Here is a 55,982-nt window from a genome sequence, read left to right as displayed (position 1 = left end):
TCGCGCCCGCGTAATAGCCGGCGCGAAAGCGCTCGCTGGGCGACGCCCTTCCAGTCGATCATTTGGAACTCCAAGTCAAAGCTGCATGTTATTGGTCGCGAGGCCAGCATCTTCCCTGTATGCTTGCCTTAGCCGCCCCGCTGGCCTCATCCCCCCAAGGTCAGCGGGTCGTTGCTCAAGCTGATCTATGTGTGCTAGCCAGCCCGTCCGGCAGCTGGGATTGGTCGGCTGTTGTGGCGCTCCGTTGCTCACCTCGGGGGAGTTTGATGCAACGTAGCGTCTGCGGCCGAATTACATCGAGCTAGGAAGTGGCGGCTGCCGGCTGACCGTTCCCCGCCGCGATGATCTTCGCGCCGGCCGCGGTGCCCTTCTCGACTGCTTCTTCCTGGCGGTGCCGCTCGCGCATAGCGGCGATCGTCTCGATGTGGTCGGCCACCTTATCGGGCGCAGCTTTCAACAGCATCAGCAGGGCGTCGATGCACATCGTGGCATTGTTGGCCCGGTGGCGCATGATCCCGATCTCTGCATCGTGGCTAGCGCGCATGGTTGCGATCTCGGCCTTGAGGTCGGCGATCTCCTTCGGCATCTCGGCCATGTCACCGCGACGTTCGTCGTCGATCGTTTTCTCGCGCTCGTTGGCGAGCTTTCTCATGACCGGGATGAGCTTCAGCATGCCGAGGATCAGCGACGGGGTTCCGATTGCTCCGAAGAACCAGATGCCGATGCTGGTCCACGTCCAGCCTTCGGCATGGGTGGCGATCGGCTTTCCTGCGGTAAGCGCCGCGCTGACAGCTTGGACCGTGTCGGCGTTTACCGACCCATCGCCTTATAGCCGCGGATCACTATCACGGCGCCGCCAATGGTCAGCATCGACCAGACGTAGGCGGCTTCGCGGCCGATCTTCTCGGCATGATTGATGAGATCGCGGTGCGCGCCGAACGCCCAGCGTACGATCGTAAAGCTGTAGTGGCTGGAAATCAGCAGCAGCGCGAGCACCTTCAGCGGGTCGCTATACTGGGTGCGGCGGCCGGTGATCACGCGCCAGAGAGAGGGAAAGGTCCAGACGGCGAAGCCGATGCAGACAGCGTCGCTCAGCATCGAGAGCGCGTCGAGCAGGTTCATGAGCGTCTCCAGCCGGCTAAAGGCGCGGCGAGCGAGGTCGAAAAAGGGGTGCCGGCACCCGTTCGCTGGCAATAATGAGCGGGGTGGAGCGCGCTGGTGGCGCCAATCTCGGCGCGCTCCATTCCGTTTGTCCGTAAGCTTTGGCTAACCAGTTCGGGCTGGAACGGGAGTCGACCAGTCCCCCCAAGACGGTCAAGCCAGGTGGAGCGCGTCGCCGTTCATGCGTTGTCGCGGCGCGCTCCATTTCGTCAGGCGGTCATGCCGAGGCTAAGGGCGATGTCGCGCAGGATCGGCAGCACGATCTGAGCCTTGATCGCTTGGCCGGCATCGTTCGGGTGATTGCCGTCGCCCTGATACTGAACCTGCAATCGCTGCGTGTTCGCGCCATCACCCAGCGCATCAAAGGCTTTGAAGAAGCGATATCCACTCACGGGCACGATGTTATTGCGCAGATTAGCCAGCGCGACATCCGACGACGCGTCCGGCGATGCCCACGGCGTGCCGCAGTCGATGATCGGGATGCAACCCTTGCTGACGGCATAGGCGCATATGTCGAGGCAGCGAGCGAACTCTGCCGTAAGGTCGGCGGCCGCGGTGTTCGAGTTGTCGTTCTGCGAATAGGCCGGGATGATGACCGCCACGTTAGGGCCGGCGAAGAAGTCGATCATCTTTTTCGCGACGACCTGGATCGTCGAGGTGATGGCGCCGGCGTTACCGCAGTTCGCAACGCCGGTCTTGAAAGCATACGGGTTCAGCCGCTGGGCATTGCGCGCCATGCTGTCGAAGCCGGTGTTCGTGGTGTAGCCGCGGTTCTTGCTGTCACCAGTCTCGACGATCGTGAGAGTCTGCGCGGTCGTGCGGGTCTGGAGTAGGATGCACTGGTTCTGGGTGACAGGCGTGTTCGCCGTGCTGCCGTTGGCATAGCCAGTGGGCGCCGAGGCTCCCGAGCCCCACCATGTGCGATATTCACGCCCTCCGGAGATGCTCAGCCATCCACCGGCTCCAGCATAGCCGGTCGTCCAAGAGCCAGTCGTTGTCGTAAACGGCAGAAGCCCAGAAGAACGCGAGCGCACGACGGCCACGGGCCGCGTCCCGCCATCGCTGCGTGCGATCGACCGCAAGGCAACCCAATCGCTGAACAGCCAGGTTGGGATGCGGTTTGCCGAGACCTGCCCCGTTGCGGCAGCCTGTGCCGCTGGCAGCGTAAACGGCGCCCCGGCCGACGCGGAGACCACTCCGACGGTGAGGGGAACCATCAACGCGGGGATCGGCTGGGCGGCCAGAATGGTCGATGCGACGCCGATATCCCAGCTTTCGATCGTGGCCGCGGTAGTGGCGTCGGGGTTGAAGTAAGCAACCCGCGCCATGTTGAACGGACTTTCCACCTCGAGCGCGTTGAGCAGGGCGTTGCCTGCTGCGGGAGAGATCTTGGCGTTGATATCGTCCCAAGCGCCGGCGGCTTTGTAAGCCTCGTCGAAAAACGGCGGGGGCACTATCAAAGGCGATTGGCCATAGGAATACCGCCGAGCGGCGTGGCTCGTGGAGCGCATCGTTTATCTTTTCGGAAGAAGAAGTGCCGGCGCGCCGGCGGGTGGATCAATATGCGATGATGGTGCCGGCCGGCGCGCCCCCGGTGGCGTCGTCGGGCGGCGACAGCTCCTTGATGACCTGCGGCAGCTGGGTGGTGATCGCGTAGCTCAGGTTGGCGATCAGGCCGGCGGCGATCGCCTTCGGCTGCGAGATGTAGCTGGCGGGCAGGTCCAGATCCGCCACGGCAGCGGCAAGCGCCAACTGATACGTCGTCGCAGCCTCGAGGATGGCGCGTGCGGCCACGAGCTCGGCCGCTACGACTTCGGCAAGCGTGCTGTTCTAGTCGACCATGATGATGCTCCTCAGGATGGATAGCCGGTGGTGATGTCGATCGCGGCCCCTGCTCGTTTAGCATCGCCAGAAAAGTCAGGTGAGAAATCTAGGGTCGGAGACCGAGGCGCATTTGGCGACGGGAAAGGTCGGCGGAGACGTCTCTGGGCCTGCAGCCTCAAAACGCACTCGTGCAAAGCCCCGGAAATGCGGGGAGAATTTGCGGCCGACGTGACAGACGGGGAAATCGTGACAACTGGCAGACTGGGTGGTGGCGTTGGCAGTCCCAAGCGAACCGGTCTGCCCTGCTAGGCCCGCAATGCGGCTCGAATTTCCCTGCAGATTCGTCAATCTGGAGGGAAAATTGCGCGTTTTGAGCTGCATTTTGCGGCTAAGGCAGCGCTTAATCTAACCACAGCAATGGGTTAGGCCGAATGACGGCCGCATTGTGGCATTGGATTAAATGCCAGACCGAGCCATAATTGATTAGCCGTACCATTTCTGATTCTAGATCCGGCTAGCGGTGTCGACGCCCCCGCCCTCCCCCTTGAAGTTCGCCCGGACGTTGAAAGAGCGCTTGGTGAACCATCCGCAGATTGAGATGAAGGCGGTCGCGACCCTGCGCCCCTATGCGGGCAATGCCCGCACCCATTCCAAAAAGCAGGTCAAGCAGATCGCCGCCAGCATCCGGCGCTTCGGCTTTACCAACCCCATCCTGCTCGCGGGAGACGGCACGATCGTTGCCGGCCACGGTCGTGTCATGGCGGCAAGGAGCTGGGCCTGACCGAGGTACCGACGCTCTCGCTCGGCCACCTGTCGCCCGACGAGGTGAAGGCCTATGTGTTGGCCGATAATAAGCTGGCGTTCAATGCGGATGGGATCGCGAGATCCTGGCCACCGAGCTACAGGATCTGATCGACCTGGGCTTCGATGTCGAGCTGACCGGCTTCTCTTTGGCCCAGATCGACTTCGCTCTCGACGAGGCCGCAGACGCTGATCCGGCAACCACGACCGGTCCTGAAGATCAAACACCCGAACCGCCGCTTCGTGCCACGTCGCGGCATGGCGATGTCTGGTTGCTCGGCCGTCATGTGCTCGTCTGTGGTGATTCCCGTGAAGCGTCGCACTTTGATCTGCTGCTGGGCAACGAACGCGTCGACCTCGTCTTCACCGACCCGCCTTACAATGTGAAGATTGCCGGGAACGTCAGCGGGCTCGGCAAGGTCAACATCGCGAGTTCGCGATGGCCGCTGGCAAGATGAACCAGAGCGAGTTCACGTCTTTCCTGAAGGCGACGCTTGGCGAAGGCGCGCGGCGTTGCCGCGATGGTACGATCGCGTTCGTCTGCATGGACTGGCGACATATGAGCGAGTTGATGGAAGCAGGATCAGCCGTCTTCGACGAACTGAAGACTCTATGCGTCTGGAACAAGACCAACGCCGGCATGGGTTCGTTCTATCGCTCGAAGCATGAGCTCGTGTTTGTCTACAAGGTGGGCACCGATCCCAACGTCAACAGCTTCGGGCTCGGCGACGGGACGGTACCGCACCAACGTCTGGGATTATGCTGGCGCGAACGCGATCGGCGGCAGTCGCGACGCTGAACTGGAGATGCATCCCACGGTGAAGCCGGTTGCTCTGGTGGCCGACGCCATCCGCGACTGGTCGCGCCGCGGGGATATCGTGCTGGACATGTTCGGCGGGTCGGGCAGCACACTCATCGCCGCGGAACAATGCGGCCGATCGGCGCGACTGATAGAGTACGACCCCATCTACTGCGACACAATCATCACACGTTATCAGCAATACACCGGCAGGATAGTCAAAAGTAAACTAGATAATAGTAGCTTTGAAGACGCGACTGCGCAAAGAGCAGAGGACACATTGTCTACCGAACGTGCTCCCGATGAGCAGCAAACTTCCTGAACCTGCTGCGGCAGGATATGGCAAACCGCCTGCCGAACACCAGTTTCCGAACAATTCGCACCGCCAACGAGGCCGCAAGCGCGGCAGCAAGAATAAGCCCAAAACGCCACTGGGCTTGACCGACAACGAACGGGTGGCCCTCGAAGAGGCCGAGAGGTTGATGACGACCAAGTCCGGCGAAGTTATGGAAACAAGCCGAGCGGTGTCGCGCTCGCAGATCAAGACGGCGGTGTTGGGGGGTACGAACGCCCAGAAGGCATATCTGACGCGTCTCGACACAATCCAGCAGAAAAAGCGGGCGGCCGAAGAGGCCAATTTGCTCGCCTGGGAGGAATATGTTCAGGCTACCGAGCACCGGCTGGATATGGCAACGCCGGAAGAACGGCAGTATTTGGACGAACGCCTGCTTCCACACCCAGCCGACATCGAAGTCGATTTTTAGAAACGGCAGGTCCGATTCTTCGGGCCAGCCACCACGCTCGAACAGCGCCAGTGGCGCAAAGACCTGCAGGATATGGAAGCGATCAAGGCGAAAATCATGCGTTTGCGCGGCGAGATCGAGCGCGATCACGACGACGTGCCGCGGCAAATGGCCTATATGCTGCTGTTCGATGGCTATCTTCGCGCATGGGAAGGCCTGCCTGAACGCCACCGTCCCGAGCGGCCACCCATTTGGGAGGCGGGATCGTCGATCAAATTTGGTTCGAATATCCGGCGGCATGGCCGCGGCGGCGGAAGCGACGGCTTGTCAAAAACGCTCACCTGCTGGAGGGCGATCAGACGCCCAAGGAATAAGGTCACGCGTAGCGCGATCTGCCTCAGTTGCGGTTGAGCCCCAACTCGCGCGATTGCAGCTTGCGCTTCCACAGCGCTTCGCTGGCAAGAATGTCGTCGACGGTTGCGGTCGACCCGGCCACCTCCAGCACCGATACGATGAAATCGGACGGAGGGCGGTCGCGCAGCGCGACGTTGCCGCCATGGCCGTTAGCACGATATTCCGCCCAGCGCGCCCAAAAGCCGCCTGGCGAGGTCGCTGAGCCGACATAGAGGCTGCCGTCGCGGGGGCAGGTGAGCAGATAGATGCCCCGCGCCCGATCGAGCGGCCCGATTTAGCCCGATGGCGCGTCGGCCAGCGACGATAGCGGCACTGCCAGCGCCATCAAGCCGGGGAACGGCCGGTCGGGCGCATCGAGATGTAGCTCGGTGATCGGCTTGTTCTGCGCATCGGCCCGCTGGGCCCAGGCCCGCTTGCCGGATGCGCCCCCGCCCCACTCGACATATACTTTACCGGCATAGAGGATCAGGTGATCGCTTCGCTGTGTCAGATAGCGATCGTAGGTGCCGGCATCATGCTGGACGGCTGAAATCGGCGCGGTAAACCCCTCTAGGATCGGCATTGGCGATCCGGCTTCGTACAGGCCGACGAACAGCGTCCGGCCGTCCCAAGTGCCGATGAAGCTGGCCCAGCAAGGCCGGGCGAAGCTGGCGCGCTGTGCGACCGCCTGCAGCGCCTGATAAGCTTCGAACGTCGCGCGATCGGCCCGCCAGATATCCAGCAGCGATCGTCCAGCGACGGCCGGCTGATGGCGCAGCAGGCGGACCGCTGCGGGATCGATACCGGCCTCTTCGAGCAGCATGTTGAACTGGAATGGCATCTGCACCTCTATCGACTATCAGAGACACTGACGCTCCGGCGGATCATGAAGTCAACTCGAATGTCTCTGATCGTCTGTAGATCGATCGGCGACAGGCGCGTCTCTAGCCGGTCGTGGATATCCGGGACCGCCTTGCGAACAACCTGCGGCGGCTTCGCGCGGAAAAGGGCTGGAGCCAGGAAGCGTTCGCGCACGAGGCCGGCATCCATCGCACCTATGTCAGCGACATTGAGCGCTGCGCGCGGAACCCAACGATCACGGTCGTCGAGAAGCTCGCCAAGCCGTTTGGCGTCACTGCAGGCACGCTGTTGGATTAAAGGGACAAAGCTGGGTCATCGTCTAAATAAGGTAGACCGATCACCGCGGCTATTATTCTAACAATCTATTCGAAGCGCCAATGTAAAAGAACCGCCAATTTGTGACTTCCGCCCTGAGGGCTTTGCGCCTCCGTCGGACTATTCGGGCTAGGCACTGTCCCTGGCCGCACTCGCCGGATGTGATGTAATCAGAGCGCACCGACGATCCTCGGCCGGGCACCGGCCAGCAACGGTCACTATAGGAATTTTTTGGGGCGGCTTAATCGTCGGTCGTTGGCGGTAACACCTTTACGGATGGGGGCGAGCGCAGCGGCCGGTGCTGTCATCACGTCGGCCATGGCGGCCAAATTCTGCTGGGCGAGGCGCGCCCAATCCTGGGGCCAAAGCAAGCCACCGCTCGCGATGCGGCCGAGCGCACGGGCATTGGCGGCCGACGCGCGGCGAACCTTAGTACTCGTCGCGGCCAGCGACCGACCCGACGCGCCGAAGGCCTCGACTTTTTCGGTGACCATGCGGCTTAATTCGACATGATCGGTGGCGAACGGATTTTGAAGCGCCGCACCGATTGTCGGCAGCCGGGCCGCGATGACCCGCTGGCTTGCAAACGAACTCTCAACAAGATCGCTGCCGAACTTGGCAGCCTGAAGCGGCCAAGTCCACAAGGTCAACATGTCATCCATGATGTTAGCCATCTCAAGTCTTCCCGCTGCTTCAGATAAACAACGCACCGCATGCCGATTTGACGCGCGCAACCCGCAGATGCTGACGAGGTGTTCTGCCTCTGTCACCTGATCGGAACGAACGCGGCATCGTTAATTTTGGTGAAAATCGATCCGGAATGGCAACCCCATTCCGTCGATTAGCCGCTAGGTCTTCTCGCCACTGGCGGCCTCGAACAATCGGAGCCCTTCAAACCGCGCGAAAGCTTGATCGACGCCGGGGCCGAGGATACGCTCGCTAGCATCAAGAGCACGCCGATCCAAGGCATTCAGCATGATGACAAGGGCAGCACCATCACGCCGGACATGACGTCGTCGGACGTTGAGCCAGGCGCCTTGACGGGTTGCTGCTGCCCGGCGGGGTCGGCAATCCCGACAAATTCCGGATGGCACCGCCGGCACTCGAACGAGACCTTCCGCGCCTTGTCCGTGGTGTCGCGGACCGAGGCGATTCGTATCGCCCACCCGTTTCAACGCCTCCGCCTGATCGCAGCTAGCGGCTTGCCCGTCTCGAAAAGGGGAGGATGATGGTCGGCCGTCATCGTCGCGATGCTGACCGCAGTCACCTCGCTAGCAGTCGTTTTCGTCGGCGGTGAGCGGCTTCCGGCCGGCAGCGCGGTCGCGGCCGCGTCGTGGTGGCGTGATGTGGTGGCATTCTCGGTGTCGGCTTCGTTCTCGGAAAGATCTTTGCCTGGCCCAAGCTCAGCGCGGGCCTGTCCATGGCGTCGATCGTCACGGCGGAATTGATCCTGCCGCGGAGTTTACGATAATCGTTGCTGAAACCCTATTTGAGCGCGTCGGCAACCGCTTCGGAGAGGCCCGGGCATTGGCGAGCCGGATCAAGAGGCTGGTGCCAGTGGAGTCCGACACGCCGATCACACCGAGATCAGCGAAGGTGATCCGTTGACTGTCGACGTCGTTGACGAGACGCCCGTTTAGCCAAATCGTCCCGTGTGAAGGCGCTTGGCCCGGGCGCGCAGCGGTAAAGGTGACGCCGACCGGGATCTTGCTGCCTTCGGTGCCGTAGATCGCAATCTTGCCGAAGGCGGCGATCACCGGGCCGATCCCCGGCACGATGAAAGGGCGTTGGGCGCACTTGGTGACGACGGGCTCGAGCTCGCTGTATTCGGCAACTAGGGGGATCGCGAACTGGCGGTCATTCAGGGCGATCTTGTCGCTGAACATATCCTGCTGGATCCGCAAGCGCAGCGGATTTCGGGAGTCATCGATTTTGGCGACGTAGCTCTCGGAGATTCGGCACAGGAATTTCTTGGCCTGTGGGCCTGCGGCGAAGCCGCAGCGTCCCGCGTGGTTGAACTCTATCGTTCAAAAACGGTCGACGCGGGCCAGCTGGAGCGTTCGCGCAATCACTTCATCCGCTACCGGCTGGATCAGCTTTTCGAGAACCTTAGCGAGGACGGCAGCGTTGAGCCGGTTCGCGAAGCGGAGGAGGTCGCTCTACTGCGGGCCGATGCAATAAGCAAAGGATATCACCGATGTCACTGATAGATATGATCGAGCAGGGCGCTGGTAGCGGCGCGCTTCAGCAGATTGGTGCGAGGGTTGGCCTCTCGCCGGACGAGATGCAAAGCGTGATCGGCAGCCTGGCCCCTATGCTGGGTCCCAAGCTTGCCCAACATGCGGCATCTGGTGGCCTCGATAATGCTTCGGCCGACGACGCGCCTGTACCCGGCAGCGACGAGGCGGAAGACCATGGCAAATCGATTCTTGGTGAGATCCTTGAATCGAAAGACGCCAGTCGCTCGGCCGCGGCTGCAGCCAGCGCGAACATCGGCATCAGCGTGGACAAGATCAAGGCGGTGCTGCCGCAGCTCGCCTCGATCGCTGCTGCGGCGCTGGTCGCGCGCAAGGTCAGTTCGGGCGGTGGTTTCGGGGGCCTGGGCGGCTTGCTTGGCGGTCTCGGCAAGGCCTGATTTCAATCTCAGTAAGGGAGTTAAGCATGAGCATTTTCGGCACCATCATGAACAAGATATTCCACCATGGTCAGGCCCTGGCCGCGCCTGCGCCGGCGGCTCCCGCTGCGCAAGCCGCTCCCGCTCAGGCAGTGCCGGCGCCCGTGGCGCCGTTGGCGCCGGCGCAGCCGGTCGATGTAGAGGCGGTGCTGACCGAACTCGCCGCGGCGAAAGGCCGGCCAAGCAATTGGCGGATGTCGATCGTGGATCTTTTGACGCTGCTCGACATGGATTCGAGCCTGTCGGCACGCAAGGAGCTTGCCAACGAGCTTAATCTCCACGTCGGCGCCGACGGCAGCGCTGAGGAGAATATCGCGCTTCACAAGGCCGTGATGCAGAAGCTTGAGGAAAATGGCGGCAAAGTGCCAGCCGATCTGAAGGGTTGATCCAATGCCCGCTCGATTGTCGACCACCCCTTCGCGCGGGCATAACGCTCCGAGCCCCTGGGCGATGTCGCTCAGCGAATGGAAGGCCGTCGTCCTTCGGGCTTGGAACGAGGGCGGTGGGGATAATATCGGGCTGATCGCAGCCGGGGTCGCTTTCTACGGGTTCCTGGCGCTCGTGCCTCTGCTTGGCGCGATCGTACTGAGCTACGGATTGCTCGCGGATTCCCAGACAGTGGTCGACAATATGAAGGGGCTGACCTCGGTCATGCCGACCGACGCCGCCAAGCTCGTCGGCGAGCAGCTGATGAATGTCGTCAAGACGTCGGGCAGCAAGAAGGGTTTTGGAGTTCTGCTCGCCTTGGCGATCGCTTTATTCGGCGCGCGCAACGGCGCCGGATCGGTGATCACCGCCCTCAACATAGCCTATGAAGAAAAAGAGAAACGCGGGTTCCTGGCGCTCAACGCGCTCGCACTGGCGATCACGGCGGCGGCGGTAGCGGTAGCGATCATCGCACTCATCGCGATCGCAGCACTCGGGCATCTGGAAAATCTAATCCCTGGCGCACCTGGCGTTGTGCTCGTTCTGGGCAAACTTCTATCGTACCTGCTCTTGGGCTGCGGCGGCGCTGCCGCGGCTGCCACGCTGTATCGATACGGCCCTTCACGCGCGAAGGCGCGCTGGGCGTGGATCACGCCGGGCTCGCTCCTTGCGGCTCTTTGCTGGCTGCTGCTAACGCTGGGGTTCGGCATCTACGTGGCGAAGTTCGGCAATTACAACGCCACCTACGGCTCGCTCGGCGCCGTGGTCGTCATGCTCACCTGGATATATCTTTCGAGCTACGTCTTGCTTTTTGGAGCCGAGCTCAATGCCGAGCTTGAGCACCAGACCACTGCCGATACCACCGAAGGCGCGGTGAAGCCTGCCGGCGAGCGCGGCGCCTGGGTTGCGGATCATGTAGCAGCTGACCCGGCGGTGGCAAACACGGCGGACGTCACGCGGCCCGCGCCGCCGGTAAAGCAGGAAGAACCCTCACAGGCTGAACCATCGATCACAGCGGCATTCATCGCGTCTCGCACCAGCGTTCGCGTGGCGCGACTAATAGGCTTGAAGAAGGTCGGAATGATGTCCTCGGTCATGACGGCGGTCGGCCTCTCGCTCATTCGCAAGCCGGGGAAGGCCGGCGCTGGTGCGGCACTTGTTGTTACCGCCGTCGTCTCTGCGTGGCTTACGCGCGAGCGAGATCTCCCGAAATCATGATCCATCGTCAGGCAGCTGGGACACGCTTCCAGAGGTGCTTGATAGCGATAGCGATTGGGCTGGGTTATTGGCGGGGCTATCGCTTGCCCCGGCGGTCGTGCCGTGCTGCTTTTCAATCGGGGCGAGACGCAAACCACGATCACTGCGCATTGGGACACGCTATGTGTTCAGTCCGGGATCTGGTGGATCAGATTGACGATGAACCGTTCTGGCTCAAACGTCCAGATCTTGGCGATGTATTCGTAGGGCGTGAGGCCGTTGAGTGTCTTGAGGCGGCGGGCGAAATTATAGGCTGCCACGAAGTCGGCGAGGTGTGTGACCGCGACTTGCTAGTGCGATCGATGCCGACGAAGGTACAGTTTGCCTTCGGCAGTTTGCACCTCGGTAATATCGATGTGGAAGAAGTCGATCGGGTAGCGTTTGAAGCGCTGAGCTTGGGCTTGCCGCCTTCGACATCGGGCAAGCGGGATATGCCGTGCCGCTGGAGACATCGGTACAGCGCTGACCTGGTAAGGTGAGGGATAGTCGGCTGCAGGGAATAGAGGCAATCGTCCAGCGGCAAGGGTGTGCCGCCGGAACGTGACAACCATCGCCTCTCGACTTGGGACAGGGCTTGGAATGAGGGGCATTCAGCCCGATCTTCCGATCATCGACCGTTCCCCGCTCGCGCCACTTCGCGACTCTTTTGGGGTTAATCTGAAGTTCCCGGCTTAGCTTCGCAAGGGAAGCTTGCGATCGCTGTATCGGTGGTCGGGCGGCGTGCGCGGTCATAGCGCTCCCGCGACAAACCCGTCCCATACGGCTTCCTTCCATTCCAACGACAGGATCGCATCATCAAACCGTGGGATCAAACACCTAGACTTGCGGCCGTCGCTTCATATAGGTTCGCCACCTGTAATCGGTTAAAGAGCTTGACCAGCGCTCGATCAGCTATAGCGCCGACGTGGCGCCACACGGCTTTGTAATTGTTCTTTTGAGCCGATCATCCGTCCGCGATTGCAGCCGCTGGCGATCCACCCCGCTCCGGCTAAACACGCCCATCCGCGATGGCTGCGCCTACGCATAGTCGGCCTTTCGTTCGGCGTTGGTCGTCCCTTTGTCGATCCAGACTCGCATAATCGATGGACCCCTCAGAAGGGGCAGCGCAGAGCAAAGGGGAACGATCCGGCAGTAGTCGCGCGGCGCGGCGCCACCGCGGATCGTTTCCGGGGTGGCGCACACCGTCACGGCATCACGGTCGTGGTCGGATATTTGATCCCGAGCTGGTCGAGATAGGTCGGGTACTTCATCGGATCGTAATAGAATTTCTCCATCTGCGGACGATATTCGCGCATCGCCTTCTCGTTCAGCCAGATCGCCGGCTTCTCCAGGATCGGGGCGTAGGTGTCGGTCTTCAACTGAACGTCGGTGTAATAGGCCTTGGCATCTGCCAAGAGCTTTGGCGTCGTCATCATGTCCAGCACCGTCATCGCCACCGCCTTGGCGCCGACCACCGCCCCCTTGTGCGCGATCGGCGTCGCCATCGCCATCGCCGAGGTGACGTGATGGCCGATCATGTTGGGGATGTTCGACGGGAAGCGGATGGTGATCGTCGGCACCGCCCACATGATGTCGCCAATATCGTCCGATCCGCCACCGATCGAGCGCTCGCGATTTTCGGGCGTGGAGAGCGGCGTCACCTTGTCCTTGAGCGGCTCGACCTTGCGATGGTTCACTTCCTGCGCCGCCTTGGTGAAGGCCTGATCGTCGGCGCTCCACTTGGGCATGCCGACCTTCGCGATGTTCAGGAACGCGGCCTCGGCCAGCGGCTTGTTCGCAAAATTGGGCGCGGCATAGCCCAGGATGTGATGCTCGACGGTGGTGTCCGTCTCCTTCGCCGCCGCCTCTGCGGTGATGTTGCCCATCTCGTACATCGTCTTCACGGCGCCAAAGGTGCGATCGCGGAAATAATACCAGACCGAGGCGGTCGCCGGCACGACGTTGGGCTGGCCGCCGCCATTGGTGATGACATAGTGCGAGCGCTGCGTGACCGGCATATGTTCGCGGTGGAAGTTCCAGGCGGTGTCCATCAGCTCGACGCCGTCGAGCGCGCTGTGCCCCTCCCACGGCATGCCGGCCGAATGCGCGGTCTTGCCGTGGAACGTATATTCGACCGAGACCATGCCGTTCTGGCCAAGGTCGCCATAAGCGGTCGAGAAGTCGCTGGAGACATGGGTGAAGATGCAGGCGTCGACGCCCTTGAACACGCCCGCCTGGACATAATAGGCCTTCGAGCCGAGCAACTCCTCGGCCACGCCCGGCCACACCATCAGGCGGCCCTGGATGTGGTTTTTCTCCATCACGTCCTTAGCAGCGATGGCGGCCGCGACGATCAGCGGCATCCCCGAATTATGGCCCTCGCCATGGCCCGGCGCGCCCGCGACCATCGGCTTGACGTTGGGGATGCCGGGATATTGCGAGACGCCGAGCAGATTGTCGATATCGCTGCCCAGCGCGATCAGCGGCCCGCCCGAGCCCCAGGTGGCGGTGAAGGCGGTCGGCATGCCAGCGACCCCGCGCGTGACAGTGAAACCGTGCTTTTCGAGAATGTCGGCGAGGTAAGCGGAGGTGCGCACCTCCTGGAATCCGGGCTCGGCGAAGCTGAAGATCTGGTCGACCATCACCTGGATCTGCTTGGCTTGGCTGTCCACGTCGGCAACGGCCTGCGCCTTCAGCGCCGCGCTTGCCGCCGCCTGCGCGGCGGGGGTCAGCAGCGTCGCGCCGATCAGCGCCGCCATCATCCTGGCCTTCGTCATCGTCATTGTCATGCCCCTTGTGATCCTCATCAGAACTTGACCCGTGCCGAGATGCGGAAGGTTCGGCCCAGCACGTCGTAAAGCTGGCGGTTGGTCTGCGAATAAGCCGGCGTGTTGTTGCCGTCCGGGCCGTTGCCAACCGGCACTGGCTTCTTGTTTGCCACGTTGTTGACGACCAGCGTCAGGTCGCCGTCGTTGCCGAACGGCTTCATCTTCACGCTAACCGATGCGTCGAAATAATAAGCGCCGGCGATATGGTTGTTGTTGATCGTGCGATATTGCGTCGTGGAGGTCGGGCAGCCCGCCGTGCACTGGATGTAATCGTTGCCGTAGACGCCGTCGCTGAACCCGCGTGCGACCAGATTGAACGTCACCGGATCAATATTGTAGAAGGCGCTGATCCGATACACCCAGCTCGGCGAATTATAGGTGCCGGCGAGGCTGCCGCCGTTCACCCCGGCATAGTCGACCGGGAAGATGCCGTTGTCGATGACGTTCTCGATATAATGGGTCAGCTCGCCGTGGATGCTGATGCTACCCGGCAGCTTGTCGGAAATGTCGGACAATTTGGTCCGATAGCTCGCCTCGATATCGAAGCCCTTCTCGTGCTGGCTGGCGAAGTTGAACGGCTGGATGATGATCTGGCTGAGCGTGCCGCCGGTATAGACGATGTTGCTGCAATAAGCAGTCGAGCCCGAATAGCAGAAGTCGACCGTGTTCTGCGACGTGATCGATCCGATCGCATGGGCGATCTTGATGTCGTAATAGTCGAACGACACGCTGAACCCGCGGAAGAAGGATGGCGTCAGCACCGCGCCCGCCGTCCAGGTATTGGCCTTCTCCGGCTTCAGGCTGGCATTGCCGATCGTACTTTCCACGAACTGGTAGGAGCCGGCGCCCAGCGGCGAATTGGCCGGCAGGATGACCGAGTTGGTCCGCGCGGTGCCCGATGCGAACAACTCCTGCAGGTTGGGCGCGCGGATATCGTGGCTGTAGGTGCCGCGCAGCTTAATATCCGGGGTAGGTGTGTAGGTCCCGCCCGCCTTCCACGTCTGCACCGTGCCGGAAGTCGAATAATCTGTATAGCGGCCGGCGGCGTTGACGTTGACGCCCCTCAATACGGGCAGATCGACCTCGACGAAGCCTTCCTTCACGTTATACCCGCCATTGTTGGGCAGGTAATTGCCGTACAGCCAGACACTCGTGGTAGTGCCGTTGGCGTTGCGGATCGGCTGATATTGCTGCGGTACATAGCCCTTGATCTGCTCCTTGCGCCATTCGCCGCCGAACGCGATCGCGGCGGGGCCGCCGGGCAGGTTGAACACTTCGCCGCTGGTGCTGATCGAGGCGACATTCTCCTTGATCGTCTCGTCGCGATACGGCTGTCCGCTGCCGTAGATATAGGCGAGCGCCGCCGCCGATGGGCCACCGTGGAGGCCGAGGCGATCGATCGGCACGCAGCCGTTGGTGGGATCGGTCAGCGTCGAGCGGCAGACGATCGAGCCACCCGGCCCGACGACGGCGTCCTGCGCCAGCGCCATGCGCTGCGTCTGCCAAGTGTTGGTCAGCTCCTCATGCGCCTTGGTGACACCAAGCTGGTAATAGGCGTTCCACTTCCACGCCTTGCCGAACAGGCTGTAATTGACGTTGGCCCCGGCGACGTAGCGAAACACTTCGCGGCTGTTGTTGCTGCCGGGCACCGGGAAGCCATCGTTGCTCGTGCCGATGGTGAAGGGACTCGTCACCTGCGCCGCGATCTGCGGATAATAGGTCCTTAGATAGGCGTTGTCGGGCTGGATAGTGACGCCGGTGCTGGGCGTCTGCTGATAGAAGCTCTGCCCCTGGTAGCGATTCCACGAAAATTGCCCGTAGACCTGGATGTCAGGCGTGATGTCGAACGAGGTGCGATCGAACACGCCGATCCGCTCTTCGTGCGGCAGCAGCGAGTTGGTGCTGACATGTCCCGCCATGGTGGTGCGATAGTCGCCGCCGATCATCCACGGGCTCGACGTCGAATTGAACGTGCCAAAGTTCAGCTTCGCGGTCTGGCCGTTGCCGAGAAAGTAGGTGCCCAACAGCGGGCCGGAGGTGATGAGCCCGCCGGCCGTATAGGTGCCGACACCGAAGCCGGAGCCGACGAGGCGCTGCGGCAACCCGTTGGTCGCGGTGTAAGCGGGGTTGTTGATCTGAAAATAATCGAGATTGTTGTAGCTGCGATCGATCGTGTCGACGCCTGTCTGGCGGAAATAATCGGCGTTGAGCAGTATATGCAGGCGATCGTCGAGCGCCGAGAAGCCGGCGCTGCCGCTGAAGCGATAGTTGCGCCCGTCGCCATAGGTCGTGATGCCTTGGTCGGCGTGCAGCTCGAACCCCTTGAAATTCTTCTTGAGGATGAAGTTGACGACGCCGCCGACCGCATCCGAACCATATTGGGCGGATGCGCCGCCGGTCACGACCTCGACCCGCTCGACCAGATCCTGCGGAAACGTATTGATGTCGACCACGCCGCCAACCGACGACGCGACCGAGCGCTGCCCATCCAGCAGCACCAGCGTGCGGCCAGCCCCCAGGCCACGCAAGCTGATCGAATTGATGCCAGCGATACCGTTCGACAGGCTGCCCGAGCTGGTCGCGGCGGTGCCGCTGCCGGCGATCGACGGCAATTGATTGACGAAGTCGGAGATGTTGGCCGGCGCCTGCGCCGCGATTTCGGCGGCGCCCAGCACCGTGACGGGTGTGGGGGCGGCATAGCCGTCCCGCACGATGCGAGTGCCAGTGACGACGATGTCGTTGCGCGGAATTTCCTGCGTGGTCTCGTCGCCGACGATGCCATCGCTACCCGGCGCGGGCTTGGCCCCGGACGTGTTGACCGGACCGCCGCCTTGCTCGGGAGCGACTCGCACCGGTCCGATCTGCGGCGTACCAGAGGAAGGCAAGATTTGCTGCGCCTGCCCCGGGCCAGCGACTAGAGCGGTCGCCACAGTGGCGAGCGTAATAGCTTTCAGCGCGCGATAGCTGCGGCCGTCGATATCATCAGGCACAAATTTATTCACGATTGCCCCCTTATCTTGTTGCCTCGGGCAATCCTCTCCGCTCGATCTTTTTAACTTATAAGCGACGCGTACGATTGCGCCCTTCGTTGCCGCAGCTTGCTGCTAGTAAAGCTCACGATGCCTCAGACCCAGCGGCGAGATTACCAGAAGGGAGTGAGGGTTTCTCGACAATTTGCTACCGATATGCGCGCAGCCGCACAGCAATTTAATGTGATTCACCGACTTCGCGTCGGATTCGTGCGCGCGCTCCGCAGACATGCGCTTTAAGTTGTGTATCCGAGAATCAGTCGTCCAACGACAGAAGCGCGGTGGGCAATTTACGATCGAGCACCTTTCGCATCACGAAGCTGCTGCGAATTTTGGCGACATGCGGAAGTGTTGACAATTCGCGTCGATAAACACGGTCATAGTCCTCAAAAGACTTCACATGTATCATCATGAAGAAGTCAGTGTCTCCTGATACAAAGCTACAAAACGACATTGACGGGCACTGCACTACCGCTTCCTCAAATTCGTTCAGTGCACGTTCGGCTTGAGAGCTAAGCTCAATCGCAACAATTACCGTAGTACCGAAGCCTAGTTTGGTTAAATCAAGATCGGCACTGTAGCCTTGCAGAAAACCACGATCTTCGAGCGCTTTGCGCCGACGAGCGACGGCGGTGCTCGACAAATGCACGCGCTCTCCTAAAGCTATATCTGACACCCGCGCATCGCGTGATAGTTCTCGCAAGATACGACTGTCTATCCGATCAATATCTTCACTAATCAAATGCTGCAAGAGACTGTCCACCCTCATCTCGATTTATGAACTATGCAGTTTATGACCACAGAATGATCGCGGCAAGGACGAATAGTCCACGTTGGCGATGAACGCCCCCACGACGCCAAGCATGGCTATGCTCAAGGTTTGCACTATGCCCGAAGCCAAGAGATGCTGATCGGGTTGTAGCAGCCCTGTGAACACGAACGACCCCTCCGATCGCCAGCCATTCGTCAATCGCGTTTTGCTGCTGGTCGACGCAATGGAGCGCAGCGGTCGAGTATCGCCGCGCTCCACCCCTGGCCAAGCGATTGGCTGAAGCGCCGTTAGTAGATTAAGGCAAGGCTGGCAGCCATTGCCTGGAAACAGTTTCTAAGCAGACCAGATGTGAACAGAGCGCGCTGCAAAAGGGCTGCAGCGCCGCGCTCCACGCGTCTCGCTACGCTAAAAGCGCTCCCCGAATGGATTGCAAAGGCTCCCACGCCGCTTCGTAGATCATCTAGCAAAGAGCGGGAAATCCGGGCGGCATTGGGTTTGCCGGATCGCGGACAAGCGCGAGACATAGGGCGCTTACCGCGTAGGTGAGCCCGTCGATGCCGATCGCCCATTTAGGGCCGGCGCTGGCAACAAATGCGCCATTCGCTCTCGCCAGTTGATCCTTTGCCGCGAGTTGGGCGACAAGACCGCCGCGAGCGGGATAGTAAAAGGCGGTGCCGACACCGATCGGCGCCGTGAGCATGACAACCGAAAGAAGCTTGGCACCGCCGCCGATCAGCGCCATCGCTTGGCCGATTGCGATATGAAGCGGAGTGCATCAACACAGTTCATGATGCGTCGCCGAGCCCAACGATCGCCAATGACGCCACCTAGGAGCAGGATGAGCACAATCGGGATCGTCTGTGCCGCGAGAACCAAGCCAAGCGTCCCAGGAGAGTAGCCGCTGCCGATAAGGGCAAACCTAGTCTAACGGGGACGAGGGCCGTCGCAATTGCGAATTTGGCGGAGCCGATGCAGAATAGATTTACGTCTCTACCCATCGGCAACGCGGCATCTTGATGCTTCCCCCAGCGACGTCGCACGATGACGCGGAAGCCGAGTGTGGACAAGCCTAAGGGACTCAACCGGATGTTAAGCTACGAACCGCAGCATGGAGCATAGCCAGATGACCGACAAGGCGTCCCGCACCATCCAAATAGCCGCCGCCCTTATAGATGACAGCGAAGGCCGCTTGTTGCTGGTTCGCAAGGCTGGAACCAACTGCTTTATGCAAGCCGGTGGCAAGATCGAGGATGGCGAAAGCCCAACAGGCGCACTCCGGCGCGAGCTGGCCGAAGAGATCGGCTTGGTGTTGGCGGACGGCGACGTCCCCTATCTCGGCTGCTACTCCGCGCCGGCCGCCAACGAACCGGATCATATCGTTGAGGCCGAAGTCTATCACGTTCGGGCGCCGCTTGATCCTGTCGTTCAATCCGAGATAGCGGAGGCCATCTGGGTTGATGTTCCGACGGCGCTGACGCTGCCGTTAGCCCCCCTTACCCGCGACCACATCCTACCGCTGTTCCAGAGGCTTTGATCCGCTTCCCGAAATAGGATGGTTGATCGGAAAGTGGCATCGTGACCCTCGGCGCTGTTATACTCCGCAGCTATATTGTTCGGAGGAGGCGCACGATGACGAAAGTCCCGCATCGGTATCGGAGTGTCGCGGTTAAGCTGATGGTATCGGCGTCGGCCGCGCACGCTCAGTTCGTCCCGCCTGCTGGCTATAGCGGGAAAGGTGCAGCCCGGCGTCGCAGCGCCGACCGACCCGACTGAGCCTCGTGTGATCCGCCTCCCGGATGCGTCGCTAGCAAGCCTATTTCGCGTTGATCCCGACTATAAGCGGGGAGCGGCGACGGGCAATATCAAGATTGTAGGGGCATTTCAGATCGAGGACACGGCGAAACGGCAGCTTACCGCTGCTTGGTCGCCGGGGTTTCTACCCATCACATTCTCATTCAGCGACGGTGCGTGCTACTCGTTGCAGGCCGACTACACAGCGGGTACGCTCTCGAACGGAAAGATGAGCAAGGCGGACTGTGACAGCCGCCATGACTTTGATGAACCGCCTCTACCAGCGCCGCCTCCGAGCCACTCCTTGAAGCTGATCGGAAGCGCATGGCAATATGCGGCTTGGGCGGATCAGCGTGATGGTGGCACCATCATCACGGCCCCCGATCGCAGTGTCTTCAAGCCGCTGTTTACCGCTCGCATGGAGGTCAGCGCCATCATGGCGATGAACGGGCCCGATACCCTGGTGGGGATGTGACCCTGGTCGGTAGGATTGGTGGACGCCTAATAGTGGTCGCTCTTGAGGTCGGATACTGATCCGCCACAAACCCGCAAACAGCAGCTCGTGTTTTCAAACCGATGGCAATCGGGCAGGCTAATCAGCTCAAGCCGCCGATCTACGAGTACAGTTTAAGCTGGGGCCAGAGATCGGCGAGCGACGGCTTTACGCCTTCGCACAGTGCGATCACCTTGCCATTCTCGAACACCATCGCATAGCGCGAGCCTGTGGTGCCGAGCAGGGTCGCCTTGCGGCAATAAGGTCGCAGTCCTGCCATATCGTCCTGGATCGACAGCACGTTGGCCGGGTGCTGACCGCGCAGGCCCCATAGGAAATACTGGTTGTGCCCGCTGACCACGGGCGGCAGCCCCTTGCCATAGAGGTCAAGGGCGGCGGCCTCGCCATAGTTCTCGACCTTGATGGCCGTAGTCGCGCGCGTTGCAGCGGGGACGCGGTTCCATGCCCTCTCGACCTGACCGACGAAGTCGTGCCAGCCGAGCTGGTCGGCCATGACCTGAGGCAGCACGGTGCCCTTGAAGCTGCGCTCCTGTTGCTGCGGCGCGAACCCCGTCCGCTTGATATAGGCCTCAAGGACCGGCGGGGAGAGGATCGGCAGCGCCAGCGGCGCGGCGAGCGCGGACAGGGCGATGGCGGCCGCGACGTCACTGGCGGCCGCGATCCCGCCGATGCGGGTGCGCACCAGCGGCGCGAAGGCAACCGCGCCGATCGCGAACAGCGTCGGATAGAGCGGCGAGAGGTAATAGTCCTTGCCGTGCCCGATCCGTACGATGGCAACCACCACGACCGCGCCGATCACCAGGAAGCGCAGGTCGCGCAGGCGCGGTACGGCGAAGGGCGCGAGCAGGCCGGCGATCCACAAAGGCGCGAAGGCCGGGTTCAGCACAAGCACCTGGTTCGCGAGGAAAGGCAGAGCGGCGGTGTCGGCGTTCTTGCCTTTCGCTGCGGCACCCAGTTCCAGAAACGGGAAGCCGTGCGCCCATTGCCAGACGAACGACGGCGCCGCGATCACGGCCGCGAGCGCTGCCCCGATCCAGAAGGAAGGTCGCAGCAGCACCCGTCGCTCCGCCGTCAGGAGCAGGCCGAGCGTCAACCCGACCATCCAGAACAGCATGGAATACTTCACTTGCAACGCCAGCCCGGCGACCAGGCCGGCGAGGATCAGCGCGCGATCGTCACCCTCGCGGTTCGCCCTGACCAGCAGCCAGGCGACGGCGGTCCAGGCGAGCGGATCGAACGCCGACGTGTTCAGCGTTGCCGTCAGCCCCATCAGCATCGGCGCGATCGCGCAGGCGAGGCCGGCAAAGGCCTGCGCTCGCCCGCCCCCGCCCAGCGACCGGGCGAAGCGCATCGCCAGCCACACCAGCGCGCCGGCCGCAATGGCGGTCGGTATGCGCAAGCCATGTGCACCCAGGCCGAGCTTGTAGAGCGATGCCGCCAGCAGCGGCACGGCCGGCGGCTGATCGACATAGCCGAAGGCTGGATGCTGGCCGCAGACGATGAAGTAGAGCTCGTCGCGGAAGAGGTCGTAGCGACCGCCGAGCGCCAGGTGCAGGGCGGCGACGATCGAGGCCGCCAACAGCGCCGCGGTATCCGCCGATCGGAGGCGGGAAACCGGACCGCCCGTCAAGCGCGATGCCCTTGCCGAGCGGCCTGTGGCATCCGCGTCGCCCGGCCGGGCGTCCCGCGCGCGCCGAACACCAGCAGCCACAGCGCCAGCGCGGCCTCGCCGATCAGGGTCGGGTCCATCAGGTGCGGCGACAGCGTCCGGGCGAACGTCGGTGCCGTCAGGTCGGCGACGCTGTCGAATATGTAGCAGCCACCAGCCAACGCCATGAGCGCGCCGATCGCCTTGGGAAGGAAGCCGCAGCGCCACGCCAGACAGCCCAGCATCAGGCAATAGATGCCGAAGAACACGAGGCTCACGTCGTAGTTGTCGCCGTGTATCCTGAGCGCGAGCAGTGCCGCCGCTTCGCGCTGCGGCTCGCCCAGCGTCGCCAGGGCGGGAGACGGCGCCAGCAAACGCAGCGGGGCGAGCAGCAGGAGGGTGTCGGCGGCCAGAACGGCAATACCGATAAAGCTGAAGGCTGCCGCCATCCGAGACGCGCCGGCGTGGACCGGGCGAAACATATCGAGGAACAGCGCCGTCACCCCGACATAGCAGGCGAGCATCGCGAGATCGGCGGCGATGCCGGCTCGGAACAGCGTCTCGTCGGCGAGGATGGCGCGCGCCGTCGCGGCGGCGTCGCCGCCGACGATCAGCGAGCCCCGCGCACCCACCTCCGCGAACAGTCCCAACACGATCGTGCCGAGATACATCGCGCCCGCCAGCCGGGCGATGCGGGGTGAAGGCACAGCCTCAGCCACGGCGAACCTCCCGCGGCCAACGGATCGCGACGACGGTGATCGCCAGCGTCAGCGCCATCTCGATCGCCGCTAGCACCTTGTAGAACGGCTCCGAACCGGGGAGGCTGACTGCCATGATCGCGGTATAGAACAGACCCAGCACGATGCAGGCCCAACGGCAGATGGACGCCGGCAGCAGCAATGACAACGCGACCATCAGGCTCGGGATGGCCATCATCAGGGATACGCTGGTGAGAACACCGGGGGTCGCATGGCCGAGCGGACCCATGCTGCCCTGGTTCATGTCCGCCAGTGTGCCGGCAACGTAGAGGCCGAAATAATCACCGTAGATGTAGCAGAACATCGTGGATGCCCAGAGCGCCGCCAGCTTCACTTTGGCCGGCGCTTGATACTCCTCCAACACCACAAGCCCCCCCTAAGTGTATTGCCGCCCTAACACAGCCGTATCGCTGCCGCAATGATACGTGGTGGCAGTGGGATTCCCATTTTGCCCTCGTTTGCGTGAAAGAAGGGGTTATCGCCTCCACCGTTCTATCTGGCGGAGGCGCTCCCGCTGATGGTCTAGCACCAGTCCAATTCGGATCGCCTCGACGGGATCGAGGTCGTGCACATGGCCCTCGATCAGGGCGATCTGCTGTTTAATATGCGCTTCAACGTCGGACAGCAGCGCGATTTTCTCCGGTTCCGGCAGCAACGACCAGATGCCGGCGCGCAGACGGAAGGGATCCACACCGCTGCTGGATGACAGCAAGGGGTCGCGGGCCCATGTCAGCAATGCCTCCCGCCCGATCGCCGTCAGCGCCAGGGTACGGGTCTTGCGACCTCCGGCGGGTTCCGACGCGGAGAGAAGCCTTTCCCGTTCGAGCCTCCGGACGGCGGGATAGACCGCGCCGGCACTCCCTCTCCATTCGAGCGAGAAGGATTCGGCAAAGGCCCGGCGCACCTGGAACGCGGTCCGGTGCCCGCGATGCTCGATCTCGGACAGGATCGCTCCTTCGAGTTCGGTGAGGCCACGCACCTCGACGCCCATTGCCATTCTCCCGAAAGCCAACAATAGTACGAATCGTACTATGGAGTGTCCAGATGCGTTATCGCCCGATCATCGCCGTTGCGTTGAGCGTTCTCGCCTCACCGGCGAGCACGATGGCATCCGGCCCTCAACAGCCCGCCCCGACCCCACCCGTAAAGCGGTTCGATAGCGACAGCCTGCTCAACGCCTACAAGCAGTCGATCAATGACGCATCCCACGGGCGCTATGTTGACGCTTCCTATGGTCTTCTTCGGAAGCTGGGGATCGAGCGCGTGGAGGAAACCGCCGACCCCGATGTCGTCGATCAATGGGCGCAGGTCATGTCCACGATGACTGGGGTTCCTACCTTCAACACCGCCAAAGGCCCCGATTTCCACGTCCCGGAAGACCAGATTTCGGAGCTTCGCTTATCCAGCGGTGTGCCTGCGATCCAGGAAATCGTCCGACGCGCTCGCCATACCCGCATCGTCATCCTCGATGAGAACCATCTTGATCCAAGGGGCAGGGCCTTCGGTCTGGAGGTTGCTCGCGCGCTTCGCCCGCTGGGCTATACCGTATTGGCCGCCGAAGCCTTGAAGCGTGCGGCCGACGACGATGATGCGCGACAGAAAATGGCGCAGCTCACTGCCGATGGCTATTCTCGCCAGTCCAGCGGCTATTACCTTGACGATCCTGTGTTCGCTGATTTCATCAGGCAGTCCCTCGCTCTGGGATATCGGCCCGTCACCTACGAGAAAATAAGGACCGATTATTCGACCGACGCCAAGGTTGCACAGGAGCAGCGCGAGCAGGATCAGGCCGACAACATCGTCACTCGCGCGGTTCGAGCATATCCCGACGCCAAAATCCTGATCTACGCCGGAGAGCATCACGCAGCGGAGCGTCCGATCGCTGCCGAGGGCGGAACGCTGCCGATGATGGCGGGCCTTCTCAAGCGCGCGACCGGGATCGATCCGCTGACGATCGATCAGGCTGGACTTTCCCCGGTCCCTATGAACCGGCCCGATATAGACCTTCACAAGATCGCCGCACCGAAGGCCGCTCGCCAATCTGTCGTGCTGATGAGGCATGGCAGGCCGGTGACGGTCGGGCTACTCGCCGGATCGGTTGACCTGCAAGTCGTTCATCCCCCCGTTCGCATGACCAAAGGGCGACCCGTTTGGCTGGCCGGTATGGCTCGGCACCGTGCATCCATCCCGGCCACGCTTCTGCCATCCTCCGGCACGCGGCTTGTGCAGGCGTTTATCTCATCGGGGGGTGAGGATGCGATCCCGGTCGATCAGGTGTTGGTGACGCAAGGGAAGCCTGTGCCCACGCTTCTGCTGCCAAAGGCACGGGTGCGCTATGCTGTTCAAAACCTCCCAGAAATCGTGGAATGACGATGTTGGGAAAGAGGAGGTTTACCATTTCTCGATCGTTTGTTGGCTACCCCGTGTAGCCGTCAGCGATCGGCTCGCATTGATCGACATGATGTGGTTGAGCCGTCGCGGTCAGGTCGCTTGTCCAGCACTCATCAAGAACGGAGCAATAGCAGGCTTCCGTTTTCAGGCGATGACGAACGCCGTCCAGCTTCGCCCAAGTCGCGGCGTTTCCCGGTAGCTCTCGCCATGCCAGCACATCCACCCCCTCACCGGCGGGCAGCACGCCGATCGGCTCGTTTTGCGTAATGAGCCCCTGGCGGACTTGCTCCTCCGCCGTCCCAGCCGGCACGCCGCAGCATCGGTTCATCAGATCGGCGCCGCTCCGGATCGGGCTGCCGTCCAACGTCATTCTCACCCATTGCACCCGAGCCGGGCCGACGCCGCTGTTTTGCACACGGAAGTCGATGACCCTGCTTCCGGCCTGAAGGCCGTTCTTGGTGGTCCGGAACGTCAGGAAGGGCCAGGAGCTGGCGGCGACCAGCTTCTCTTCGGTTCGCCCATGGCCGATCGCGACAAAGAGCGAGATCACGGAGATAGTGATGGCGGAAAGCGCGATGGCGAGGTCCACCCAGCTATGCCCGGTCTTGTGCGCGTGGGCGTGTACGTCGTCCACGCTCGCTTGAACCGGTACTTCGGACATGCAGCCCCCTAGCCGTCGTGATCCCCTGGCGATATCAGGCCAGCAACATGACCAGTGATCCTTGTACGGGCAAGCGGAGCTTCCCGATCAAGCATCCTTTTGGGAAGGCTACGACTATCGCGATCGTCATTCCTTTGCGGAAGCCTCAGGCCGACGGTCCTGATAGGCTGGCAAGATGGACGGTCAGCCCCTCTCAGGCGGTCGCAGCACAAGCGGCGTGGTTCGGATCGGCAATACGGTGCGGCGTCCGATCATGCATGACCCCGCGTTCGGCCACGCTTGCCTGCTCCACCTTGAAAGTATCGGCTTCCGCAATGCTCCCCGGTTCCAAGGTATAGATGATGCCGGGCGCGAGGTTCGATCGTTCATTCCCGGGATCGTGCCCTATAATTTGGGGGCATACTCAGATGATCAACTGGCAGCAGCCGCCAAGCTGCTTCGCCGCTTTCACGATGCCACAGCCGCCATGCCGGCGATCCGGGCGGGTGGGTTCGAGGTAGCCTGCATAATGATTGGGCTCCGACGAACACCGTCTTCGTGGACGACATGCCTGCGGCGATGATCGACTTCGATACGGTACTGCCGGGGGAGAGGCTGTGGGATTTGGGGTACTCCGCTTTTACTTGGCTCGATCTGGGCAATGACGATCATGCATCTGCCGAGCAGGTGCGTCGCCTAGGTGTGTTTGCAGCGGCCTATGGACAGGCCGAATGTACCGTGTCGCGTATCGCCGCATACACCCTGACGCGGCAGGCCGGATTTGCCGCGTCCACCCGTGCGAGGGGGAAGATCGAAATCGCGGAATGGGCGGCGTCCTGTGCCGATTGGACCGCTTTGAACATCGTGGAGCGGCTGATGCCTACCGGCTACTCACGATCGTCGACCTAGTGGCTTCCCGATCAACGATCCTTGCGGCGAAGCGGTCGTGGGGCTTGGCCGTGCTGCCTGGGTCGCCCATGATCGACCGCATGGCGAGTGAGGCACCCAGCTACAACACCCGATCCTCGCTCCGCGACGATCTAACCCGAATGGGTTTGAGCGCGGGCGATACCGTCATGGTCCATGCCGCGATGAGGAAGGTTGGACCGATACTCAACGGCCCCGATGTCCTTTCCGCGGCTTTGCTCGATGTGATCGGTCCCGACGGTACGCTGCTAGTCTATACGAGCTGGGACAGCGTGCATGACGACCTGCTGGACGATGACGGCCGCGTCCTTGCTCAATGGCGGGATCATGTGCCGGGTTTTGATCCGCAAACGTCGCGGGCGGTGCGGATGAACGGCGTCATCGCCGAGTTCGTTCGCACGATGCCCGGTGCCAGGCGCAGCGGCAATCCCGGTGCTTCCGTCGCGGCGATCGGCAGGCTGGCGGATTGGATCACCGCCGATCACCCCCAGGATTACGGCTATGGCGAAGGCTCGCCGCTCGCCAAACTGATCGAGGCGAACGGTCGCATCCTGATGGTCGGCGCACCTTGGGACACCATGACGCTGATCCACCACGCCGATCATCTGGCGATCCTGCCCGCCAAGCGTGTGCTTCGGTACGAGGTGCCTTTCGCCACCGGGGCGGAAACGACCTGGCGCTTCACGGAGGAGTTCGACACCACCGAGCCCGTGGTGGAGAGCCTGCCTGCAAACTATATTGAGCAGATCGTCACCGCCTATGTCGCAGGCGGCAGCGGTCGCAAAGGCACGATCGGCCTTGCCCCTTCCTTGCTGGTGGAGGCTCAATCAATGCTCGCGTTCGCAATCGAGTGGCTAGAAGCTCGTAGCGCCGTTCCCGCAACCGGGTTTGGACGGGTTTAGAGAAGCCTTTTTAGATTCCCGATCAACGATCGACTATCGGGAAGTGAAATCTGCTTTCAAAAGCCAGGCGCGATGGGTCACTTGAGAAGCTTCCGGGATAGACATGGCTAGCTGACGTAGCTGTCAGGCCCGAGCCGTCCTATCGATCGTAGCAACGCCGCCTGCCCGATCAGCACGTCGCTGCGGCTACGCGCAAGCGCGAGCTGTGCGGCACGCAGGCTCTCGTCAGCAATCAAGATGTCCAACGTCGTTCTGAGGGAGAACGCATATTCGGCGCGAACCCCTTTCAGCGCCAACTCCGCCGCTTCAACCCGGCGAGCATTGGCCTGCACCCGGGATTGCGCTGCCGCCAAGTTAGCCCATGCCGTTTCCGCCAACCGCGTCGCATCGCGCTCCGCAGCATCGATCCCGAAGCGATCGGCGCGATAGATCGCCTCCGCCTGACGGACGCGGGAGGAGACAAGGCCGCCGGTGAGCAACGGCACGCGAAGCGTGACGCCGGCGACGGCGGCGTTGGCATAGCCCGACCGTCCTTGTCCGGCTGCGACGCCGTAGGTGCCTCCCAGCCCGACATAGGGGTTACGCTCGGCGCGCTGCTGGTCGATGCGTGCAGCATCGGCACCGGCCGCCAACCGCTGCTGACGAACGATCGGATTGCCCTCGATCGCCAGGCCTCGCGCCACGTCGATCGTGGACGGCATGCTGAGCGGCGTTGCCGGCATGGCGTCGAGCGTGCCGGCGACATGGCCGACCGTCGCCCGATACGTCGCGGCGACAGATTCAGCCGTCCCTTGCGCGTCCGCGAGCGTTGAAACCGCGGCCTCTCGCTGCGCTTCGATCTGGGCGACGTCGGTGCGGGTCGCCTGACCGAGCTTGAAGCGGGAGCGTGCCTCTGTGACCTGGTTGTCCAGCAGCGCGATATCGGCGCGAGCGACGGCGACGGCCTGCTGGGCGTAGAGGAGGTCGGCATAGGCGCCCACCACCGTTTCCAGCACCGCCGCCTCGGTATCGCGGACACCTTCCGCGCCCGCACCGACATCGCCGGACGCCGCGCGTACCGCCGCCGACACCCGACCACCGGTCCAGATCGGAAAGCTGCCGGTCACGCTGCCGCTGCCGCCCTTGCCATAGTCGAAGCGGCTGTAGCCGCCCGCACCGGCTGCCTCGGCGGTCAGGCGTCCCGCAGCGCGCGCCTGTTCCGGCGTCTCTGCGAGAGCATCCTGCCTTGCCCGAGCAGCCGCGAGTCGGGGGTTGGCGGCATAGGCTGCGGCGACGGCATCGCGCAGCGTCTCCCCCGACGCCGTGCCCGAGAGGCACAGCGCCACGACGGTGGCGATCCGACGTCTAGTCATGGCGCAGCGCCCAGGCGGGGGCGGCGCGGCTCGCGCGAAGCGACTGGCCGAGGACGGTCAGCACCGCGATGATGATGGCAAGCAGGCTCGCGCCGATGAAGAACAGTGGCGAGAGCGCGATGCGGTCGTCGAACCCCGCCAGCCATGCTTGCATCGCGACGTAGGCAAGAGGCCATGCGACGAGGTTGGCGATCAGCACCGGGCGCAGGAACTGTCCGACGAGCAGCGTCACGATGTCGGCGGCGGACGCGCCGAGCGTCTTGCGGATGCCGATCTCGCGCACCCGACGCGATGTGTTGAAGGCGGCGAGGCCCCACAGGCCGACGCAGCCGATCAAGACGGCGAGACCCGCGCCGATGGCGAACAGGTTGGAGGCGCGATCATCCGCCTGATAATAGCCGTCCAGGTTCTGCCGAGCCGTCTTCGCATCGAAAGGCACCTGCGGCGCGACCTGGCGCCAGATCGCCTCGATCAGCGGCATGACGAGGTGCGGGTCGCCGGCGATCAGGATGCCGGCCTTTGGATTGAGGGGGGTTTCGGGGTAGAAATAGTAGAGGGTCGGATTGATCGCATCGCGCGGCGAAAAGAACCGCGCATTCTCGACCACGCCGACGATGGTGCGAGGCCCCTCCTGCCGGTTGATGACCTTCCCGATCGCGGCCTGGGGCGAGGCGAAGCCGAGGGTGGCGGCGGCCTGCCGGTTGATGATGACGTTCACCGGCTCCTTCCACTTGCGATGCTCCTCCACATCGAGCCGGTGCCGGTTGTCGAAGTCGCGGCCGGCGATCACGGGAATGCCGTACAGCGCGAAGAAGCCCGGTCCGACGGTGATCCATTGCAGCGACGGGCCGCTGCCGGCGACGCCCGGCACCGTGAAGTTCGCGCTGTTGCCGTTGTTCGACCCGGGCACGGAGTCCGAGACGGTCACCGCCCGCACGTCGGCAAGAGCGCGCAGCCGGGCCGTGAACACGCTGCGCTGACTGTCGGTGACAGCCTGATCCGAGGTCGACGACACGATCACAATGCCATCGCGGTGGAAACCGGGATCGGCATCATGGACATGGCGCGTCTGCACGAACAGCACCGCGGTGCCGATCAGGAACGCGATCGCCAGGCCGAACTGGAAGACGACCAGCGCCTCGCGGATCAACGTGCCCGATCCGCCACCGCCCGGCGCGCGGGACGAGGCGAGCACCGCCGCCGCCGGGAAACGGGACAGCAGCACCGCCGGGTAGAAGCCCGCCAGCACCCCCACAACGAGCGCCAGCGCCACCAAGGCGGGGGCGACGATCGCGTAAGGCATGGTGAGCGACAGTCCACCGGCGGCGTTGACGAACGGCAGGCCGAGTTCGGCGAAGATCAGACCCAGCAGCGCCGCGAGTGCCACCGTCAGGATCGCCTCGCCCAGGAATTGGCGGACGAGCGTGCCGCGACTTGCGCCCAGGACCTTGCGCATCGCGACTTCGCGTGCGCGCAGCCCCGCGCGCGCGGTGGCGAGATTGACGTAGTTGACCAGCGCGATCAGCAGCGTCAGCAGTCCGACCAGGCCCAGGGTCGCGGTCATCAGCCTGCGTCCCGGCGTCTGAAAATGCAGGTCTGCCAGCGGATTCACCCGCAGGCTGTAGATCGGGAGCAGATCCCCGAGATCCTTTGCCGCGCGCCGACGCACCAGCGCAGGCAGCTTCGTGGCATAGGCCCGCGCCTGGCCTGCCGAGCCGAACCGCAGGATCGTCAATCCGCGCTCACTGCCCCAATGGGTCCAATAATCGTCATCGATCACCCGGGGGATCTGCTTGATCGCCGTGATCTTGAGCTCCGCGTCAGTCGCGCCGGGAAGATCCTCGAATATTCCGGATACGCGATAGTCGGACGTCTTGCCGCGCGTGTTGAGCGTGAGCGTCTTTCCCATCGCATTGCCGCTCGGGAAATATTTCTCGGCCAAGGTCCGGCTTAGGACGACGCTGGATGGATCTCCGAGTGCCGTCACCCGGTCTCCCGCGATCAGCGGCAGACGCACGACGTCGAGAAAATTCGGTTCGGCCTCCGCGATATCCTCCTGCCGACCGATCCCGTTGCGGATGATCGTGCCGCCGAATGAAAACAGGCGGGTGCCGTCGGTGTCCGGCAGGTCGGCCCGCAAGATGTCGAGCAGGCCGCCCATCGTCCCGGAACTGAGCCCATTGGCGGGCGCTCCCGGCTGGTTCCAGTTTTCCTCGACGAGGTAGAGATGGTCGTAGCCTGGTAGCCAGGTCTCGAAGCTCGTCTCGAACCGGACGTAGAGCCCGAGGACGAGGAAGACGGCAATGCCCACCGCCAGCCCACCGACGTTGAGCCCGGCGTAGAGCTTGTGGCGGGTGAGCGAGCGGTAGAGCGACAGCAGGGCGAAGCGGTTCATCGGTTCAGGCTCCTCAGATCGCGCGCATGGCGGAGGCGACGATGCGGCCGTCGAGCATGTCGATGCGGCGCTTCGCCATGTCGGCGTGGCTGGGCGAGTGGGTGACCATGATGATCGTCGCGCCCTCGGCGTTGAGGCCGGTTAGGATGTTCATTACCTGCTCGCCGTTGGCGGTATCGAGGTTGCCGGTCGGCTCGTCGGCGAGGATTAGTTTGGGGTCGCCGACGATCGCGCGCGCGATCGCAGCCCGCTGTTGCTGACCGCCCGAGAGCTGATGCGGATAATGCCGCGCCCGGTGGGCAATGCTCACCTTGTCCATCGCCGCCGCGACCCGTGCGCGCCGATCGCCCGCGTCCTTGCGGTAGGCGAGGCCGAGCGCGACGTTCTCCTCGATCGTCAGCTCATCGATCAGGTTGAAACTCTGGAACACGAGGCCGAGCGTCGCACCGCGGAACTGCGCCAGCGCCTTTTCATCGAGCGCCGCTAGGTCGCGATCGCCGAACAGGTAGCGTCCGCCCGTTGGCCGATCGACCGTGCCGAGCGTGTTGAGCAGCGTCGACTTGCCGCAGCCGGACGGCCCCATGATGGCGACGAACTCGCCGGCTTCGACATGGAGGTCGATGTCGTGGAGCGCTGTCGTCTCCACCTCGTCGGAAACGTAGCGGCGTTGGATGTTCTCGAGACGGATCACGGGTGGTGCCCTTTCGGCCTAGCGGATGTTGAGGAGGTCGCCCTCCACGGACGTGGTTGCGGAAGTGACGATGTGGTCGTCGGGCTGGAGCCCCGACAGGATTTCGACCTGCTCGGGATTGCGCCGCCCGGTGCGGATTGAGCGACGCCGGGCATGGCGGCCATCGGCGTCGAGGACGAAGGCCGACGATCCGCCACCCGCGTCCAGCCAGCCGCCGGTCGGTGCGGCGAGGGCGGGCGCGGTGCTTCCCAGCGTGATACGGATCTCGAGTGTCTGCCCGCGGTTGAGTCCGAACGGCGCCGCGTCATCGAACGTCAGTTCAACGCGGAAGCGGCCGTCCTTGACGCTCGGCAAGACCTTGGAGACGGTGACGCGGACGCTATCGGCGCTCGCCTTCTGCCCGACTCGCACGCGGCCGAGATAATATTCGTCGACATCGGCCTCCAGCTTCCACGAACCCTCGCTGTCGACCTGGCCCGCAGGGTCGCCGGGCTTGAGCGTCTGTCCGGGCTGGATGGTAAAGTTGGTCAGTCGCCCCGCGGCCGGCGCGCGGACGACAAGTGCATCGAGGCTGGCGCGCACGGCGGCCAGATTACCGCTTAGCCGCCCGCGCGTGTCGTCGAGCCGCCGGCTCTGCGTAGCCGTGATACCCGCTTCCGCCGCGCTCCCGGAGCGGAGGTGCGCCAGCCGCTTCTCCTGATAATCAGCTTCGGCCGCATAGCTCTTGATGCCCTCGTCCGAGACGAAACCCTGGTCGTGGAGTTGTTGGCGGATCGACAGGTCGCGGCGTGCCTTGATGAGATCATAGTTCGCCTGCGCGACCTGCCCTGCGCGATCGAGCCGGTTGCGCTGAATGCCCAGATCTTCGCCGGCGACCTGACCGAGCTGGCTTGCGATTGCCGCCTCGCGGGTCAGCACATCGAGCTTGAGCGTGGGGTTGGCGAGCGTGGCGAGCGGCTGCCCGTCCGCAACCATCGTCCCGTCCTGCACCAGCAGCTTCTCGACCTGCCCGCCCGACAGCACGCCCACCAACGTCGTGACGCGGGGCACAACGGTCGCGCGCACCGGGAGGTAATCGGCGAACGGAGCGAGCTGGACGGTGCCGGTTTCGATGTCGCTAGCGGCGATGTCGGTGGATCCGCTGGCAGGAAGGAAACGCCACACGAGGAGGACGGCCAGCATCAGGCCAGCGGCAATCAGTATGCCGCGCCGCCGCCACCAGGGTGTTGGGCGCCGCTCTACCCGGCGATCCATCGCGGCACCGGGCGAGGCGGTTGCTTGTGTCGGCTGTTCGGTCATCATGCGGACAGTCTCACCGAACATGGCCCGAAAGCCTAAATGACTATGAAAGAACGACTTTCCGAAGTACCGAACAGGAGTGGCCGTCCATTTGCGGACACGCCGTCCACGAATGGACGGCTAATGGACAAGTCAAGCGGAACGGCGATCCTGCTGATCGACGACAATCCGGCGATCGCGCGCGCACTCGACATCGCACTTCGGATCGCCGGGCATCGGCTCGATACGGCAAGCGGACCGGAGGAGGTCGCGGCTCGCGCAACGGCACTATTCCGCGATCCTCCTCGACATGAACTTCAGCGCCGGCGCGGCCGATGGTGAGGAAGGACTGGCTTGCCTGCGCCGGATCGTCGCCGACGACTCGCAGGCATGTGTTGTCGTCATCACCGCCCATAGCGGCATCCGTATTGCCGTCGCCGCCATGCAGGCTGGTGCGCGCGATTTCGTCATGAAGCCTTGGCGCAACGCCGAGCTAGTCGCAAAGCTGGAGGCGGCGATGGCGCGGAAGCCGGCAACTTCGCCCGCACTGGTGCAAGAAACCGTCGGAGCGCCGACCGTGCTGATCGGCGAGAGCCGGGCGATGCACGAGCTTCGCGGGATGATCCGCCGGGTCGGGCCGACGATCGTCGGCGTCACCGTGACTGGCCCCGCCGGCAGCGGGCGCACGCTGGTGGCGCAGGCGATCCATGCGGCCTCGTCGGACGCGAGCGATCTCGTGCCCCGCATCGATCTGCGCCGTGACGACCATCTTACGCGGGTGGGAGAGGCGACCGGCACCGTTATTCTGCGCCATGCCGACCAGCTCGATCGGATCGCGCAGGAAGGGTTGCTCGATCATCTTCAGCCGGGTGTCCGCTGCATCGCTATCGCGGACTCGATTGAGCCATTGGTGCCCGCCTTGCGCCGGCGCATTGCGACGATCGAGGTAGCGGTGCCCCCGCTCGCCCGGCGCGGCGAGGACGCCGTGATGCTCGCCCGCCATTTCGCCCGTCTCGCTGCCGAGCAGTTCGGCAAGCCCAATATCGGGCTGACGCAGTCCGCCGAGGCAGTGGTGCGAACAGCCACGTGCGACGATGAGGTGCGCGGCCTCGCTCTTGCCGTGGAGCGGGCGGTGATCCTGGCTGACGACGGGCTGATTGACGCGGCCTTGCTCGCCCCCCCTGCCAGCGCCGAACCCGCGACCGCGTCCGGCGAGGTGAGCTTCGACCTGACCGATGCCGAGCGGGCAATGATCGAGGCGGCGTTGCACCAGCATCGCCACAACGTCACCCATGCAGCCGACGCGCTGGGTCTGAGCCGTGGCGCGCTTTACCGGCGCATGGCACGCTATGGCCTCTAGGCGTGGCTGGCGGGCCATCGCGTGCGCGATCGGACTCGTCGGCTGCGGTGTCGCGGCCGGTGCGGCCTGGCGGGGCGGGCTATGGGGGTCGCTGACGGGCGCGGTACTGACCGCGACCTGGCTCGGCGTGCTGACTTGGTGGCTTGTGGTCGAACGAGCCTCCACACCGCCATTCGCACACGAAGCATCGCGGGAGGTAGCAGGCGATCGCCTGGTGCTGGATGCGGCGCCGACGCCGATCGTAATAATCGAGGGTTTGAGCGTGCGCGTATTAAACCGCGCCGCTCGCCGCCTTTTCGGGGCGGACGATCGGGTTGTGCCGACGCCGCTCACGCTGACGCGATCCAACGAACATTACCTGCGTCATGAGGGCCGGCAGTATCGGATCGATCGGGTGGCACTTGGTGGGATCACGGCCGAACGCTCCGTCGCGGCGCTGATCGACGTCGAGCAGGAGGAGCAAGTCGCCGAGGCCCGAGCGACGGCGGAGATGATCCATATCCTTGGTCACGAATTGCTGAATGGCCTCGCTCCGATCGTGTCGCTGGCAGAAAGCGGAGAAGCGGCGCTCGATCTGCCGGACCCCGATCCGGCGCTGCTGCGCGAAATCCTGGCGACGCTTGCCCGGCGTGCCGAAGGCTTGCAGCGGTTCGCCAAAGGCTATCGCGACCTTGCGAGGCTACCCGTGCCGCGCCGAACTCCCACATCCCTGTCGGAAATGGCCGATGATCTGGCGCGCCTGTTCACAGGGCGATGGCCGCACGTCGCGCTGATAGTCCAGGTCGCAAACGGCCTGGACTGGCCGCTCGATCGTGACCAGCTTCATCAGGCGCTATGGGCGGTCCTCCAGAACGCCGCCGAAGCCGTGACCGTCGGCGGTGACTTGGAGCCGCGCGTCACGCTGACGATCCGCCTCAGGGCAGAAGAAATGATCGCGGAGGTACAGGACAGCGGCGACGGCATTGAGCCGGAACAGGCCACCCGCATCTTCCGACCGTTCCACACGACCAAAGCGGATGGGACGGGAATTGGACTAAGCTTGGCTCGTCAGATCGCCCTTGCACATGGCGGCGCGCTTAAGGTGCTACCTACAATGCCGACCACCTTTCGTATGATCGTTCCGCTTTCCCCCGGCTGACCTTTCCCGATTGGGAAGGTCGGATGGGCAATACCGGTTCCAAGGCACGATGCGGGTTCGTGCCCGTTCAAGCTTTCCCAAAATCCGCTCCCAATTGAATTTTCTCGAAATGGTCTATTGGACACGGAGTTATGAGAATGCGGCGAACGGTTTTAACGGCCGGTTTCGCCGTCGCGTGGTAATCGATAAACCGGCGAGATCAATCGCACTGCAGATCAGCAGTTCCGACCAACCCAATCGGCGGCTTCCATCACGAGCGGACGTCCATCGTAGTGCATTTGACCGCCTGGCTTTGGTCGACGCCAGCCGGGTCGGTCTACCGTCAGCGAGCACCCAAGGCCGGACGTTAAGACCGCGACCCAATTCCCAGTTCCAGCCATTCGTCCAGGATAAATCAGCAACCGCTCGGGACCGTCGCTCTCAGTATTCTTTCAGCCTTTTGTTCAACCTAGATGCTTCCATTCATTATGTTTTAGGAGCCGCCCTTCATTGGTAGGCGATGAGTATGGGACGTGTCTGCAGCGGATGCCGCGATGGCGTGGACTTCGAAATTCCGTTTGCCATGGCTTTTCAACCTATTGTCGATGTCGAAACTGGACACGCGTTTGCCTATGAGGCGCTGGTTCGCGGCGTGGACGGCGCTGGCGCGTCTCAAATCCTTTCCCGCGTGACCGAAACCAATCGCTACGCCTTCGACCAGGCTTGCCGGGTCAAGGCGATCGAGACGGCTATGGCAGGGGGCCTCATGCAAAGTGATGCCAGGTTGTCGATCAACTTCCTGCCAAACGCGGTCTACTCTCCGCTCGCTTGCATTCAGCTAACGCTTGCTACCGCGCGTCGCGCGGGCTTGCCCATCGACAGGCTAATCTTCGAATTCACGGAGAATGAGCAGATGGGCTCGCCCGAGCACGTCTCGTCGATCATAGACACCTACAAGCAGATCGGCTTCACGGTAGCCGTCGATGACTTCGGTGCGGGGCATTCGGGTCTCGACATGTTCGCGAGGTTTCACCCGGACGAAATCAAGTTGGACATGGAGCTGGTTCGCGGGATCGACCAGGACCGCCGCCGCCAAGCGATCGTGCGCGCGGTCGTCCGGATGTGCGAAGAGCTAAAAACTCTCGTCATTGCCGAGGGCATCGAGAATGCTCAAGAAGCGTTGGCACTACGCGAGCTAGGCGTGAGGTACCAACAGGGATACTGGTATGCGCGACCGCAGCTGGGCGTGCTGCCAGACATTAGCCGTGAGGCCTTCGCCCCGTAACTTGCGGACATCCGCCGTGACCCAAAGGCCGAAGTTGGGGGGCGGCTTCAGCGCTTCCGGAAGCAGACGGCCATTCATCTGCCTGATCCAGCGGACGAGCTTAAGCGCCAGCTAAGTCCCCGGCCGAGAAACACGCATTGATCAAGCGGAGAATTCACGCTGAGCTTCAACACTGCCGCGGTCATCCGCCTCGTCGGCGCGCTCATACACGAGCAGAACGATGGATTGGTTGCTATCGCGCCGCCACATGACGCTGGCAATGATTGGCACGTTGAGTGATGACCCGCCTATCGGCCAGCAGTACTGGAAGCTGATCATCCGCCCTGCTGAGAATCAGGCATTTCTACCCCACGCCATGGGTGACTACCGTCGCGAGCAAAGCATCGCGTCGATCCGTCGGGTGTAAGCAGCTTCTGGGTATCGGTATGTTATTAAGAGTCTTGCGATAATCGTGATGCATGCTTGGCCTCTTGGCATCCGTCTTCATTTGCATGGAGAACATGCACGATCCCCGTCTGATTGCGGCGGCCGGCATCGTCTGTGCAATTGGTATCTATGCGTCGTTCGCGATCGCCCATCACGCGGCACGCGCAACGGGTAAGAGCCGCGCGCTCTGGGGCTTCGTGAGCGTAATTTCCAGCGGATGTACGGCGTGGGCGACGCATTTCATCGTGCTGCTCGCTTTCAAGCCGGGGATGCCCTCGGCTTTCGAGCCGGTGCTGACCATTGTATCGCTGATATCCGCAATCGTCGGCATTGGCGGCGGTGTCTCGATTTCCATACGTAGCCGTCGTGTCCGAATACATTTTCTCGCCGGCATCGTGCTGGGCCTGGGGATCGTAGCACTCCACTATGTCGGTCAAGCAGCGTATCTCGTTCAAGGCACGATCACCTGGAACCTGAGGTTGGTGATCCCGTCGGTCCTTGTCAGCCTGCCGCTTTCCGGCTTGGGCATGGTTGCGGCCGGGAGCCGATCCCGGCGTGTCAGGCGAGTTGCCGCCCCGCTGCTACTATTCTCGATCGCCGTGCTGCACTTCTGCGGGCTGGCGGCAATGAGCCTGCGCTTCGATCCGGCGAAGGCCTTTCCTTCGGACGCGGTCTCGCCCGCATCTATCACGCCTGTGGTGGCCGGCGTATCGCTGGCCCTGATCGTCCTCGCGCTAACAGGATGGCGCTTCGACCTCGCTGCGATCGCTCGCCTCCGGCGAGACCGACGCAGACTTCGTGAGTTGGCCGACGTTGCCCTGGAAGGGTTGCTCATTTGCCAGGGCGATGCGATCGTCGCCGCGAACAACAGCATCGAGCAGCTCGCCGGTTACGAAGCGGGTGAACTGGCTGGTGCCAGCGTAGAGGCTCTATTCCCCAAGGTCGATTTCTCTTCCTTCCCCGAACGGGAAGAGCGTGAGGCGGGGCTCGTCATGCTATCCGGTCGGATCGTCCCGGTCCGTGTCCTGCGATGCGAGCTGACTCTTGGCCACAAGATCCAGACCGTGATCGCGGTGCGGGATCAGCGTGAGCGACTTCGGACCGAAGCGAAGATCCGCCGACTTGCCTTCAATGATTCGCTCACCGGCCTGTTGAATCGCGGCAGCTATGTCGATCGCTTGCGCCACCTTACCGACTAATGCACGCCTCTTGCGCTGTTAAGTATTGATCTGGACCGCTTCAAAGCCGTGAACGATCAGTTTGGCCACCTGATCGGCGACGAGGTGCTTAATCAAGTCGCGGAGCGGTTGAGGTCTCTTGTTGAGCCGGGTGATATCGTTGCTCGGGTCGGGGGGGACGAGTTTGCGATCATCTTGATCGGTGAGGCCGCTTCAAAGCGGGCGAGGAGCCTTGCTCAAAAGGTCACCGAGCGTCTCGGCGAGCCGTTCCCTGCCGGGCAAGTTGTCGCGTACTGCGGAGCGACAGTGGGTATCGTCCTGGCTCCCGACGACGCGACGACGACCAGCGAGTTACGCCAATGCGCGGACCTCGCGCTATACCGCGCTAAGGAACGCGGGCGCGGAAGCATATGCTGCTTTGATCCGCGGATGGACGAGGCGTCGCGCGATCGACGCACGCTCGAGGGCGATCTTCGAACCGCTGTAGCCAACGGCGACGTAAAGCTTGTCTACCAGCCGATTTTATCGGCGCTGACCGGCGAGATCACGAGCGTCGAGGCACTCGCCCGGTGGTCTCATCCGAAAAAGGGACCGATCCCGCCCGACATCTTCATCCCATTGGCTGAAGAATGCGGACTGATCGGAACGCTCGGCGAAGCGCTATTGCGGCTTGCATGCTCCGACGCCGTGTGGTGGCCGTCCAGCGTTCGCGTCGCGGTCAATCTTTCACCGCTGCAGTTTCAGGCCGGCGATCTTTCCGCGACAGTGCGGAGCGTGCTTCAAGACACAGGGCTGGCCGCAGAGCGCCTTCAGCTCGAGGTGACCGAAGGCCTCGTCATCCGCGATGTCGACCGAACATTCGCGGAGCTCGAACGTCTAAGGGCGTTGGGCATCCAGATTCTCATGGATGATTTTGGCGTTGGCTATTCCTCCCTCAGCTATTTTCAGCGCTTCCCGTTCGACAAGGTGAAGATCGACAAGTCTTTCGTCGATCACATCACGACCTCGCGCGCGTCACGCGCGATCGTCCAAGCCGTGGTCGGCCTGGGCGAGCAGCTCGGCATGGGGATTGTGGCGGAGGGTGTCGAAACGGAAGAGCAGATGCATGCTCTGGTCGCCGCCGGCTGCACGCATCTGCAGGGCTACCTTTTCAGCAAGCCTCTTACCACAACTGAGATGGACGAGAGGTTGTCTGCCCTGCTCAATGACGGCGTCGATAGGGCTGGTAGAAGAAGCGCGCGTGCTGCCTGACGATTACTCAACGAAACGACTCGATGCGCAATGGGGCTGGAAAAAGCGCCGCCTTGATGCTCGGTCACCACGGAAATGCGCTCAGATCTGCGCGCTGTAAGTAGAAGATTTCCGATTGCGATAGGGTACAGCGCCGACTTTTGTCGAATGGTGCTGTTTTGGAAGGAACGGTTAACCAGCCAAGGTTATGAAAGCCGTCCATATTTATATTGGAATTGGGCGTGAAGGCGGCGCAGATCCGTGTCGAAAATACTGCGTCCGACCGACAGGTTCTCCGGGCGGCTGTCACCCTTCTGTTCGCGTTGTCGACCGGCCTCGTGTGCACCATCCTCGCCCGCCTCGGCCCGATGCGCTCCTACGGCGACACGCTTTCCTGGATCAATACCGGCGCGGTAGTGATCAGTCTGATCGCTTTGGCGCGCGGGGCTCCGCTTGCAATCCGGGAGATGGCGGAGCGGCGGCGCTATGCAGCGAGTGCCCTCGATTCCCGCCGGCAAATCGAGAACCTCTTCCAGATGACCGATATGCTGCAAAGCGCGCTCGGCTATGATGATGCCAATGCCGTCCTGCGTGCCACCGCCTCGCAATTGCTCGCCGGCTTTGGCGGAGCGCTCTACGTGTTTAACAACTCGCGGGATCGGCTTGACCTCTCGACCTGCTGGGACTGGCCACAGGACCATCTTCCGCCGGACACGGTGTCGCCTTCCCACTGCTGGGCTCTCAAGCGGGGCAAGCCGCACGTCAATCATGTCGGGGCAACCGCGCTCCGGTGCGAGCATCTCACCGCCGACGTCCTGGTCCTCGAAATTCCGATGATGGCGCGCGGCGAAGTCTATGGCCTCCTTTGCATACAATCCGGAGGCGAAGCGGGTGAGGTGCATCTCGGCGAGATCACGCCACTCGCAGCGGCCGTCGCAGATGCGATGTCGCTCGCGCTCTCCAACATCTCCTTGCGGGAGAAACTGCGAACCCAAGCTCTGCGGGATCCGCTAACCGGACTGTATAATCGTCGGTACATGGAGGATGTCCTCGAGCGGTGCGTCAATCTCTCAGAACGTAATGGCAGCGCGCTTTCGGTCGTGATGATCGATCTCGATCATTTCAAACTGCTCAACGATGAGCACGGCCATGCGCTCGGGGATGCCGTCCTTCGCGAAGTCGCAGGCGCCATCGTCGGCGCGATCCGCCCCTGCGATGTCGCCTGCCGCTACGGTGGAGAGGAGCTTCTCGTCATTCTGCCGGATTGTTCGCTCGACGATGCAGCGACTAAGGCGAACGTCCTGCGGGCACGGATCGAAAGCCTTTCCGACAACCACCAATGCCGGGTCACAGCATCTTTCGGCGTCGCCAGTATGCCCGATAACGCCACGAAGGCCAGTGAACTCGTGGCTGCTGCGGATGGAGCTTTGTATGCCGCCAAGCAGTCTGGACGAAATCGGGTAGTCGCTGCAGAGCGCCGCAACGTCGTCGTCGTGGACAGCATCACGGCACTGGCTGGTAAGGCGCGATCTGGATGATCGGTCCCAAAGGTTAAAGTGGCCATGCTCACACCCGCCACACGTCACTCGTTGAGCGCCGTGTTTGGGCGCGACGACCCACTAGAGGACGTTCGCGGCCCGTTTCCGATTTCCCATCATCGCGCATTCATTATAGGATGGCCCGCCCCTTCCTCTCGGCATCGAGTACGATGCCGGTGTTGGTAGAGGGAAGGAGCAGACCGATGTCTATTGTGATCCTCGGCGTTGAGCTGGGCGAGAACTCGTGCAGCATCGTCGGAGTGGATGCCGCCGGCGCGATCATGACGCGCCGCTCGATGCGTCGGCAGACGCTGATCGACTATGTCCTGAAGCTACCGGCTTGCGTCGTTGCGATGGAAGCATGCTGCGGAGCTCACCACCTCGGACGCCTGTTCGTCGCCCGCGGCCAAGAGGTTCGGCTAATGTCGCCGGAGTATGTCCGCCCATATGTGAAGGCGCATAAGAACGACGACCGAGATGCCGAAGGAATCGCTGAGGCCGCATCGCGCCCGACGATGCGCTTCGTCGACCTAAAGAGCGAGGAACAGCTCGATATCCAGACTCTGCACCGGGTGCGATCGCGCCTGGTCGCGGAGCGCACGAACCTGATCAATCAGCTGCGCGCGATCCTGCTGGAGCGCGGTATCATCTTCCCGGCTGGCCGGCGCAAGTTCGAGCTGGGTCTGGACGAGATGCTTCTTGACCACGGCGAGTCGGTGTCGCCCCGCGTCCGCAAATTGGCCGACGAGCTTCGCGCAGAATGGCGATCGCTGGACGCCAGGATCGAGGCACTCAATGGCGAGTTCGTCGATCTGGTGCGCCGCGATGACGCAGCCCGGCGGCTGACGTCGATCCCCGGCATCGGCGTGCTGAACGCGTCTGCCCTGGTCGCGGCGGTCGGCAACGCCAGCGGCTTCAACAAGGCGCGGGATCTTGGTGCATGGCTCGGCCTCGTTCCCCGGCAGCACACGACCGGCGGCAAACACCGACTACTCGGCATCTCCAAGCGCGGCAACACCTACCTGCGCACCCTGCTCATCCATGGCGCGAGGGCAGCGCTGCCGTCGCATTCGGAAGCCGATACGCCGTTGGGAAAGTGGTTGAAGGCGATGCTCGAGCGGGGCGTTCATCGTAACGCGGTTGTCGCGGCGCTGGCCAATAAGCTGGCGCGGATCGCCTGGGCAACCTTACGCAACGGCACCACCTTCGAGCGCGGCTATACCGCAGCGGCGTGATCAGATCGGCGGCGCACCCATACGCGCTTAGCCCACGAGGTTTGCAGGAAGGATCGTAAAGATGGCCTGACAGTCAATCGGCATTCGGAAAGCCCGGCACATGAATTGGCACTCGATGCCGTACTTATTATGGGGCTCTGAACGCGCGGATGTCCATCTTGGCCGTGTGCTCACCCACGAGACCGCATACGTTGACGCAGACTAATCAGATCTCCTCAACATCCAGCTTACCAACGGGGCAGGCCATACGTTACTGAAGCGACGAACATCTCAGCCCAGGCCCGCGGCTACGCTATGACGCTCGGCATCTGGTCGGAAGCGCAGGTCGCTGCGTGGCGCCCGGTCGTCGATGCCGTCCATCGGCGCAACGGTCGGATCTTCCTCCAGCTCTGGCACACCGGTCGCATCTCGCATTTCGATCTGCATGGTGGCGCGCTTCCGGTCGTGCCGTCCGCAATCGCGGCGGAAGGACAGGCCTTCACAAACGACGGCCTGAAGGATTTCGTTACCCCCGCGCGCTCGAAGCCGCCGAGATCCCCGGCATTGTCGAGGATTACCGCCACGCCGCCCAGCAGGCGAAGGCGGCCTTCGACGGAGTCGAGGTCCATGCCGCAAACAGCTATCTGCTCGAGCAGTTCATCCGCGACAGCACCAACCGGCGGACGGACGAGTATGGCGGCTCTATCGAGAACCGCCTGCGCTTCCCGCTCGACGTGGTCCGTGCCGTGGCGGAGGTCTGGGGCGCGAAGCGGGTGGGCATCCGCATCTCGCCGGCGACGACCGAGCCCGGCAAGTCGCCGCTCGACGGTCAGCCCGAGCAGACGTTCGATGCGTTCGTCGACGCGCTGTCCGAGGTAGGCCTGCTCTGCATCCACGATATCGAAGGCGTGACTTGGCAGACGCAGGACCTGCCGAACGGCATCGACTTCCAGAAGCTGCGCAAGCGCTTTGGTGGCGCCTACATTGGCAACAATCAGTACACGCTCGATCTCGCGGAGGAGACGCTGGTCAATGGCGACGCCGATCTGTTCAGCTTCGGCCGCCCGTTCCTCGCCAATCCCGATCTCGTCGAGCGCCTGCGTACCGGCGCCCCACTCGCTGAGGCGCCGAAGCACTATTGGTATGGAGGAGGCTCGGTCGGCTACTCGGACTGGCCGGGCATGAGCGGACCAATCCCGCTTGAGTGAGACAATCTCCGCTTGACGCAAGGGCGTTGGTGGGCGGGCAAGGGGTGCCTGCCCCCATTCGGCGTTGAGGGACGTTCAGACAATCCAGTCGCTTTTCCGATCCCGGCCGAGCCCCTGCTGAGACGGAGAAGAGACATGCGCGCACTATGCTGGCACGGAAAGGGCGACGTCCGCGTCGACACCGTCGCGGACCCTGAAATCAAGCATCCGCGCGACGCGATCATCAAGGTCACCGCATGCGCGATCTGTGGATCGGACCTTCATCTGCTCGATGGCTATCAGCCGACAATGGAGGCGGGTGACATCCTCGGCCACGAGAATATGGGCGAGGTGGTGGCTCTCGGGTCGGAAGTCACTAATCTCAAGATCGGCGACCGCGTGGTCGTACCGTTCACGATCAGCTGCGGCGATTGCTGGTTCTGCAAAAAGGGCCTGTTCGCCGCCTGCGATCGCACCAACCCCAACGCCGAGATGGCCGCAAAGGCGATGGGTCACTCACCCGCCGGCCTCTTCGGCTTCAGCCACATGCTCGGCGGCTATTGCGGCGGTCAGGCGGAGTATTTGCGCGTGCCGATGGCCGATATCGGCCCGATCAAGATCCCCGACAGCGTCACCGACGATCAGGCGCTATTCCTGTCCGACATCTTCCCGACGGGCTATATGGCCGCAGAGAATGCGCAGATCGACCACGGCGACACCGTAGCGATCTGGGGCTGCGGCCCGGTCGGTCAGTTCGCCATCCGCTCCGCGCTGATGATGGGGGCCGCCCGCGTGATCGCGATCGACGAGGTGCCCGAGCGCCTTGCCATGGCCGAGGCCGGCGGCGCCGAGACAATCAACTTCGCAGAGACCGACGTCTATGACGAGTTGCAGGCGCGCACGAAGGGACGCGGGCCGGACAGCTGCATCGATGCTGTCGGCTGCGAGGCCGCCGCTCACGGGGCAGCAGACGCCGTAATAGACAAAGTGAAGGCAAGCATGTTGATCGCCACCGATCGGGTCCACGTGCTCCGACAAGCGATCATGAGCTGTCGCAAGGGCGGGACGGTCTCCGTGCCCGGCGTTTACGTCGGCATGGGAGACAAGCTGCCGATTGGTGCGGCCATGAACAAGGGGCTCACCCTCAAGCTCGGCCAGACCCATGTGCAGCGCTACACCAAGCCGCTGCTGGAGAAGATCGAGGCTGGGGAGATCGATCCCAGCTTCGTCATTACCCATTCAGCCAGCCTTGAGGACGCACCCGAGATGTACGCGAGGTTCCGCGACAAGGAGGACGGCGTCATCAAGGTGGTCATGCGCCCGCACGGCTGAGCCGCGTATCTCGGATCAGGAAAGCGTCGTGTCGGACCAGCCAAAGAAGCGCGGGCGACACGATAGTGCCTCTCTACCGGCGGAGGGTAAGCGTCAGGTCTTGACCGCGTGCGGGTGATATGAGCCGCCAGCCAGAGGTGCAGCACTGTTGCAGGCAGCGGTGTGGCAGTATGGCTACCTGGGTTATCGACGGTTCGGGCGCGGGTGGTGCGGAGCCGCGGCGTCGGTTCAGCGATGACGACAAGGCGCGGATCGTGTCGGAGGCGATGGTATGGATGCGGAAGCACAGCCTTATAGTGATAGGCCTGCTCGTTTCAGGGCCCGCCTTTGCCCAGGATGAACCGCGCTTCTGCCCCAGCCGGCCATCGCTGGGGTCATCAGCCTGCACCACCGAACCGGGCCAGGTCCACCTCGAAGTCTCCGCGGTCGACCGCCAACATGATCGAGGCGCCGACCAGCAGGACGACAGCCTTCTGTTAGGCGATTTTCAGGCACGCATCGGCGTGGGCCCCGCTACCGAGGGTCAAGTCGGATGGACGCCTTACGGTTTTGACCGTTCACGCCAACCGGGCGGTCCATCACAGCGGCTGCAAGGAACAGGCGATCTGGCGCTGGGCGTTCGGCAGAACCTCCACAATCCAGATGGCAAGGGCCTCTCCTACGGCATTGAGGCTAGCCTCACCCTACCGACCGGGAGCCGCGCGATTGGAGAAGGTGATTGGGGCGTCGGCGTGGACGTACCCGTCTCCTACCAGGTGAGCGATCTCTTATCCGTGACGTTGACGGCTGAAATCGATGCTGCGGCGGACGAAGACCGCGCCGGTCGGCATTTCGCGGGTGATACAATCGCCACTGTGGGGTTCCATCCCACAAACAAAGTCACGCTTTATACAGAAGCCGAATTCTTGCGGGACCTCGACCCAAGCGGTCGCTCCAGTAAGGCCTACGCCGCTGAGGGCTTGGCGATCAGGGTATCGAAGCGAGCATCACTGTGGGCGGAAACCGTCACGGGCCTCAACACTGCCAGCACGGACCTTCGCGCCTTCGCGGGGTTCTCCGTGTTGTTCTGATCACATTCGGCATCCACCACCTGTTTTCGGCTTCCCAACTTCTGCCCTCTGTTCATGTTGGAAGCGAGGGGCGTGTCGAGCTCCGGCGCCAGGCCCTGTCCGGCCGTTGTTTCTAAAAAAGGCGATCGGCTGAGGCCAGAAACGTGCGAAGCACGGAGAAGCGATATCGGCGATGGCGGCGGCCAATTCTCTCTTGTTGTCAGCCTTCAACCAGCAGCGCCTCTCGGAAGCCCCCAAGTGCACGGCGCGCTCCTCCCACACGTTAAGCGCTAGGGCAGCCTTGTGGGCATCCGTATCCGCCCAAGTTCGACCTCGGTGGCGACCGGCATCGCCGGAAAGACATGCAGCGGCCTGTCCGCACCGTGCCGCGCCCGAACAGCAGGTCTTCCACGTTCCGCAACGGAAACGGAAAGCGCACGTACATCAGCACCACCAGCCGGATCACCGAAGGCGAGGATTTGAAGTAGCGGAACGGGCACGCGGAACAGGGCTCGTGGCGGCGCATTCTGCCGCCTTAGCCGCCGTCCAGGGCGTGGGGCAATCAGCTCTCACATCGCCCTTTGGCCTACCTCACTCTTGGCGGAGGCGGAGGCGTGGGCGTACAGAATGGCGCTGGACAACCTTGTGGGGTTGGCAAGCCTGGCCGCCACAAGCTCGTCGTTAGAATGAGCTTCGACCGGCGCTCAAGAGCGGCCCGCGTCGATTGAGGAGCCAAGACATAGTGCTTCAATAATGGGCGGGTAGCGGCAGCGAAGAGCCCACCGACAGGCCACTCAGACTCCGGCTTACAGCGAGTGAGCTTCCCGTTGGCATGAACATCACATTTCCATTGCACCCTACCAGACGTGACAGCGCCTCTGGGGAGTGCTTTTTTGAAATTCGATGTCGTCCGGCACCGACGTCCAGTGCGGGATCTCAAAAAGACTTGGATGATCCGGGAGGCGGCGACAGGAACGCGTTCGGCCCGGATGCATTCGCGTACGCGACAGATGTCATCGAGGCCGCAACCAAAACCAACCCAATTTTGAAAACCAAATTTTCTCTATTATTTCTAGCCATGCCCGTTATTCCATAAGATGCAGTCACTTACAGAAGTTACAATACCATAAGCAGCCGCACGCGATACGCTCGAAAATTAATGATCGCCAGCAGGGCCATGCTATCTATTTTCCTTGTATAATTCGTTTAAAGGTTTTATTCGCTAATACATGCGGTTTTGATTGCTGTATATGACTTCGAGCCTAACGATCCGTGATTATACCTCGGTGAAGTTGGTCTAGCGAGTAACTCGGTCGATCGAAAACGGCTTTTGGAAGTCGGACATGCCGGCGGCAACGCGACCCTGCGCCTCTTTCACCCATCTCCGAGATAGAAGAATGTCGCCGTGCAAGCGATCGTTTTGAGCGAACTGCACGACTGGTGCGAGAGCGTGGGCAAGCATGCGTTCGGCGTCTGAAAGGTGGTCGAGACGAGAAAGCGCTTCTCCCCATAACCACTGCGCGCGCGGTGGCAACAGCGCGAACTCGGGGAGCTCCAACCGAGATGGCAACGGCCACGGCGCCTTTTGCCGCCTGCAGTGCCTTAGCAGGGTCTTGCATCATCGCCGACTTGGCTTCATCGACAAAGCGCTCATATCGCACTTCATCTACTAACGCGTTCGCCGGAGACGCTGGCGCCGCAACGGCACGCATCACTTCGGCCCGGTTCAACCCCGCCGTTTGACCGGCGCTATCCAAGTTACAATTCAATGTCGATTGCGGTCCTAAGGCAGCTGTACCCGGTCTAATAGACTCGTTCAGCTGACTAGGCGTCATTTTCTATTCGAGCGTATTTTCATACTGCGTTGATAAAGTATATCTACCATATTCATGGCACCTTTCTGCCCCTTAGGCCAATGCTGCCCGAGCAAGGCAAGGCCGATGTGGCATCTCGCGCAACACTTGCGCGTGTTCGCCACGTTCACCCGCCGTCGTCCGCAGGATGGCTGCGGCGGGCATACGAGATAGTCGAAATATAGCCACGAAATAGCCCGACTATATTCCCCGCGAAGGTAGATCATGTTGGCATTCACGCGTCTCCCGCTTGCGAGGATGCGGCATGCCGACAACCATGAACTTCTATGGCACAACCTCGAGCTCAGCGGGCCGGGCTGGCACTCCCACCCTCGATTTGGAAGGGTTCGCCTGGGAAATCGTTCGGCGGCATCCGAGTTACGTCGCGACAGGCGCTTCTGCCGTAACGACGTACCCGCCTGCGAGGCATAGTATCGTGGAATTGATCGAGGCAGTCCCCTATTTAAATTCATGGGGCTTGTGTTTTCGAGGAAAACGCTGACAGCCCCGCCGACAAGGCCCGCCTGTTTTGGCGAGCAGAATCCAATCCTTACGTTATCAAGGCTCGTGCAACGGCGACGACAATCGATGATCAACATCAATTCGATCTATTCGCACAAAAGATGCCGGCGTGGCTATTGATTGGAGGCACCAGCCAAGAATTGGTACTTGGGATACGCCCCTATTCCGTCCAGTTGAGCATCATGGAAGGCACGCTGCTGCGCGGGCCTGTTCGTTTCGACTTCCAACTCCCTGCACTGACCGCGCTTGATCGCCGCATCGTGGCTTTACGCCGGTTTGCAGCGCTGCATGAGACGCTGACGGTGCCCCGAAGGCTGCTTTCGTCAATCCCCGCGGCCAAATGCGCTGCCGTATTGAGCACGATCGACGCTCTGGCTGCAGGTGCTTCGCTCCGACAGGTCGCGATTGCATTGTTCGGACAGGAAGAGGTCCGAGTGCATTGGAACCATCCGTCGGACTATATGAAATCGCGCGTCCGACGTCTTGTGGCCGAAGCGCGTCGCCTTTCTTCAGGGGGCCACCTCGACTTGTTCCACCGCTATTGAAGGTCGTTATTCCCCTTCGCGCGGCTTGCGCTTGATCGTGCGTGTGCGCAGCGCGCTGAAACCAATCGAGCCTGTTCGTTTGTCCAGCCAGTTTTGCAAGAATACCTCGCTATTGCTTAGTTTGGCCGAGAGATCTCCGAACAGGCGCTCCGCAGCGCCGATGATATTGGTGGGTTCGAGATAGGTTATGTCTCCGCCCTCCGCCGTCGCGAAATCGTGCAGGTGGATCATCAGGATCAGCGCCAACTTCGTATCGGCGCAATCGATCGCAAATTGCGGCATCTTGAAATCAACGGCAAGGATCAGCGCATAAGGATCGCTGTTTGTCGCTTCTGCAAAGGCGAAGATGCGTTCGTGCGTGACGGGACCTCGCCCCCCCCCGAATTCTTCGTAGGTCCGACGGGGCATGGCCATCGCGCCTGCAACCTCCGATACGGTCATGCCGCGCTTCTTTCGGATCGCGCGCAAAGCTTGCGAAAGCAGTTTTGCTCCAGACCCGACCTCGAGCGACGCATCCTTCATTCACTCAAGCCTCGCAGCTTCCTCGCGACGCGTTGCCGCGCACCCGCGGCCCTAACGGCTCGAATATCTTGCAATGCAGCATGTCACCAGACCGTAATCAAACTTCGAACAATGGTCGGTCAAATTCGATGACAAGCCGCAGCGCAGCGCGGGCCACCCCCATGCGCGACAAGCGTCGCCCACAGGAATCGTGTGGCACGGACGCAGCTTGGGTGCGCCAACCACGATTTGCACAGCGCGACTCGCGACCAAAACATCCTGACGGGCGATGGCGTCTCGATAGTTGGAAACGAGGAGGACGCAATGCCACCAGGCGCGCAACGAATGCGGTTCAAGGACCTGTATGATCAGGTGTACGCCCTGCTCGCCAATGGCAATTTTGCCCCGGGCGCGCGCCTTGGCGTCAAGGAGCTGGCGGATCGATTGAACGTAAGCCCCACGCCACTGCGCGAGATCCTGTCGAGGCTGGTCGGCAAGGACATCATCGAAGAGCACCGCTCGGAAGGTTATTATCTGGTCGGCTTCGATGCCCGCCGCATCGGCGATTTGTACGCTCTTCACCGCTCGTGCATCGACCTTGCGCTCCGCACGCCGTCGTCCCCCGCATCGCTACCCCCGCTCAATTCAATGCCGGATGTCTGGGCCGCGCTCGACGCGCTCGTCGAGGCCACAGGGAATACCGCCCTGCTCCAGACTCGTCGCTACCTCGATGGGCACCTCAGCCTGCTGCGACGCTGCGAGCGCCGCCTTTTTCAAGACCTGGAGGCAGAAGCGGCACGACATCTGGTCGTTTTGGGAAATGGCACTCGGGAAGCGCGGCGCGGCGTCGTGCGCGCTTTCCACCACCGACGCATTGCTCACGCGCGCCAACTGGCATTCTACATGACCCGCCCGACGTAGACAATATATTCCAAATATAACTGGGCAATTAACCGATTGTGATACCTAATTGGCGTGCCGTTTGATTGCGGCGCTCAAGCGAAAGGACATTACGATGAAAGACACCATGACCGCCTGCGGCAAGCTCATTCGACTTGGTTCCGCGCGGCGCAATACCAAGGGCCAGGTGATGGGCAACACCAACGAGCCGCTGATCGGCGGCCTCTTCTACCCGGCCTGAACCATGGGGCGCCGGCGGTTGCCGGCGCCCCATGTCTTCCGTCGCTTGACGCTAGGAGAACCGCCATGGGCGCACGCTCGGAGGCCCGCATGCTTGAAGCCACCTGCCGCGAAGGCACCGTGTTCTTGGATATCGAGGGCGATGCTTATGCATGCCGCTATGATCCGCTTCCCAGAAGCGCGTATTGCGAGGCCGACGCCCCTGCCGCGGCCGCGTCTGTTTCGGCTGTGGTCCCATGGGTGGAATTGGAACCGCTAGAGCGCGTCACCGTCCGGCTGACGGACGTGCGGCGCTTTCTCCACGCGCTTGCCCGAGCGACATGGATCTATCGGACACACAGTTTCGCCCGAATGATCCAGCGTTTCGAGCGTACCGGCATCGAGACGAGGGGGAGCGCAGATAGCGACCGGCTGGCGCTGACCGTCGCCTGCTTCGAACTCCTGACGCCTTGGCTCCCCTTCAAAGTTCTCTGCCTGTTTCGATCGCTGTTTCTTCTCGAATTTCTTCGCCTCTGCGACGTGCGGGCGGAATGGATCTTCGGCGTGGCGCTCTTTCCGTTCGAGGCGCATTGCTGGGTCGCGGCTGGCGGCCGGCTGGTGGGTGAACGCGCGCACCGGGTCGAGCGCTTCGAGATCATGCTCGCGCTGCCGCGCCGCGTATGAACGACTTCGTTGCCCTTCATTGGCCACCGGGTAACGACGCCGCCGCGCAGACTGCCCGACGCGTTCGCGCGCACCTCCTCGCCCAGCATTGGATCGCCCATGTCGATCGGGCCGGTTGGACGATCCTGGCAAGCGCACATCCTGTGGATTTCGTGCGACCCGCTCCGGGCGATGTCGACTGCGTGATTGTCGGCGATCTGTTCAGCCGTACCGCGACCGAGCGCGGCGGGTCTGGCCCGGGTGATATCACGGCGGTTCCTTCGGATTTTCGTTCGATGTGCGACCACCTCATCCGACGAAGATGGGGCGCCTATGTGGCAATGGCGCGCGATCCCGACGACCGCGATCAACTGCTGTGCTTCCGCGATCCGGTCGGCATGCTCGATTGTGTGACCTGGACGCGCGGCGCGCTCAGAATCGTGACCTCGCGCCCGGAGCCCCTGCTCGCGATCGCACCGCCCGTTCTATTGTCGATCGACTGGACGCGGGTCGCGGCACTGGTCCGTTTTCCCGGAGGCGCGGCGGAAGCGCTGCCGATCGATGGCATCACGACGCTTCCGCCAGGCGCGCTCGTTCGGATCACCCGACACGCGGTCGAGGCTCGTCCGCTTTGGACGCCCGCGACCTTCGCCCGTTCGGTCACCTCACCCGAACGCGCAGTGCAGAACCTGCCGACGTTGATCGACGCCTGCATCGCCGCATGGAACGACACCGCAACCGTCACGATCGCCGAACTGTCGGGCGGTCTCGATTCGTCGATCATCGCGTCCGGGCTGAGCCGGGCGGCCCGACCCCATGTAGCGGCGTGGCTGCACTATCATGCCGACGATCGTGAAGCCGATGAACGCCGGTTCGCGCGCGCGGTCGCTGGACACCTGAACCTTTCCCTGACCGAGATCCGCCAGCCCCCGCGTCTCATGGACGAGGCCGCCGTCGATGCGATCCCGTTCGGCGTCCGTCCGAACCTTGCCAATGTCAGCCTCTACCACGACACCGATTTGCACGCTCGGGCCGACACCCTTGGCGCCGACCTGCTGCTGACCGGTCAGGGTGGCGATGCCCTCTTCTTCCAGCCCGGCCTTCCCCTGCTCGCCGCCGACCTGTGGCGCGACCGCCGACCGTGGCGTCAAACGATCGCCTGCCTGTCCGACATCGCCCGCTGGACGGACCGGCCGATCTGGTCGATCGGAGCGACGATGTTGCGATCGCGCCGACGCCGATCGGACTTTAATGTGCCGGATCTTGGCGGTGCCCTGCTGTCTCCCGCGCTTCCGCGCGACGTGCCAGCGCTGCTGTGGCTTGACGGAACCGATGACCTGACCCCGGCCAAGCGACTGCAGATCCTCAACCTGGCCGCCGCTCGCGCCTCGTTCGCGGGCTGGGCACGCTCGCCTCGGATGCGCATCGTGCATCCCTTGCTGTCCCAGCCCCTCCTCGAGCACATCCTGCCCCTTTCCGCGCTCGCGCTGACCGAGGGAAAACGCGACCGTGCCCTGATCCGCGCCGCTTATGCCGGGCGCCTGCCTGCAACGCTGCTCGAACGGCGCGGCAAGGGCAGCGTCACGAGCTACTATGGCCGCATGCTGGCCGCCAGCGCCGACTTCCTGCGGTCATATTTTCACGATGGCCTGCTCAGCCGCAATCACCTGCTGGACCGCGATGCGCTCGATGCGGTGCTCGATCCCTACGTTCTGATGCAGCACAATCGCTACACCGAGATCCTCGTCCTTGTGTTGATGGAGCGCTGGGCACGCGGGTTCGAGGCGTTGCGGTCCACGGCTGCGACGGATGCCCCCTTACCCGCCCCGCCCTTCGCTTGAGCGGAAATGGCTGTCGAACCAGTCGAACACGCGTGCGTAGCTGTCGCGCACATTAGCCGGGCTGACGAGGACGTGGTCCTCACCCCAATAGGTAACGAGCTGCGCGTCCTTGCCCTGGCGGTACAGGGCGGAGAATAGCTGCTCGCTTTGCTGGAGCGGTGCGAAGTCACGATCCGTCGCGATGAGCAGCATCGGCGTGGCGATGCGATCGGCGTGATAGAGCGGGCTGTTGGCGACATAGCGGGCCGGGTCGGACCAGGGGGTCGCCTGAAGGTTCGGCTGCTCGCTCTCCGTCCAGCCCGCCCACTGGACGATGCTCTGGAAATAGCCGGGGTTCATTCGCGTCGAAGGCGTGAACGTTCCCTCCGAGCTGGCAAAATCGTAGATGCCGTCCGCGGCGACGATCGCCTTGAACCGGTTCGTCTCGGTTGCAATCGTCGCCGCCGTATATCCGCCGAAGCTATGCCCCCAGATTCCCAGCCGCTCGGGGTCGACCGATCCTCGCGCGATCACCGTGTCGACCGCGGCCAGAACCTGGCCGGCCAGGTCGAACGGGTGGTCATCGGCCGCTGCGAGCTTCGGCATGCTCGGCAGCAGCACCGCATAACCATGGCCGACCAGCACCGCCACATTGGTGAACGTGTAGCCGATGCCTGGCCCGACATTTGCCGGCGGGGTGTCGCCATAGACCGTACCGGCATAGGGGATGACGATCAGCGGTGGCTTGACGCCGTCGCCGCGCGCGGCCGGCAGATAGAGCCAGCTCGTCACCTGCCGGCCGCCCGGGAGAACATGACGGACGAGGACGGGCGCCGCCGCGGTCACCCCGGCCAGTCGCGCATTGAGCCTCGCCACTGTGACCGGTGCGCCATCGCGCCGCCCGACCACCAACTGCTGGACCCCGTTGACCTGGGTCACCGTCTCGACGATCGCCTCCGCAGCACGCGACGCTGTAATCGGCTGGGCATCCCCTGCCCCGCTGCCCCGAAAACGAACAGGATCGCCGGACGCCGTTGCCAACCATGCCGTTCCGGATCCCGGTGCCCAGCCCAGGACGATCGCGCCGGTCTGCTGCTGGAAAGACCCGCACAGGATCGACGTCGGCAGCGATGCGATCCGCGTGACACCCGAGAGGATCCGGCGCGCGCCGCTTTTCTCGAGTGCCCACGCCTCGGCGCCGGCCAGCATCGCGACCGTGCCGTCGGTGCCGGTGACGATCCGCGAGGATGGGTGGCCGGCGCCGAGGGTAAGGGCCTCGCTCCCGCCTGGGTCGATCCGGTACCAGTCGGCCCGGCTTGCCGGATTCACATCGGCGCGGCCATAGACGATCGGCGTTTCGCCGAGCCAGCCGAGGCCGACCCTGTCATAGTCACCCGTCGCCGAAAGGACGGCGGTTCGTACGCCATGCATCGGAAGCGCCGTCGCCGGTGCACCGTCCGCATCGATCAAATACGGGCTGCCGTCGCGCCACCGTGTGCCGGGCGATCGGCCGTAGAACAGGAGCCGTCGCCCCGAAGCGGACCAGACCGGCGGATAGAAAGGCAGGTCGCATGATCGGCATGGCACCCGAACCCGGCGGGTCGGCAGATCGATTAGCAGAAGGCGCCGCCGCCTGAGATCCGTGGCCTCGCCGATCGGATCGGTCGCGTTGATCAGGTTGGTCTCGCGCTCTTCGATCAACGCGACATGCCGCCCGTCCGGCGAGACGGTCAGTGACTGCAGGTCGCCGCGCGCCAACGGCTGTGTCTCGCCGCTGATGACGTCGAGCATGACCAATGCGGTCGGCAACGGCGGGGGCTTGAGGTCGATATGATGACCACTGCCGATTGCAGTGAGCGTGGGCACGATGCCCGCCTGCTTGGCCGCCCACGCGGCCGGCAGGTCGTTGGCGTCCTGCAAATTAGTGCGCATGATCCAGGGCAACACCTTGCCAGGCTGGGTGATCGTGACGAGGCGATCCTCTGACACCCAGCCGAGCGTCGTCCGCCACGGATAATAATCGGGCGTCACGCCGAACCAGCGGACCGCCCCGTTCGCAAGGGTTACCACCCCCAATTGCCAGCACCCGCGGGCCAATCGCGCGATTGCGAGCCGGCTCCCGCGCGGCGAAAAGCCATAGACGATCATCCCCGTGCCAGGCTCGATGGGGACGAGCGGTCGCGCCGCAGCCGGACGCGTCAGGTCGACGACGTAAAGTCGGCCACGCAACACATCCATCGATTGCTGCTCGAAGCGCGGGCTTTGCTCGAACGGAACCTGGCGCTCGAAGACCAGCCAACGCCCATCCGGCGAGACGAGGATCTTGCCGAACGCCTCGGTCGCGAGCAGTTCATCGACCGCATAGGGCCTGGCGGCAAGCGGTGGCGGCGCTGTTACCAGCGCGATCGCCATCAGGAGCGCCACGGCGCGCAAGAGCGTGAGGTGCATCGCCACTCACCAGCGCTTGGTGAGTTGCAGCGAGACGAACCGCCCGAGCGCATCCGCGTTGGTGGCATCATAGCCGAGCCCGATCGGCGAATCGTAGAAGGGCGGCGCCGCGTTGAAGAGGTTGCTGGCCACAATCGCCAGCTCGAGCCCGTGCAACGGCCCGTGGCCGTCCTGCGGCGCGACGCCAATCACCAGATCCACCGTCTTCCAGGCATCGATGCGGTTGCCGACGAGATCGTGATAGGGCGCCACGTAGTTCAGGCCGACCGTGGTCGTGGCGATGCCGCGGGTCCAGCCGCCGCTCAATCGTCCGCGCAGGTCGACCGGCTCGCCGACCCGATTGCGCTGGTCGACCGATGCCGAAGTCGGTGTCACCTGCTGGCGGTCGCGCAGCATGTAGCTTCCGGTGGCGGCCAGATCGAACCGGTTGGCGCCCGCATCAATCG

The 55,982-nt window shown here is 62.9% G+C and carries 58 protein-coding genes and 3 pseudogenes (1 of these 61 running past the window's edge); 36 read left to right on the top strand and 25 right to left on the bottom strand.

From position 1 onward, the window contains the following. Positions 1–301 precede the first annotated feature (301 nt). The 4 genes from K8P63_RS04950 to K8P63_RS04935 all read right to left on the bottom strand — a co-directional run bounded on the left by K8P63_RS04950 (position 302) and on the right by K8P63_RS04935 (position 2,955). Positions 302–673 carry a hypothetical protein gene (locus tag K8P63_RS04950; protein ID WP_223798737.1) on the bottom strand — a complete coding sequence of 124 codons (372 nt, stop codon included), beginning with the start codon at positions 671–673 and terminating at the stop codon, positions 302–304. A 137-nt stretch (positions 674–810) separates the two neighbouring features. After that, positions 811–1,122 carry a hypothetical protein gene (locus K8P63_RS04945; RefSeq protein WP_223798736.1) on the bottom strand — a complete coding sequence of 104 codons (312 nt, stop codon included), beginning with the start codon at positions 1,120–1,122 and terminating at the stop codon, positions 811–813. Positions 1,123–1,370: 248 nt separating this feature from the next. Continuing rightward, the gene (locus K8P63_RS04940) at positions 1,371–2,672 is read right to left on the bottom strand and encodes a hypothetical protein (protein ID WP_223798735.1); all 1,302 of its coding nucleotides are present in this window, start codon (positions 2,670–2,672) and stop codon (positions 1,371–1,373) included. A 46-nt stretch (positions 2,673–2,718) separates the two neighbouring features. Next, positions 2,719–2,955: a hypothetical protein gene (locus K8P63_RS04935; protein ID WP_223798734.1), complete on the bottom strand. Its 237-nt coding sequence runs from the start codon at positions 2,953–2,955 to the stop codon at positions 2,719–2,721. Positions 2,956–3,562: 607 nt separating this feature from the next. On the opposite strand from K8P63_RS04935, the gene K8P63_RS04930 reads away from it, so the two are divergent. The 6 genes from K8P63_RS04930 to K8P63_RS04905 all read left to right on the top strand — a co-directional run bounded on the left by K8P63_RS04930 (position 3,563) and on the right by K8P63_RS04905 (position 5,739). Beyond that, on the top strand, positions 3,563–3,766 hold the full coding sequence (locus K8P63_RS04930; RefSeq protein WP_223798733.1) for a ParB/Srx family N-terminal domain-containing protein: 204 nt from the start codon (positions 3,563–3,565) through the stop codon (positions 3,764–3,766). Between the two features lie 169 nt (positions 3,767–3,935). Further along, positions 3,936–4,244: a hypothetical protein gene (locus K8P63_RS04925; protein WP_223798732.1), complete on the top strand. Its 309-nt coding sequence runs from the start codon at positions 3,936–3,938 to the stop codon at positions 4,242–4,244. Continuing rightward, positions 4,226–4,585, top strand: coding sequence for a hypothetical protein (locus K8P63_RS04920; RefSeq protein WP_223799934.1), 360 nt, complete (start codon positions 4,226–4,228; stop codon positions 4,583–4,585). Before K8P63_RS04925 ends, K8P63_RS04920 begins: the two co-directional genes overlap by 19 nt. Next, positions 4,485–4,907, top strand: coding sequence for a DNA-methyltransferase (locus K8P63_RS04915; protein ID WP_223799739.1), 423 nt, complete (start codon positions 4,485–4,487; stop codon positions 4,905–4,907). The genes K8P63_RS04920 and K8P63_RS04915 overlap by 101 nt, the downstream gene beginning before the upstream one ends. Further along, on the top strand, positions 4,888–5,349 hold the full coding sequence (locus tag K8P63_RS04910; RefSeq protein ID WP_223798731.1) for a hypothetical protein: 462 nt from the start codon (positions 4,888–4,890) through the stop codon (positions 5,347–5,349). Before K8P63_RS04915 ends, K8P63_RS04910 begins: the two co-directional genes overlap by 20 nt. 72 nt (positions 5,350–5,421) lie before the next feature. Then, the gene (locus K8P63_RS04905) at positions 5,422–5,739 is read left to right on the top strand and encodes a hypothetical protein (protein ID WP_223798730.1); all 318 of its coding nucleotides are present in this window, start codon (positions 5,422–5,424) and stop codon (positions 5,737–5,739) included. Here the strand turns inward: K8P63_RS04905 and K8P63_RS04900 are convergent. Together K8P63_RS04900 and K8P63_RS04895 are read right to left on the bottom strand one after the other, a co-directional pair. After that, positions 5,726–5,983 (bottom strand): GIY-YIG nuclease family protein, encoded by a 258-nt coding sequence (locus tag K8P63_RS04900; RefSeq protein ID WP_223799738.1) that lies wholly within the window; start codon positions 5,981–5,983, stop codon positions 5,726–5,728. The two genes, K8P63_RS04905 and K8P63_RS04900, sit on opposite strands and share 14 nt — an antisense overlap. 33 nt (positions 5,984–6,016) lie before the next feature. Beyond that, on the bottom strand, positions 6,017–6,562 hold the full coding sequence (locus tag K8P63_RS04895) for a hypothetical protein (RefSeq protein WP_223798729.1): 546 nt from the start codon (positions 6,560–6,562) through the stop codon (positions 6,017–6,019). Positions 6,563–6,675: 113 nt separating this feature from the next. On the opposite strand from K8P63_RS04895, the gene K8P63_RS04890 reads away from it, so the two are divergent. After that, positions 6,676–6,879 carry a helix-turn-helix domain-containing protein gene (locus K8P63_RS04890; protein WP_223798728.1) on the top strand — a complete coding sequence of 68 codons (204 nt, stop codon included), beginning with the start codon at positions 6,676–6,678 and terminating at the stop codon, positions 6,877–6,879. A gap of 236 nt (positions 6,880–7,115) precedes the next feature. Here K8P63_RS04890 and K8P63_RS04885 read toward each other — a convergent pair whose 3' ends face one another. Then, positions 7,116–7,571 carry a hypothetical protein gene (locus K8P63_RS04885; RefSeq protein ID WP_223798727.1) on the bottom strand — a complete coding sequence of 152 codons (456 nt, stop codon included), beginning with the start codon at positions 7,569–7,571 and terminating at the stop codon, positions 7,116–7,118. A 234-nt stretch (positions 7,572–7,805) separates the two neighbouring features. Between K8P63_RS04885 and K8P63_RS04880 the strand changes: the two genes are divergently transcribed. Next, entirely contained in the window at positions 7,806–8,126 is a 321-nt protein-coding gene (locus tag K8P63_RS04880; RefSeq protein ID WP_223798726.1) for a hypothetical protein, read from the top strand. 204 nt (positions 8,127–8,330) lie between these two features. On the opposite strand, the gene K8P63_RS04875 is transcribed toward K8P63_RS04880, so the two are convergent. Continuing rightward, entirely contained in the window at positions 8,331–8,783 is a 453-nt protein-coding gene (locus K8P63_RS04875; RefSeq protein ID WP_223798725.1) for a DUF4403 family protein, read from the bottom strand. On the opposite strand from K8P63_RS04875, the pseudogene K8P63_RS20940 reads away from it, so the two are divergent. From K8P63_RS20940 to K8P63_RS04850, 5 genes and pseudogenes are all read left to right on the top strand, one after another. Then, positions 8,748–8,831: pseudogene (locus K8P63_RS20940) on the top strand (hypothetical protein); the annotation flags it as partial. The gene K8P63_RS04875 and the pseudogene K8P63_RS20940 overlap by 36 nt on opposite strands. A gap of 75 nt (positions 8,832–8,906) precedes the next feature. Beyond that, on the top strand, positions 8,907–9,104 hold the full coding sequence (locus K8P63_RS04865) for a hypothetical protein (RefSeq protein ID WP_223798724.1): 198 nt from the start codon (positions 8,907–8,909) through the stop codon (positions 9,102–9,104). Then, positions 9,095–9,532 carry a DUF937 domain-containing protein gene (locus K8P63_RS04860; RefSeq protein WP_223798723.1) on the top strand — a complete coding sequence of 146 codons (438 nt, stop codon included), beginning with the start codon at positions 9,095–9,097 and terminating at the stop codon, positions 9,530–9,532. Before K8P63_RS04865 ends, K8P63_RS04860 begins: the two co-directional genes overlap by 10 nt. 26 nt (positions 9,533–9,558) lie before the next feature. Continuing rightward, complete coding sequence (locus tag K8P63_RS04855) at positions 9,559–9,957, top strand: DUF3597 domain-containing protein (protein ID WP_223798722.1); 399 nt, start codon at positions 9,559–9,561, stop codon at positions 9,955–9,957. A gap of 64 nt (positions 9,958–10,021) precedes the next feature. Next, positions 10,022–11,215 (top strand): YihY/virulence factor BrkB family protein, encoded by a 1,194-nt coding sequence (locus tag K8P63_RS04850; protein WP_223798721.1) that lies wholly within the window; start codon positions 10,022–10,024, stop codon positions 11,213–11,215. A gap of 167 nt (positions 11,216–11,382) precedes the next feature. On the opposite strand, the pseudogene K8P63_RS04845 reads toward K8P63_RS04850, so the two are convergent. From K8P63_RS04845 to K8P63_RS04825, 5 genes and pseudogenes are all read right to left on the bottom strand, one after another. Next, a pseudogene (locus K8P63_RS04845) lies at positions 11,383–12,013 on the bottom strand (hypothetical protein). A 425-nt stretch (positions 12,014–12,438) separates the two neighbouring features. Continuing rightward, on the bottom strand, positions 12,439–14,016 hold the full coding sequence (locus tag K8P63_RS04840) for an amidohydrolase (protein ID WP_398288449.1): 1,578 nt from the start codon (positions 14,014–14,016) through the stop codon (positions 12,439–12,441). Between the two features lie 23 nt (positions 14,017–14,039). Next, positions 14,040–16,913 carry a TonB-dependent receptor plug domain-containing protein gene (locus K8P63_RS04835; protein ID WP_223798720.1) on the bottom strand — a complete coding sequence of 958 codons (2,874 nt, stop codon included), beginning with the start codon at positions 16,911–16,913 and terminating at the stop codon, positions 14,040–14,042. Between the two features lie 433 nt (positions 16,914–17,346). Continuing rightward, positions 17,347–17,853: an Lrp/AsnC family transcriptional regulator gene (locus tag K8P63_RS04830; protein WP_223798719.1), complete on the bottom strand. Its 507-nt coding sequence runs from the start codon at positions 17,851–17,853 to the stop codon at positions 17,347–17,349. Between the two features lie 469 nt (positions 17,854–18,322). Further along, on the bottom strand, positions 18,323–18,604 hold the full coding sequence (locus K8P63_RS04825) for an MFS transporter (RefSeq protein ID WP_223798718.1): 282 nt from the start codon (positions 18,602–18,604) through the stop codon (positions 18,323–18,325). A gap of 381 nt (positions 18,605–18,985) precedes the next feature. Between K8P63_RS04825 and K8P63_RS04815 the strand changes: the two genes are divergently transcribed. Both K8P63_RS04815 and K8P63_RS04810 read left to right on the top strand, forming a co-directional pair. Then, entirely contained in the window at positions 18,986–19,396 is a 411-nt protein-coding gene (locus K8P63_RS04815) for an NUDIX hydrolase (protein ID WP_223798717.1), read from the top strand. A gap of 246 nt (positions 19,397–19,642) precedes the next feature. Then, positions 19,643–20,128, top strand: a complete 486-nt coding sequence (locus tag K8P63_RS04810; protein WP_223798716.1) for a hypothetical protein — start codon at positions 19,643–19,645, stop codon at positions 20,126–20,128. A 139-nt stretch (positions 20,129–20,267) separates the two neighbouring features. On the opposite strand, the gene K8P63_RS04805 is transcribed toward K8P63_RS04810, so the two are convergent. The 4 genes from K8P63_RS04805 to K8P63_RS04790 all read right to left on the bottom strand — a co-directional run bounded on the left by K8P63_RS04805 (position 20,268) and on the right by K8P63_RS04790 (position 23,564). Continuing rightward, positions 20,268–21,797 (bottom strand): ArnT family glycosyltransferase, encoded by a 1,530-nt coding sequence (locus K8P63_RS04805; protein WP_223798715.1) that lies wholly within the window; start codon positions 21,795–21,797, stop codon positions 20,268–20,270. Beyond that, complete coding sequence (locus K8P63_RS04800; RefSeq protein WP_223798714.1) at positions 21,794–22,534, bottom strand: DUF4386 domain-containing protein; 741 nt, start codon at positions 22,532–22,534, stop codon at positions 21,794–21,796. Before K8P63_RS04800 ends, K8P63_RS04805 begins: the two co-directional genes overlap by 4 nt. Further along, positions 22,527–22,937 carry a DUF6326 family protein gene (locus tag K8P63_RS04795; protein ID WP_223798713.1) on the bottom strand — a complete coding sequence of 137 codons (411 nt, stop codon included), beginning with the start codon at positions 22,935–22,937 and terminating at the stop codon, positions 22,527–22,529. Before K8P63_RS04795 ends, K8P63_RS04800 begins: the two co-directional genes overlap by 8 nt. A 111-nt stretch (positions 22,938–23,048) precedes the next feature. Next, the gene (locus K8P63_RS04790) at positions 23,049–23,564 is read right to left on the bottom strand and encodes a PadR family transcriptional regulator (RefSeq protein ID WP_223798712.1); all 516 of its coding nucleotides are present in this window, start codon (positions 23,562–23,564) and stop codon (positions 23,049–23,051) included. 53 nt (positions 23,565–23,617) lie between these two features. Here K8P63_RS04790 and K8P63_RS04785 point away from each other — a divergent pair, with 53 nt between their 5' ends. Continuing rightward, positions 23,618–24,943, top strand: a complete 1,326-nt coding sequence (locus K8P63_RS04785; protein ID WP_223798711.1) for a hypothetical protein — start codon at positions 23,618–23,620, stop codon at positions 24,941–24,943. 46 nt (positions 24,944–24,989) lie between these two features. Here the strand turns inward: K8P63_RS04785 and K8P63_RS04780 are convergent, their stop codons facing one another. After that, on the bottom strand, positions 24,990–25,625 hold the full coding sequence (locus K8P63_RS04780; RefSeq protein ID WP_223798710.1) for a hypothetical protein: 636 nt from the start codon (positions 25,623–25,625) through the stop codon (positions 24,990–24,992). 537 nt (positions 25,626–26,162) lie between these two features. Here K8P63_RS04780 and K8P63_RS04775 point away from each other — a divergent pair. Then, on the top strand, positions 26,163–26,513 hold the full coding sequence (locus K8P63_RS04775; RefSeq protein WP_223798709.1) for a phosphotransferase family protein: 351 nt from the start codon (positions 26,163–26,165) through the stop codon (positions 26,511–26,513). Between the two features lie 68 nt (positions 26,514–26,581). Continuing rightward, positions 26,582–27,433 carry an aminoglycoside 3-N-acetyltransferase gene (aac(3), locus tag K8P63_RS04770; protein ID WP_223798708.1) on the top strand — a complete coding sequence of 284 codons (852 nt, stop codon included), beginning with the start codon at positions 26,582–26,584 and terminating at the stop codon, positions 27,431–27,433. Positions 27,434–27,540: 107 nt separating this feature from the next. Here aac(3) and K8P63_RS04765 read toward each other — a convergent pair whose 3' ends face one another. From K8P63_RS04765 to K8P63_RS04750, 4 genes are read right to left on the bottom strand one after another with little or no spacing between them, the layout of a single operon-like run. After that, positions 27,541–28,758, bottom strand: a complete 1,218-nt coding sequence (locus tag K8P63_RS04765) for a TolC family protein (protein WP_223798707.1) — start codon at positions 28,756–28,758, stop codon at positions 27,541–27,543. Positions 28,759–28,777: 19 nt separating this feature from the next. Next, positions 28,778–31,180: an ABC transporter permease gene (locus K8P63_RS04760; RefSeq protein ID WP_223798706.1), complete on the bottom strand. Its 2,403-nt coding sequence runs from the start codon at positions 31,178–31,180 to the stop codon at positions 28,778–28,780. Positions 31,181–31,193: 13 nt separating this feature from the next. After that, positions 31,194–31,871, bottom strand: a complete 678-nt coding sequence (locus K8P63_RS04755) for an ABC transporter ATP-binding protein (protein WP_223798705.1) — start codon at positions 31,869–31,871, stop codon at positions 31,194–31,196. A gap of 18 nt (positions 31,872–31,889) precedes the next feature. Then, positions 31,890–33,194 carry an efflux RND transporter periplasmic adaptor subunit gene (locus tag K8P63_RS04750; RefSeq protein ID WP_223798704.1) on the bottom strand — a complete coding sequence of 435 codons (1,305 nt, stop codon included), beginning with the start codon at positions 33,192–33,194 and terminating at the stop codon, positions 31,890–31,892. 142 nt (positions 33,195–33,336) lie between these two features. Between K8P63_RS04750 and K8P63_RS04745 the strand changes: the two genes are divergently transcribed. The 14 genes and pseudogenes from K8P63_RS04745 (at position 33,337) to K8P63_RS04690 (ending at position 48,985) form a co-directional block, all read left to right on the top strand. Beyond that, positions 33,337–34,509, top strand: a complete 1,173-nt coding sequence (locus K8P63_RS04745) for a sigma-54-dependent transcriptional regulator (RefSeq protein WP_398288844.1) — start codon at positions 33,337–33,339, stop codon at positions 34,507–34,509. Further along, on the top strand, positions 34,469–35,647 hold the full coding sequence (locus K8P63_RS04740; RefSeq protein WP_223798703.1) for a sensor histidine kinase: 1,179 nt from the start codon (positions 34,469–34,471) through the stop codon (positions 35,645–35,647). The genes K8P63_RS04745 and K8P63_RS04740 overlap by 41 nt, the downstream gene beginning before the upstream one ends. Before the next feature lie 505 nt (positions 35,648–36,152). Next, positions 36,153–36,911, top strand: coding sequence for an EAL domain-containing protein (locus K8P63_RS04735; RefSeq protein WP_223799734.1), 759 nt, complete (start codon positions 36,153–36,155; stop codon positions 36,909–36,911). Positions 36,912–37,131: 220 nt separating this feature from the next. Beyond that, on the top strand, positions 37,132–37,317 hold the full coding sequence (locus tag K8P63_RS04730) for a hypothetical protein (protein ID WP_223798702.1): 186 nt from the start codon (positions 37,132–37,134) through the stop codon (positions 37,315–37,317). Positions 37,318–37,411: 94 nt separating this feature from the next. Next, complete coding sequence (locus K8P63_RS04725) at positions 37,412–38,536, top strand: MHYT domain-containing protein (RefSeq protein ID WP_223798701.1); 1,125 nt, start codon at positions 37,412–37,414, stop codon at positions 38,534–38,536. Positions 38,537–38,584: 48 nt separating this feature from the next. Next, the gene (locus tag K8P63_RS04720) at positions 38,585–39,766 is read left to right on the top strand and encodes a putative bifunctional diguanylate cyclase/phosphodiesterase (RefSeq protein ID WP_263282686.1); all 1,182 of its coding nucleotides are present in this window, start codon (positions 38,585–38,587) and stop codon (positions 39,764–39,766) included. A 221-nt stretch (positions 39,767–39,987) separates the two neighbouring features. Then, entirely contained in the window at positions 39,988–41,283 is a 1,296-nt protein-coding gene (locus tag K8P63_RS04715; RefSeq protein WP_223798700.1) for a sensor domain-containing diguanylate cyclase, read from the top strand. 203 nt (positions 41,284–41,486) lie between these two features. Continuing rightward, on the top strand, positions 41,487–42,518 hold the full coding sequence (locus tag K8P63_RS04710; protein ID WP_223798699.1) for an IS110 family RNA-guided transposase: 1,032 nt from the start codon (positions 41,487–41,489) through the stop codon (positions 42,516–42,518). A gap of 294 nt (positions 42,519–42,812) precedes the next feature. Then, positions 42,813–42,890: pseudogene (locus K8P63_RS20725) on the top strand (hypothetical protein); the annotation flags it as partial. 17 nt (positions 42,891–42,907) lie between these two features. Then, the gene (locus K8P63_RS04705) at positions 42,908–43,705 is read left to right on the top strand and encodes an oxidoreductase (RefSeq protein ID WP_263282713.1); all 798 of its coding nucleotides are present in this window, start codon (positions 42,908–42,910) and stop codon (positions 43,703–43,705) included. A gap of 135 nt (positions 43,706–43,840) precedes the next feature. Continuing rightward, entirely contained in the window at positions 43,841–45,016 is a 1,176-nt protein-coding gene (locus K8P63_RS04700; protein ID WP_223799732.1) for a zinc-dependent alcohol dehydrogenase, read from the top strand. A gap of 170 nt (positions 45,017–45,186) precedes the next feature. Beyond that, entirely contained in the window at positions 45,187–46,086 is a 900-nt protein-coding gene (locus tag K8P63_RS04695; RefSeq protein WP_223798698.1) for a transporter, read from the top strand. A 2,097-nt stretch (positions 46,087–48,183) separates the two neighbouring features. Then, complete coding sequence (locus K8P63_RS20935) at positions 48,184–48,420, top strand: transcriptional regulator domain-containing protein (RefSeq protein ID WP_398288437.1); 237 nt, start codon at positions 48,184–48,186, stop codon at positions 48,418–48,420. Between the two features lie 202 nt (positions 48,421–48,622). Further along, entirely contained in the window at positions 48,623–48,985 is a 363-nt protein-coding gene (locus K8P63_RS04690; protein WP_223798697.1) for a DNA -binding domain-containing protein, read from the top strand. Positions 48,986–48,991: 6 nt separating this feature from the next. Here the strand turns inward: K8P63_RS04690 and K8P63_RS04685 are convergent, their stop codons facing one another. Further along, a complete protein-coding gene (locus K8P63_RS04685; protein WP_223798696.1) occupies positions 48,992–49,507 on the bottom strand; it encodes a helix-turn-helix domain-containing protein in 516 nt (171 codons plus the stop codon). 324 nt (positions 49,508–49,831) lie between these two features. Between K8P63_RS04685 and K8P63_RS04680 the strand changes: the two genes are divergently transcribed. The 4 genes from K8P63_RS04680 to K8P63_RS04670 all read left to right on the top strand — a co-directional run bounded on the left by K8P63_RS04680 (position 49,832) and on the right by K8P63_RS04670 (position 53,109). Continuing rightward, the gene (locus K8P63_RS04680) at positions 49,832–50,407 is read left to right on the top strand and encodes a GntR family transcriptional regulator (RefSeq protein ID WP_223798695.1); all 576 of its coding nucleotides are present in this window, start codon (positions 49,832–49,834) and stop codon (positions 50,405–50,407) included. Between the two features lie 94 nt (positions 50,408–50,501). After that, positions 50,502–50,627 carry a hypothetical protein gene (locus K8P63_RS20720; protein ID WP_263282685.1) on the top strand — a complete coding sequence of 42 codons (126 nt, stop codon included), beginning with the start codon at positions 50,502–50,504 and terminating at the stop codon, positions 50,625–50,627. Positions 50,628–50,692: 65 nt separating this feature from the next. After that, the gene (locus K8P63_RS04675) at positions 50,693–51,289 is read left to right on the top strand and encodes a lasso peptide biosynthesis B2 protein (RefSeq protein ID WP_223798694.1); all 597 of its coding nucleotides are present in this window, start codon (positions 50,693–50,695) and stop codon (positions 51,287–51,289) included. Next, the gene (locus K8P63_RS04670; RefSeq protein ID WP_223798693.1) at positions 51,286–53,109 is read left to right on the top strand and encodes an asparagine synthase-related protein; all 1,824 of its coding nucleotides are present in this window, start codon (positions 51,286–51,288) and stop codon (positions 53,107–53,109) included. Before K8P63_RS04675 ends, K8P63_RS04670 begins: the two co-directional genes overlap by 4 nt. Here K8P63_RS04670 and K8P63_RS04665 read toward each other — a convergent pair. Together K8P63_RS04665 and K8P63_RS04660 are read right to left on the bottom strand one after the other, a co-directional pair. Beyond that, a complete protein-coding gene (locus K8P63_RS04665) occupies positions 53,086–55,536 on the bottom strand; it encodes a S9 family peptidase (RefSeq protein WP_223798692.1) in 2,451 nt (816 codons plus the stop codon). The two genes, K8P63_RS04670 and K8P63_RS04665, sit on opposite strands and share 24 nt — an antisense overlap. A gap of 6 nt (positions 55,537–55,542) precedes the next feature. Continuing rightward, a protein-coding gene (locus tag K8P63_RS04660) for a TonB-dependent receptor (protein WP_223798691.1) crosses the window boundary here: on the bottom strand, positions 55,543–55,982 show its 3' portion. 2,656 nt of this gene lie beyond the right edge of the window; the window shows 440 of its 3,096 coding nt (coding positions 2,657–3,096); its start codon lies off the right edge, out of view — the gene reads right to left on this strand; its stop codon occupies positions 55,543–55,545.

This window comes from Sphingomonas nostoxanthinifaciens (assembly GCF_019930585.1).
GTDB lineage: Bacteria > Pseudomonadota > Alphaproteobacteria > Sphingomonadales > Sphingomonadaceae > Sphingomonas_I > Sphingomonas_I nostoxanthinifaciens.
This window is presented reverse-complemented; position numbering and strand designations above follow the sequence as displayed.

Bases quoted from the DNA above. Each gene is read 5' to 3' on its own strand.
- K8P63_RS04665 (WP_223798692.1), bottom strand. From the start codon at position 55,536: ATGCACCTCACGCTCTTGCGCGCCGTGGCGCTCCTGATGGCGATCGCG.
- K8P63_RS04825 (WP_223798718.1), bottom strand. From the start codon at position 18,604: ATGGCGCTGATCGGCGGCGGTGCCAAGCTTCTTTCGGTTGTCATGCTC.
- K8P63_RS04885 (WP_223798727.1), bottom strand. From the start codon at position 7,571: ATGGCTAACATCATGGATGACATGTTGACCTTGTGGACTTGGCCGCTT.
- K8P63_RS04680 (WP_223798695.1), top strand. From the start codon at position 49,832: ATGCGGTTCAAGGACCTGTATGATCAGGTGTACGCCCTGCTCGCCAAT.
- K8P63_RS04790 (WP_223798712.1), bottom strand. From the start codon at position 23,564: ATGGGCGTCGAGGTGCGTGGCCTCACCGAACTCGAAGGAGCGATCCTG.
- K8P63_RS04785 (WP_223798711.1), top strand. From the start codon at position 23,618: ATGCGTTATCGCCCGATCATCGCCGTTGCGTTGAGCGTTCTCGCCTCA.
- K8P63_RS04940 (WP_223798735.1), bottom strand. From the start codon at position 2,672: ATGCGCTCCACGAGCCACGCCGCTCGGCGGTATTCCTATGGCCAATCG.
- K8P63_RS04905 (WP_223798730.1), top strand. From the start codon at position 5,422: ATGGAAGCGATCAAGGCGAAAATCATGCGTTTGCGCGGCGAGATCGAG.
- K8P63_RS04895 (WP_223798729.1), bottom strand. From the start codon at position 6,562: ATGCCATTCCAGTTCAACATGCTGCTCGAAGAGGCCGGTATCGATCCC.
- K8P63_RS04735 (WP_223799734.1), top strand. From the start codon at position 36,153: ATGGGACGTGTCTGCAGCGGATGCCGCGATGGCGTGGACTTCGAAATT.
- K8P63_RS04950 (WP_223798737.1), bottom strand. From the start codon at position 673: ATGCTGAAGCTCATCCCGGTCATGAGAAAGCTCGCCAACGAGCGCGAG.
- K8P63_RS04700 (WP_223799732.1), top strand. From the start codon at position 43,841: ATGCGCGCACTATGCTGGCACGGAAAGGGCGACGTCCGCGTCGACACC.
- K8P63_RS04860 (WP_223798723.1), top strand. From the start codon at position 9,095: ATGTCACTGATAGATATGATCGAGCAGGGCGCTGGTAGCGGCGCGCTT.
- K8P63_RS04840 (WP_398288449.1), bottom strand. From the start codon at position 14,016: ATGACGATGACGAAGGCCAGGATGATGGCGGCGCTGATCGGCGCGACG.
- K8P63_RS04780 (WP_223798710.1), bottom strand. From the start codon at position 25,625: ATGTCCGAAGTACCGGTTCAAGCGAGCGTGGACGACGTACACGCCCAC.
- K8P63_RS04750 (WP_223798704.1), bottom strand. From the start codon at position 33,194: ATGTTCGGTGAGACTGTCCGCATGATGACCGAACAGCCGACACAAGCA.
- K8P63_RS04695 (WP_223798698.1), top strand. From the start codon at position 45,187: ATGGCTACCTGGGTTATCGACGGTTCGGGCGCGGGTGGTGCGGAGCCG.
- K8P63_RS04670 (WP_223798693.1), top strand. From the start codon at position 51,286: ATGAACGACTTCGTTGCCCTTCATTGGCCACCGGGTAACGACGCCGCC.
- K8P63_RS04685 (WP_223798696.1), bottom strand. From the start codon at position 49,507: ATGAAGGATGCGTCGCTCGAGGTCGGGTCTGGAGCAAAACTGCTTTCG.
- K8P63_RS04815 (WP_223798717.1), top strand. From the start codon at position 18,986: ATGACCGACAAGGCGTCCCGCACCATCCAAATAGCCGCCGCCCTTATA.
- K8P63_RS04850 (WP_223798721.1), top strand. From the start codon at position 10,022: ATGTCGCTCAGCGAATGGAAGGCCGTCGTCCTTCGGGCTTGGAACGAG.
- K8P63_RS20935 (WP_398288437.1), top strand. From the start codon at position 48,184: ATGCCGACAACCATGAACTTCTATGGCACAACCTCGAGCTCAGCGGGC.
- K8P63_RS04855 (WP_223798722.1), top strand. From the start codon at position 9,559: ATGAGCATTTTCGGCACCATCATGAACAAGATATTCCACCATGGTCAG.
- K8P63_RS04920 (WP_223799934.1), top strand. From the start codon at position 4,226: ATGGCCGCTGGCAAGATGAACCAGAGCGAGTTCACGTCTTTCCTGAAG.
- K8P63_RS20720 (WP_263282685.1), top strand. From the start codon at position 50,502: ATGAAAGACACCATGACCGCCTGCGGCAAGCTCATTCGACTTGGTTCC.
- K8P63_RS04875 (WP_223798725.1), bottom strand. From the start codon at position 8,783: ATGTTCAGCGACAAGATCGCCCTGAATGACCGCCAGTTCGCGATCCCC.
- K8P63_RS04910 (WP_223798731.1), top strand. From the start codon at position 4,888: ATGAGCAGCAAACTTCCTGAACCTGCTGCGGCAGGATATGGCAAACCG.
- K8P63_RS04945 (WP_223798736.1), bottom strand. From the start codon at position 1,122: ATGAACCTGCTCGACGCGCTCTCGATGCTGAGCGACGCTGTCTGCATC.
- K8P63_RS04730 (WP_223798702.1), top strand. From the start codon at position 37,132: ATGGATTGGTTGCTATCGCGCCGCCACATGACGCTGGCAATGATTGGC.
- K8P63_RS04760 (WP_223798706.1), bottom strand. From the start codon at position 31,180: ATGAACCGCTTCGCCCTGCTGTCGCTCTACCGCTCGCTCACCCGCCAC.
- K8P63_RS04690 (WP_223798697.1), top strand. From the start codon at position 48,623: ATGGAAGGCACGCTGCTGCGCGGGCCTGTTCGTTTCGACTTCCAACTC.
- K8P63_RS04725 (WP_223798701.1), top strand. From the start codon at position 37,412: ATGCACGATCCCCGTCTGATTGCGGCGGCCGGCATCGTCTGTGCAATT.
- K8P63_RS04710 (WP_223798699.1), top strand. From the start codon at position 41,487: ATGTCTATTGTGATCCTCGGCGTTGAGCTGGGCGAGAACTCGTGCAGC.
- K8P63_RS04675 (WP_223798694.1), top strand. From the start codon at position 50,693: ATGGGCGCACGCTCGGAGGCCCGCATGCTTGAAGCCACCTGCCGCGAA.